This is a genomic window from Micromonospora sp. PTRAS2 (assembly GCF_054052245.1).
Map to the genome: position 1 here is coordinate 57,672 of NZ_JBSWBU010000009.1, position 57,671 is coordinate 115,342.

A 57,671-nucleotide genomic window follows, 5' to 3' on the forward strand; every position below is an offset into this window, starting at 1 on the left:
GCCTCCCAGCGCATCTCGGCGTTGGTGTCGTGCCGGGCGAACAGCTGCGGCGGCAGCGGCTTGACGATGCCGGGCGGGCCGTCGCCCGCGTCCGCGGCGGGCCGGGAGTCGGTCGCGCCGGACCCGGAGCCGGGCCCGGCGGCCCCGGAGTCGGTCGCCCCGGGGTCGGTGCCGACCGGCTGGGGTGCGACGGCGACCGGCTCGCGCTCGGCCGCGGCGGCGGCGAGGGCGGTCATCGCCGCGCCGAGTTCGAGCAGGCGCGGGCGGGGGACTCCCGCGCCCCGGGCCCGCCCGGCGAGCCACTGGCGGGCCCGCCGGGCGTCGTGGTCGGCCTCGTCGTGCGACAGGTGGTGCGGCATCGGGGTTCCCTCCGGCTCGGCGACAGCTAACTCCTATTGAACCAGTAGGAGTTGGCGGGGCGTCGCCGGCGGTGCTCCTCAGGTCGCCGCGACCAGCGTCACCACACCGGCGGCCACCAGCACCCCCGCCCACAGCCGGTCCACGTTGAACCACGCCCGCCGCAGCACGCCGACGCCGAGCACCTCGTACACGACCACGGCGGCGGCCAGCGCGACGCCGAACATCGCCACCGTGTGCACCCCGGCGGCGGCCAGCCCGGGCAGCGCCCCGGCAGCGGCCTGCCCCGGCAGCGCCCCGGCCGCCGCCAGGTGCCCGGCGTGCCCGCCGCCGACGACCGGCTCGGCGAGCAGCACCGGCAGCAGCATCAGCCCCGCCCCGTGCGCCGACGACATCAGGAACGACCAGCCGGCGAGCTGCGCGTTCGACAGCCGCATCCCGGCCCAGCGGAAGTGCCGGCGCGACAGCAGCCGCCACAGCCCGAACCCGACCAGCAGCACGCCGCCGGCGACCGCCACGGCGGTGCTCGCCGCGACCGACCGGGTGGCCGTGACCAGCGCGGCCACCACGCCGACGGAGACGAGGTGGCCGAGCGCGATCGGCGGCAGCGACGCCAGCAGCACCCGCCGGCTGCGCTCCTGCAACCCGCGGGCCACCGCGAACAGCCAGCCCATGGCCGGGTTCAGCCCGTGGAACGCGCCGAGCCCGGCCAGCGTCAGCCAGGTCGTCGCGGTCACGGGAAGCAGTACGAGTCGGAGGACGCGTCGCCGCCCTGCAGCCGGGTCTGGTGCACCCGCAGCCCCCGGAACTCCTCGCCGCGCGGGAAGAACCGGGCGTCGGGGGTGAGGCCGCCCGCCTCGGTATCGACGTCCAGCTTGGCCAGCCACGCGCCCACCCCGTCGGGATAGAACTGGTCGTCCCACGAGCCGTAGAGCGAGTTCGACACGTACACCCGGCGGCCGTCGCGGCTGATCTCCACCATTTGCGGGCCGCCGGCCAGGGGCTCGTCGGGGAAGCCGGGGTGGGGGGTGCGCCGCACGATCCCGCCGAGGCGCACCGAGCCGGTCAGCACCGGGTGGAATGGGTCGCTGACGTCGTACTGGCGCAGCTCGCCGGTGCCCCAGCAGGAGACGTAGAGGAACCGGTCGTCCACGGACAGGTCGATGTCGGTGACCAGCGGCGGCACGGCCCCGAACGGCTTGAGCAGGTCGGGCAGGTCCGCCGCGTCGGCCGGCTCGGCGGGGATGTCGATCACCTTGGTCACGGCCCACGCCTCGCCGTCGCGGTGCCACAGCCAGATCGAGGCGGACAGGTCCTCCACGCTGATCACCACGCCGACGAAGCCGTACGTCTGCGTCGGGTCGTGCGCGGGGCGCAGCTCCAGGGGCATCTGGTACGCGTCGCCGAGGTTGACCCGCTGCACGTGCCGCCGCCTGGCCAGGTCCCAGAAGTGGATCGCGTGCCCGTACCGGCGGCCGAGCAGCAGCTCGCCGACGATCCCGTCCTCGATCATCGACGGGGTGCCCCACTCGCTGGTCACCAGCACGTCGTGGTTGAGGTGCCACCAGAAGTCGTACGCGAGGTGCTGCGGGCCCCGGTCGGCCTCCCACGCCCCGCGTACGTCGAAGGTGGTGTGGTCGAGGATCGCGATGCCGCCGGGGCCGTCGGCGTCGCCCGCCCCGCCGAGGGCGGACAGGTAGATGCCGTCGGGCCCGCAGTGCACGGTGTGCGGGCGGGAGTATCCGGCCCGCTCGGCCAGCTCCCCGGGCTCGATCACCTTGACCAGCTTCGGCGCGCGCGGGTCGGGCTTGGTGTCGTACACGTGCACGCGCGACGAGCGCAGCCCGGGGACGATCAGGTAGCGGCGCTCGACGTGCGGGTGCGGCGCGGTGGGGCAGAGCGCGCTGCTGCAGGCGTTCCAGCCGAAGTGGTGCAGCTCGTCGCCCGTGTGCGGCAGGTCGGTCCAGCCGACCACCCGCCCGTACTCGGGGGAGTCGGGGTCGGTGTCGAGCACGGCGAGCGCGTCGGGCCGCTCGGCGGCGCGGTCGAACGCGGCGACGTACGCCAGCTTCTCGGCCGGGGCCTGCGCGGCCTCGCGCGGCGACGGGTAGAACGACGGGTCGGGGGTCCAGCGGGTCATCGGGTCTCCGGGTCGGGTGGTGGGCGGCTCCAGGTGCGGGCACGCCGAGGCGGCCGCGGGCGAGAGCAGCCTACTAACCCGATAGGTTATGTGGGTAGTGTGCCGGCGTGGTCGTCCCACCCCTCAGGAGGCGACAGTCGGCCGGATGCCCGTCAGACTGGCCGGTGGGCGGCGAGGAAGTCGGCGAGCACTTGGGTGTGGGTGGAGAACGCCAGCTCGACCGGCTCGGTGACGACCAGCCACTCGGTCGCCTCCTCCGTCGGCGCCGACGGAGGCAACTGCCCGGCGGCCTGCTCCGGCAGCGTCCCGAAGACCATCATGGTGCCGCCCGCCGGCGCCCCGTGCACCGCGAACAGCTGCGCGTCGTCGGCGGACGCCACCAGCCCCGTCTCCTCCCGCAGCTCCCGCACCAGGGCCTCCTGCCACGCCTCGCCGTACTCGATGAAGCCGCCGGGCAGGGCGAGCAGCCCGCGCGCGGGCTCGATGTCCCGGCGGACCACGACCACGCCGAGGCCGGCGTCGGTGCGCACCGGCAGCACCGCGACCGCCACCGGCGTCGGGTTGCGCCACACGGTCTGGCCGCAGGCCGCGCACACCCGGGGCCAGTCGGCTGCCGCCGGGTAGCCCGCGCCGCAGTAGGAACAGTGGGAGTACGGTGCGCCGGTCACGCCCGGCACGTTACCGCGTCGGCCGCGCGCCTCCGGCCCGGGTGCCAGCCGGCTGGCCGGGGCAGTGCGGGGCGCTGGTGGGGGCGGGTCAGGGGCGCAGGGCGGCGCGGGCGGCCATCAGGGCGAAGCCGAGCAGGTTGTCGCCGCGCCAGCGGGCCGGGTCCTGCGCGTCGGGGTCGCCGGCGGCCAGGCCGATGCCCCACACCCGGTCCACCGGGCTCGCCTCGACCAGCACCCGTTCGCCCGTGCCGAGCAGGAACGCGCGCAGGTCGTCGTGCGCGGCGAACTTCGCGACGCTGCCGGCCACGACGATGTCGTACCGGTGCGCCGCCCAGGCGGCCTCGTCGAAACCGCGGACCGCGCGCCCGAGCGCCTTGGCCCGCTGCGGGTGCCCGGCGGTGAGGACGCGTGCCGCCGTGTCGTGGTCGCCGAACAGGATGGCCTTGTGCCACATCATCCAGTGCTCGGCGGTGGCGTAGACCCGGCCGTCCACCGTGAACGGCGCGGGCCACCACTGGCTCAGGCAGCCGGCCCCGGCCGTGCCGTCCGGCCGGGGGCGGTGCCCCCAGAAGTGCAGGTAGCGGACGCGGGTGCCGGCGTCGCCCAGGGCGAGCAGATCGGCGACTGAGCGGGGCGACATGGCCGACAGTCTGCCGAACGCCCCCGACACCGCGCCGCCGGTTTACCCGTGGCCGGCCTGAGCGGGTCGACCCGCCCGGCCGGGTCCGGCCCTCGCCGGCCGTGGTACTTGCCGGCCCGGCCGACCTGCCGGGCCGATTGCCGAGCGGACCTGCCGGCCGCCGGCCCCGGCGGTCAGCCGGCCGGGGCCCCCGTGTACGCCTCCGTGGTCCGCCGCGCCGCCGCGGCGGCCTGGGCCGGATCGGTGCCGGCCGCCGCGCTCGCCTCGCCCCAGAGTCGGCTGACCGTCACCAGGAACTCCCGGCCCTCGGCCGAGGCGGCCCACTCGGCGCCCCGCGCGGCCGGGTTGTCGTCACCGCCGTCCCCGGAGTGCAGGTAGGTGGCCAGCCCGACCAGCCCCATGTCCCAGCCGACCCCGACCGCCCCCGGGCCGAACTGGTCCCAGATCGCGTCGTCGACGTGCGCGACGTGCTCCAGCGTGAACCGGGTCCGGCCGCCGGGCTCCGGGGACAGCCGCACCTCGATCCAGCTCACCTGGTCGCCCATCTCCCAGGTGGCGGCGAAGCTCTCCGGCGGGTCGCAGCGCTGCACCTCGCCACCCGCGTTGCCCTCGAACTGGTACCGGCCGTGCAGCCGCAGCTCCCCGCTGATCGGCAGGAACCAGCGCGGGATGCGGTCGGCGTTGGTGCAGGCGTCCCAGACGTCCTCGACCGGCGCGTCGTACGTCTGACTGATGGTCATGACCCGGGCCTGCCCGGCGGGCAGCACGCGGCTGCCCACCCGACGTTCCACGGCACTGATCTGGTGCGTCGCGTCGATCATCCTGGTCTCCTCTTCTCGGCTCTCTCGTTCTCGGGTGCCGCGGACGCCGGGGGCCCGGCGGCCTCCTGGGCCCCGGCGGCCTGCGTGGCCTCGGCGGACGCCGTGGCCCCGGTGGGCTTCCCGGGTCTGTCGGCTTCCGCGGCGAGGCGGCGTTCCCGGCGGCCCCGCGCCAGCTCGGTGGCCAGGGCGTGCAGGGGCGGGGTCCAGAACCGGCGGAAGTGGCCGAGCCAGTCGTCGACCTCGCGCAGCGGCTCCGGGTTGACCGCGTACAGCCGCCGGGCCCCCTGCGGGCGCACCGTGGCGAAGCCGCTGTCGCGCAGCACCCGCAGGTGCTGGGACACGGCCGGCTGGGAGATGCCGAACTCGGCCCGGATCACCTCGCAGACGGACCCGGCGCTCCGCTCGCCCTCGGCGAGCAGTTCGAGGATCCGCCGGCGTACGGGCTCGCCCAGCACGTCGAAGGCATGCACCCACCTCTTATATCAGAGCTGCCTTATATAAGCCGAGGTTGACCAAAAACTCCTCGGGCGGCGTGTCGATCCCGGCCGGTCCCGTTCGTATGGAGGGTGAAGGGTGGACGTGGAGGCCGGCAGCGTGCCGGCCGCGCGACCGAGGAGGACCACATGGGGCAGTACCTGATCAGCATCTATCACCCGGCCGACACGGGGCGGCCGGACCCGGAGTTCCTCGCCGGGGTGATGCGTGAGGTCGAGGCGATCCACCACGAGCTGGTGGAGGCCGGCTCCTGGGTCTTCGGGCAGGGCCTGCACGCGCCGGAGACGGCCACCGTGCTGCGGGCCGACGGCGACGGGATGCTGGTGACCGACGGTCCGTTCGCCGAGGGCAAGGAGTACCTCGGCGGGATCACCATCGTGTCGGTGCCGGACCTCGACGTCGCCCTCGACTGGGGCCGCCGCTACGCGCGGGCCACCACCCTGCCGGTCGAGGTCCGTCCCTTCGCGGGCGGATCCTGACCGTGCCCGGGCACACCGACGTCGGGTCCACCGACGTCGAGCGCGCCTTCCGCGCCGGCCACGGTCGCGCCGTCGCGGTGCTGATCCGCCTCCTCGGCGACATCGACCTCGCCGAGGAGGCGGTCCAGGAGGCGTTCGTCGAGGCGGCGCGGCGCTGGCCGGTCGACGGCACGCCGCCCAGCCCCGACGGCTGGATCATCACCACCGCCCGCAACCGGGCCGTCGACCGGCTGCGCCGGGAGGCGACCCGGGCGCGGCGGCACGCCGAGGCGGCCCTGCTGCACGCCCCGGCCGAACCGCCCGAGGAGGGGCCCGTGCGCGACGACCGGCTCCGGCTGCTCTTCACCTGCTGCCACCCGGCGCTCGCCCCGGCCGCGCGGGTCGCGCTGACCCTGCGGCTGCTCGGCGGGCTGAGCACCGCCGAGATCGCCCGCGCCTTCCTGGTGCCCGAGCCCACCATGGCCCAGCGCCTGGTCCGCGCCAAGGCCAAGATCCGCGACGCCGCCATCCCGTACCGCATTCCGCGCGACGCGGACCTGCCCGACCGGCTCCGCGGGGTGCTCGCCGTGGTCTACCTGATCTTCACCGAGGGGCACACCGCCAGCGCCGGGGAACACCTCGTCCGCGACGACCTGTGCGCCGAGGCGATCCGGCTCGGCCGGCTGCTCGTCGAGTTGATGCCCGACGAGCCCGAGACGCTCGGCCTGCTCGCCCTGATGCTGCTCACCGAGTCCCGCCGCCCCGCCCGCACGGCCCCCGACGGGGATCTGGTCCCGCTGGCGGAGCAGGACCGCAGCCGCTGGGACCACGCCCTCGTCGCCGAGGGGCACGCGCTCGTGCGCCGCTGCCTGCGCCGCGCCCGCCCCGGCCCGTACCAGCTCCAGGCCGCGATCGCCGCCGTGCACGGCGACGCGTCGAGCGCCGCCGACACCGACTGGGCCCAGATCCTCCAGTTGTACGACCACCTCGCCGCCCTCGCGCCGAGCCCCGTCGTCGCGCTGCACCGGGCGGTGGCCCTCGCGGAGGTACGCGGCCCCGCCGAGGCCCTGGCGGTCGTCGACGAGTTGGGCGGCGCAGCCTCGCCGCTGCTCCGCTACCACGTCTACCACGCCGTCCGCGCCGACCTGCTGCGCCGCCTGGACAGCATCGAGGAGTCCCAAGAGGCGTACGAGACAGCAATCGCCCACACCGCCAACACCCGCGAACGCACCCACCTCGCTCGCCGCCTGGCGGCGCTCGCACCCCCATGATCGTCTGTCGAGAAGTGAGCCGACACGCCGACGATCGTCTCCGAGATCAGCAGACGATCGAGGACGCCTTACCACATCCTCGCCCCGAGCGGGCCTCGTCCACAGCGGAGCCCCTGTCCACAGCCGGCGGCCGGCGGGGTTGCGGCGCGGGGACGGCCACCGACACCGTCCATGCCGTGGACGAACCGCTTCGAGCGCCGCTGGACCGCCATGACGGCCTGCTCACCCGGACGCTGGCGACCCAGGTGGTGCCCGCCTGGGTGCTGCGACACGCGGTGGACACCGGCGACCTGCTCCGCGTGCTGCCCGGCGTCTACGTCGAGTCGTGCCGGACGCGGCCGGGCCGTGCTGGGCTCGCCGCGCCCGCGCCTGGCTCTGCTGAAGTTGCCGTGCTCCCGCCCGGCTCGGCTGGGCTGGCTGCGCCTCTGTCCGGCTCGGCTGGGCTCGCCGTGCTCCCGCCGGAACTGCGGCACCGCGCCGCCGTGGCGTACGCCCAGGGGCGGGGCGCGCTCGGCGGACCCACCGCCCTGCACGCCTGGGGTGTGCGCCGGCAACCCGAGGACGAGGCCGTGCACCTCGACGTGCCGGCCCGATCGGGCCTCCGCTCCCGGCCACCGCACCTGGTGCTGCACCACCGGCACGGCTTCCGCCCCGAGCCGCCGCAGGCGGTGACCCGCCGGGGCCTGCCCGTCGTCCGGCTGGAACGGGCACTGGTCGACGCCTGGCCGCTGCTGCCGGCCGTGGACCGCCCCGCCCCGCTGATCCGCGCCGTCAACGACGGCCTGACCACCCCGGCGCGGGTCGGGGGAGCGTTCGGGGAGGCGCCCCGGCTGGCCCGCCGCGCCGCGCTGCGCGTGCTGCTGGACCGACTGTCCGCCGGCTGCCGCAGTCCCCTGGAGGTGTGGGGACACGACCACGTCTTCACCGGGGCGCAGATGCCCCGGCTGCGCCGGCAGTTCCGGGTACGGATCGAGGGGCGCACCATGTACCTCGACGTCTACGCCGAGCGGGAACGGGTCGACTTCGAGCTGGACGGGGCGACCGCGCACGGTGACCCCCGGCAGCGGGAGATCGACCTGCGCCGCGACGCGTTGCTGGCGACCCGGGGCATCCTCGTGGTGCGCTTCGCCCACCGCCGGCTGGTGCGCGAGCCGGCCCGGGTACGCGCCGAGGTGCTGGCCATCCTCGCCAGCCGCCGGGCGGGCTGACGGGCCGCCGGCGTGGGGAGGCCGGCGGTCAGTCGCGCAGGGTCCGCAGGATGCGGGCCAGGTGGGCCCGGTCGGCGGGGCTGAGCCCCCCGAAGAGGCGCTCGGCCTCGGCGTGCCGGGCGGCGCGGATCGCCGCGGCGACGCGTACCCCCTCGTCCGTGGGGGTGACCAGGGTGGCCCGCCGGTCGGCCGGGTCGGGGCGGCGGGCGACCAGGCCGCGCTCCTGGAGGCCGTCGACGACCTCGGTGGCGGAGCGCGGCGCGATGCGCAGGTGCTCGGCGAGCGCGCTGAGCCGCAGCGCGCCGTGCCGGGTGAGGACGCCCAGCGCCCGCGCCTGCCCGGGGTTGACCTGCCACGGTTCGAGGGTCTGCCGGGACAGGTGGCGCAGCCGGCGGGCGACGGCCCAGAAGCTCTCGGCCAGGCCCTCCTCGTCGGCGCTCACCGCAGTGGCGGGGCTCACCGGGATGTCGGCGCTCACCGGAATACGGTAGCAGAGAATGCTGTTGCTCCCTCATGATGAGGTAACCTCAGCATTGTTCCCGACGAAGGGCGGTCCCTTGGACACACCCACCACCCACCGCGAGGGCCGGGGCGGCCCCCGCACCGTCAGCCCCGCCGAGAAGGCCCAGGCCCGGCAGGTGCCGCTGCGCCGGGTCGGCCGGCTCTTCGCCCCGTACCGCTGGCAGCTCGCCACCGTCACCGCGATCATCGTGGTCTCCTCGATCGTCGCCATGGCCTCGCCGTTCCTGCTGCGTGCCGTGATCGACCGGGCCCTGCCGGAGCGCGACCTGACGCTGCTGTCCCGGCTGGTCCTCGGCATGGTCGCCGTCGCCGTCGTGACCGCCGCCCTCGGCGTGGTCCAGACGTGGCTCTCCACCCGCGTCGGCCAGCAGGTCATGCACCGGCTGCGCACCGACGTCTTCGCCCACCTGCACCGGCAGTCCATCGCGTTCTTCACCCGCACCCGCACCGGCGAGGTGCAGTCCCGCATCACCAACGACATCGGCGGCATGCAGACGGTGGTCACCTCCACCGCCACCTCGATCGCGTCGAACCTCACCACCGTCGTCGCCACCGCCGTGGCCATGGTGGCGTTGTCCTGGCGGCTGTCGCTGATCTCCCTGGTCGTGCTGCCGCCGTCGATCTGGCTCACCCGCCGGGTCGCCCGGATGCGGCGGGAGATCACCGCCCAGCGGCAGCGCGAGCTGGCCGACCTCAACGTCACCATCGAGGAGGGGCTGTCGATCAGCGGCGTGCAGCTCAGCAAGACCCTCGGCGCGGGCGGCGCGCTCGTCGACCGGTTCGCCGCCTCCTCGGCCCGCCTCGTCGACCTGGAACTGCGCTCCGACCTCGCCGGCCGCTGGCGGATGGCCTCGATGAGCGTCATCTTCGCCGCCATCCCCGCGTTCATCTACCTCGGCGCGGGCCTGCCCGGGGCCGCCGGCACGCTCAGCATCGGCACGCTGGTCGCGTTCACCGCCCTGCAGGGCGGGCTGTTCCGGCCGCTGATGGGCCTGCTCGACGTGGGCGTCTCGGTCACCGCGTCGATGGCGCTGTTCGCCCGGATCTTCGAATATCTCGACCTGCCCGTCGAGGTCGACGACCCCGCCGACCCGGTCGACATCGACCCGCGCCGGGTGCGCGGCCACGTGCGGATCGAGGGCGTCACGTTCACCTACCCGGGCAGCGACACCGCCGCCCTCGCCGGGATCACCCTCGACGTGCCGGCCGGCACCGGCCTGGCCGTCGTCGGGCACACCGGCTCCGGCAAGAGCACCCTCGCCGCCCTGGTCAGCCGCCTGCACGACCCGACTGCGGGCCGGGTCACCATCGACGGCGTCGACCTGCGCGACCTGCGGCTGACCGACCTGGCCGCCGTCGTGGGCGTGGTCAGCCAGGAGACCTACCTGCTGCACACCACCGTGCGGGAAAACCTGCGGTACGCCCGGCCGGACGCCACCGACGCCGAGATCGAGGACGCGGCCCGCGCCGCGCAGATCCACGATCTCATCGCCGCCCTCCCCGACGGGTACGACACCATGGTCGGCTCGCGCGGCCACCGGTTCTCCGGCGGGGAGAAGCAGCGCCTCGCCATCGCCCGCACCCTCCTGCGCGATCCCCGGGTGCTCATCCTCGACGAGGCCACCAGCGCGCTGGACACCGAGACGGAGCGCGCGGTGCAGCGGGCGTTCGACGAACTGGCCCGGGGACGCACCACGATCACGATCGCCCACCGGCTGTCCACGGTGCGCGACGCCGACCAGATCGCCGTGCTCGACCACGGCCGCATCGTCGAGTCCGGCACCCACGCCAGCCTGCTCGACCGCGCCGGCCGCTACGCCACCCTCGCCGCCTGACGGCGGCCGGCCCCGACCGGGTGGTCCGCCGCCCGGCACCCGCCGAACCGCCCACCCGCCCGAGCCCGGTTGCCTAGCCTCGTTGACAGGGAGGGGACGGGCGCGGGTGCGTCGGAACGGGCGGTTGGCGAGGATGCCGGACACGAGACGCGGTAGCGCCGCACCGAGCGGCGACTGCCCGGCGCAGTTGCCGCAGCGGCTGCGGCGGCGCGGTCGGCGCGGCCGGACGGACCCGTCCCTGCTCCCGACGCCGAAGCCCGGGTACTGGGGAGTGCTGACAGTGTTCCTGGCAGCCGTGCTGTTCAAGCTCCTGGTGGACGTCGGCGCGGGGAAGTCGATCCCCGACGCGTTCGACCGGTTCCCGCTGAGCTGTCTGTTCCGGTTGTGCGCCGGCCTCGCCGAAGTGCTGACCACAGGTGCCGGCGCGGGCCTGCCGACCCGGCTGGCCGCCCTGTTCCTCGCCGGTCTGACCTGCTGGGCCGGGCACGGCTGGCAGCGGGCACGGCTGGCAGCCACCCCGGGCCCGGTGGACGTCCGCGACCTCGTCGACGGCACGGGGGACGTCCGCGACCCCGTTGACGGCCCCGCGGGCCTGCGCCCACCCAGGACCGAGCTGCAGGCCCTGCTGCGCCGGCAGCTCTCCGAGACCCGGCTCTATCCGACCACGGGTGAGGCCGGCAAGCAGGCTTCCCGGGATTTCCTGGACGTGCTTGCCGTCGCGCCCCCGCTGCAGGCCGGATGGGTCGGCACGATCACGGGCATGATCAACTGGCTCGCCCGGGGCTGGCCACGGATCGCCTACGAGGTCACCGCCACCGTGGTCGCCCGGGACGCCGAGCCCCGGTGCGGGATGGTCGTCACGGTCACCTCCCTGGCCCAGGGCAGACGCAGCGCGATGACCACGGTGTGGGCAAGAAGCTGGGAGGACGCCACCAACGAGGCCGGCTACTGGGTGCTGGCGACCATCCTGCCGGTGACGAAGCTGGCCGGCCTCCCGCCCTGGCGGGCGTGGCGGGGACGCAATCTGCCCGTGGAGCTGTTCCGGGCGTACGACGAGGGCCAGCAGGCCCAGCGCACCCGACACTTCGACCTGGCGCTGTGGTCGTACGCAGAGGCGCTGCGGTGCGACCCGTTCAACCTGGAGCTGCGGCTGCTGGTGGCCGGGCTGTTGGAGGACCTGGGTCTGTCCCTGGAGGCGCTCGACGTCTACCACAGCGCGCTGACATGCGAGCAGGAGCAGCCCTGCGCCCAGATCGCCTCCCTGCCTGCCCTGCTGGACTGGGCGAACCACCTGTCGCGGTGGCTGCGGAACAAGCTCTGGTGCAGCTGGGGCCGCCGGCCGGACCTGCGGCTGCGATACCGCTACGCGTCGATCCTCGCCATCTCCGAGCGCAGCGTCTCGGAATGGTTCGTTGACGACGCCGTAGGGGAGCGTGCCGCGATGCGTGCGCAGATGCGGGAACGCCTGGGCAGGGCGTTCCAGGATTCGTTCGGCGACCTAGTGCCCTCCCTCAAGCCGTACCAGGGGCGGTTGGGCGAGATGCTCGGCGACGCGCGGAGCGAAGATCATCGTGCTGCCGAGATGGCCTTCCGGCGCGTCGCCCTGGCTGAGCTCGAGCGGCTGAACGGCGATCTCCGGGTGCCGTGGTCCCGGTTGCGCCGGTTCGGTCCAGCCGGGACCAACCTGACGGGCCGGTCGCTGGCGATGGCCGCTTCGGTGTGGGCACGGCTGCGGGTAGCCGCCGCGCTCCACCACTGGCAACAGGGAGCCGGCCGGCCCGTGGGTGTCGTGGGCCGGCCGGGGCCCGGCCCGGCGGACGACGGGCGGGACATCTTCCGCTGGGCGGAGCGCGAACTCGGTCAGGCGATCGGCGGTGGTGTCGGTTTGTTGGTGCGGCCCATGTCGTTCGCCGATCACTACGAGGCGGCCTGCGTGTACAGCCTCGTGCTGTGCTGGCCGGTCTCGGAGAACGACGCTGGGACAGCCGTGCGCAAGGCGGTGGCGCACCTGCGGGCGGCGCTCGCCACCCAGGAGACGCCGATCGCCGGCCACCTGCGGGACTGGCTACTCAGCGATGATCGGGACCTGGACCCGCTGCGCCGCCGCCCCGAGTTCGCCCACTTCGAACGGGAGATGTTCCCGCGTCCGGAAGTGGTTCCGCCCCGTTCGACCGACATCCTCAAGGTCTGCTCCCGCGCCTACGCCCGGGACCTGATCAGTCAGGCGGCGGACCTGCTCGAACAGCAGTGGCATCGCAACGCCGAACACGGCGGTGACGTGCACGACCTCCGGCGCTGGCTCGAACGCGACGTCGAACTGTGGCGCGTGCTGCGGCGGATCGCGGCGGACCGGGCCTGGTACTGGAAGGACCGAGCCCTGTTCATCTGCCTGGTCACCACCACGGTGGACCAGCCCGTCGTGCTCGCGGCGGGGTTCCCGCCGCCCTTTCCCAGTTTCTCGGAGGTCGAGCTGCCCGGTGATGGGGGTCTCGCCGGCCTGCGGGAATGGCAGGCCGAGTGCGCCGAGCGGCTGGCTTCACTGCACCAGTGCATCGAGGACATCGTGTTGCGGGTGGGGGCCGAGCCGCAGGCCGGAGTCGCCACCGAGGAGGCCGCGCTGACCTGGGCGGGCGCGGAGCTGCTCGACCACCGCGGCGGGCAGCTCGCCCCCGGGGAGCTGCCCGCTGTCTGCGAGGCCAGGGCGGGACAGTGGCAGCAGGCCGCCGCGCAGGTCCGTCAGGTTCCGCTGCACGTGGAGCGGCCACCGCGCGCGGACAACGCCAACCCAACCTGAGCCGACGCCGGACGGACCGGTAAACAGCCGGAGCAAGGGGCGAGGGGCCGATTGCGGGGTGGGATCGGGAAGTTGACAGTTCCGGCGGCGGCACCTGCCGTCGTGGCGGGGACCTCGATCGCCGCCTACCATCGAGCGACCGGTTTCACTGTTCGTTGTGCGGCACGACGGGGTGTTCCTTTCCGGCGAGGCTGCGGGACCGACGATTTCGCGGATTCTTCGGCGGCTTCGGGGCGGGGGGACATGACCGAGGAGAGGGTGCCCGAGCAGGGCCGGCGGGCGTACGCCGAATTCCACCGGCTGGTGGAGCTGATCGAGTCGATGGTGCTGCGGCCCGCGCGGCGCGGCTGGCGGCTGCCGCTGCTGTGCCTGGTGTCCCGGCCCGGCACGCCGTCGCCGCTGGCCATGCTGGCGCACGTGTTCGCCGCAGAGGAGCGCCGGGTGCCGCACGTCCGACTCGACGCCACCGGCCGGGACGTGCGCGCGCTGCTGCACGAGGCGTACACGGGGCTCGTCGCCGGCAACTTCGGCGGCGCGGACCGGCTGGCGTTCCGCCACTACGCGCTGGCCGACGGGCTCATGCAGGTGGACCTGAGCGGCGTGGCGACCAACCGGCGACGCCAGGAGCTGATCCGGCAACTGCGCGAGCGGATCTCGCAGCGGGCGGCCTCGGACGGGCAGCAGGCCCCGCCGGACCCGGGCGGTTGGCTCGGGGTGCTGCTGTGGTTCACCCTGCGGGTCCTGCCCCGCCTGATGTTCTGGCTGCTGACCAAGGGCTGGCTGTTCGGGGCGGGTCGCCGGTTCCGCTGGTTCCTGCGCCAGCAGTATCTCGCCCCCGAGCTCGCGGCCGGCGACTTCGTCGCGTTCGCCAGCCGGCTCACCGTCCCGTCCCGCCAGACGGAGGACCAGGAGCAGATCGACCTGCTGCTCGTGCACGCGTTCCTGCAGGACCTGCGCGTGGAGTATCGCCGCCGGCCGTGGCGGCTCAAGCCGTGGCGGCGCACCGCCTGCCCGGTGCTCCTGCTCGACGGCCTCGCCCCGGGCAACGGCGGGTACGCCCTGGTCAGGCTCATCAACGCGGTGCGCGACGAGACGGGCCGCTCGGATCCCCTGCTGGTCATCGCGAACGGCCACGACGTGCCGCCGGACGGGCTGTCGCCCACCGACCCGGCCGTCGCCGGCCAGCTCGTGCCGCTGGACGGGGTGGAGGGGGCGTACCGGGCGTGGCGCAGCGGCCTGGCGCGGGCCCGGCGGGCGCGGGAGGACAACGCCTGGTACCTCCAGGTGGAGGTCCCTGCGGCCGACCTCACCCCGTTCCGCAACCGGCTGTCCCGGATCGTGCCGCCCCGCCCGCCGTGGCTGGCCCGGCCGGTCGCCCTCGTGGCGCTCGTCGCGGTCGTGCTGACCACCTTCGGCGTGTGGCAGATCCCCGGGCAGGTGCAGCGGTGGCGGGCGGACTGCGAGTGGCCGCCGTCGGCCACGGGTGGGCTGGTGCACACGGCGGTCCGCGACGGCCAGTGCATCGGCTACAGCGACCACGGGCGGCAGCTCTTCAGCCGCGACGCGTCCCTGCTCGCCGTGCAGCGGCAGATCTTCGACCAGAACCGGGAGGTCGAGGCGGCGTGGGCCGTCCGCCGGGACCGGCCCCGGGTCACCCTCGTCTACTTCGGGTCGCTGACCAAGCCCGACGCGCTGCCCGGGGAGGAGACGTTCGCCGGGGAACGGGAGGAGTTGCAGGGCATGGCGGCGGCGCAGCGCCGCGCGTACCTGGAGGCCAACGACGACCGGGCCAACCCGTACCTGCGGATCGTGGTCGCCAACGCGGGCCAGGAGATGCGGTACGCCGCCGACGTGGTGCGGATGCTGGCCGACCTTGCCCGCGACGAGCCGACGGTGCTCGGCGTGGTCGGGCTGGTGGAGAGCCGCAAGGCGGTGCAGGACGCGATCAAGGCGCTGGGCGACCTCAACCTGCCCGTCCTCGCGCCGACCCTGTCGGCCGACCGGATCGCCGACGCCTCCAGCCGCTACCTGCAGATCTCCGCGCCGAACATCGACGAGGCGACCCTCGTGCACGACCACGTCACCGAGGTGCTGAAGAAGAAGCGGATCTTCAACTTCTACACGTACGGCAACGTCGACCCGGACGAGGGCGCGCGCGGCGACCTGTACGTCAACACGCTGCGCGACGGGCTGCGGTCCCGCTTCGGCGGCGACGCCTACCAGGAGACGTACTGGCGGCAGGGGGTCGACCTGACCCCGGTCTGCGCCGACCGCTTCGGCGACGGCGTGGTCTTCTTCGGCGGGCGCTACACCGAGTTCGGCGCGTTCGCCGCCCGGCTGGCCGAGAACTGCAGCGGCCGGGTGCCGCTGCTCATCGGCGACGACTCGGTCAACCGCTACCTGGCGAACACCGCCGCCCGCCGGCCCGCGCCGGACAACCTGCCTTTGGCGTACGTGGTCAAGGGCGAGCTGGCCTACTGCAACCGGGTCATCGGGGCGACCGACATCGAGCGCAAGCTCTTCCTCACCGACGTGCGGACGGTGCTGTCGCTGTGCCAGTCCAACTCGCCCATCGGGGAGCGGGTCGGGCTGGCCTACGACGCGACCCGGCTGCACCTGCGGGCGGTGCGCACCATCGCCGGCAACCTCTCCGCCCCCGCCGGCCGCGAGTGGAACCCCCGGGAGGTCACCCCCACGACGGTGTACGTCACCATCCGCGACGTCGCCGACCCCGCGTACCGGGGGGTGACCGGGCTGATCCGGTTCGACGCCAACGGCATCGCGGTCGGCAAGCGGCTCACGTTGCTCTGCGTGCCCAACATCCGTAGGGCGTTCGACTCGCCGTCGGACGTGCCGAGGGAGATCGACCGGCACCCCATCGACCCGGCGGAGAACAAGCTGTACGGCACCCCGCCACCCGACCGCCGGGCGTGCACCACGCAGGGGTGAGCGTGGCTACCGCCGCGCCCACTGCTCCTTGGTGATCTCGTAGAGCACGCCGCCGTGCTCGGCGCCCTCGATCATCGCCATGTCGTCGGGGACGGGGGTGGTCTCCGTGAGCGTCATGCCGAGCTTCTCCATGATGTTGCGCGAGGCCCGGTTGACGGTCATCGTCTCCGCCCAGACCCTGCGCACGCCGAGTTCCGTGAACGCCTTGCCCAGCAGGGCCCGCGAGCCCTCGGTGGCGTAGCCGTTGCCCCAGGCCGCCCGCCGCAGGCGGTAGCCGAGCTCGACCTCGTCCAGCGGGCCCTGCGGTGCGGGGCGCAGGATGAACCAGCCGACGAACGCGCCGCCGGCCTTCTCGTACGCGGCGAACAGCCCGAGGTTGCCGTTCCACTTCCGGTAGCCGGCGAGGATGTTCGGCAGGTAGCGCTCGCGGACGATCTCCGGCGCGGTCGGTTCGCCGCCGCTGAGGTAGCGCATCACCTGCGGGTCGCTGTCCAGCTCGATCAGCAGGTCCGCGTCGTCGGCGGTGAAGTGACGCAGCGTCAGGCGCTCGGTGTCCAGATAGGTGTCCACGCGCCGATCGTGCCCGAGTCGCGGCGGGCAGCCCAACGGGTTTTCCCGACGCAGCCCCCTCACCTCCGCCGCCCGGAGACCCGACCGGCTCGCGAGGGGGTCGACGCGGACCGCTACGCGGGGCGTGACGACGAGCCACGCGGGACGGCCGCCGTCGCCGGGGCCGCAGGCCGGAGCCCGGCGAGCTGGACGTAGATCTCGCGCTTGGCGGTGGCCAGGCCGCGCTGGTCGAGGACGTAGCCGGCGAGCCAGATCCAGCCGTGGTAGGTCGACAGGTCGGGCACCGACACGACGCGGAAGGTGACGGCCCGGTCCCCGGCGAACTGCACCGAGGCTCGGCCGTCGACGGTCAGCAGGTCACCGGGGGCCGGGCGCACCGCTACCAGTGACCCCGGTTGGGCCGGGCGTCGTCCGGCGGGACGCACTCCCGGGCGTGCATGACCTGCCAGTCGCGCAGCGCCCGTTTCAGCCGGTCGTTCTCCTGGGTCAGCAGCCGCACGTCCTCGTGCAGCCCGGCCAGCTCGTCGGCCAGCCGGGTCTGGAACTCGCGCACCTGGTCGGCGTCGACGCCCCGCCGACGCGGGTCGAACGCCCAGGTACGCACCTCGTGCGGGGTCAGCCGGTCGGGCCGGCCCGTTCCGTAGAGCCGGCCGCCTCGATACACGTGGGCCACGACGGTCCTTTCCGGGGCAGGGGAGCGGGCGAGGGCCGTGCGATGGGCCGGGGCGGGCGTGCACACCCGCCCCGACCAGGGAGAGAGTCGATCTCGTTGCCACGCGAGGAGCGGCCCGGCACCAACACTAACGGCTTAGCCGTTTAAGTCAACCACTGGCTGTTGTCGTTTCTGGGCGCTTCGTGATCGAATTGGCGAGCCACGCAAGGAGCGCCATGCCTACGACACCCGACTACATCCGTATCGCCGACGACATCGTTGCTGCCGTCAAGGCGCGCAAGCTCAAGCCCGAGGACAAGCTGCCATCGATCGCGCAGATGGCGGCAGACAACAAGGTCGGCACGTCCACCATCCAGATGGTCTACGTGCGACTGGAGGCGCTGCGCGTCATCCGGCGACACCAGGGGAAGGGCATCTTCGTCACCGACCCGAAGACCTGGATGCGGGAGCCTTGACTGCGACACGGGGTAGCGATACCTCAACGGATCGTGTAAATCGTTGGGTGCGATGCGATGCTGGGGTCTGTGCGACGGAGGGAGGCGCAATTGATCGACAAGGTTCAGGATGCGCTTCTGACGCCGTCTGACACCGCCCGCTATCTGGGCATACCCCGCAGCACCATGCACTCGTGGTTGGCGGAGAAGGCAGCCGGAGCGCCCCTGGTGCACACGGTGCCGCCCGTCAAGCGCGGATGGCCCTCGGTGCCGTTCGTCGCCGTGATCGAGGCGTACGTCCTGCGGTCCCTTCGTGAGCTGAAGCTCGGGAAGGACAAGATCAGGGACGCGGCAGCCGAGATTCGCAACGTCTTCGGCAACCCGTACGGCCTGGCGGACCGAAGGATCGCCACGGATGGCATCGACGTGTTCGTCCACTACGTGGACACCGACGAGCTTGCGCGTGCCGGTGACCGGCAGATGCCCATCCGCGAAGTGATCTCGGACTACCTGAACTACATCGTCTGGGAGCCCTCCGACGCGTATCCCGCCCGGCTGCGGCTGCGTCAGTATCCCGACACTGCCCAGGTGGTCATCGATCCGCGATTCGGTTGGGGTGCTCCTGTCGTCGCACGCAACAAGGTCCCGGTCGAGGCGGTTGTGGGGATGTGGCGTGCTGGTGAGTCGTCCGAAACTGTTGCTGACGAGTACGGGCTGACCGTTGACGAGGTCGAAGCCGTCGTTCGAGTCGCTGCCTGAGTTCTTCGTCGATCGTTGCTTGGGTAAGACCACGCCTCGGACGCTGATCGAGGCGGGCTGGCCCCTGCACCTGGTGACCGATGTATTTCCTGCCGATGGCCAGTTCACCGGCGACGACGAGTGGATCGAGTATGGCCTGAAGCAGGGCTGGACGATGCTGACCCAGGACAAGCGCATCCGCAACCAGCTTCCGGTCCTCGACCGTCTGGCTGCCTCGGGGCTTACCATCCACTGCCTGAGCAGCGCCGAGTTGTCGCCGGCAAAGCGTGCCGAGCGCTTCGAGCGCCACCGCGACAGGATCTGGCGATACGGGACTGAGGGGCCACCCGGGTTCTATGTCGTCTACGAGGACTCAGTCGTTCGGCGTTGGCCATAGGTGGCGAACCACCGCCCACCCACGTTGGGCCTGTGAGCGTCTGCGTCGAAGTGGGGCTGGGCCGTGGGCCAAGGCAAGGCCGTCGTGTTCTCCGAGCAGCCGGCCGACTTCGCGACGCGCCCCGCCCGGAGGCCCGATGTGATCGCAGCCGCGCCCGGTTCGCCTCACGTGCAGGGACGTGCCCCCAGGTAGGTGCCGCCGTCGCCGGTGCCGCCCTCCGGGTCGAGGGCGTAGACGTAAAGCTGGGTGCCCGGTGTGCACCCGGAGAGCGTGAACCGGAACCCGTGCACCCCGCTGATGCCGAAGTAGGCGTTCACGTCCGGCCGGTTGGTCGCGGTCGGGAAGTCGCCCAGGTGGGTTCCCACGCCCGCCGGCCCGCCCCGGTAGACGGCCACCGTCGAGGAGGTCCCCGGCTGGTCCGGGTCGACGGCCCAGCCCTCCACGGTGGAGCCGGTGAGCAGCTCGAAGTTGCCGCGCGGGGGCGTAGTCCAGCGGAACACCCGGGTGTCGCCCGCGTTGAACGGCAGGTTCGCCAGCTGCGAGCAGTTGCGGCACAGCTCGACGTCGCTGGGGTACAGGGCGGTCTCGTACACCCGGGGCATGGCCTGCGGCAGCCGGACGGTCCTCGTGCCGGTGGTGCCGGCGTGCACCATCAGCGTGTTGCCCGCGGCCTCCACGACGTCGCCGGCCGGCGCGAAGTGGTGCACGCCCGCGTCCTCGCTGATCCTGCGCAGCGCGGCCAGGGGCAGCTTGGGCGCGGCGGCGTACACCGACGTCCAGCTTCCGCCCGCGACGGGGATGGACTTGCGGGCCAGGGAGACCCCGCCCGCCTGGTACGTGCCCAGCGTCGTCGCGCCCGCGTCGGTGACGGTGAACCACGGCGTCAGCGGGTACGCCGGCCCGCCGCTCTGCCCGACGAACGAGTAGTTCTGCCCCAGGTTGGGGGTGCCGGTGCCCTTGGCGACCGTGATGCCGGTGAGCGCGGCCATCGAGGCGGTGGAGGCGGCCTGGTCGCCCTGCACGTACCCGGCGGCGTACAGCGACAGCACGGTGCGGCCGGGGGTCTTCAGCCTCGTGTCGATCGCCGTGCGCACCGTCGGGGAGACCGCGTAGGCGTTCGGCAGGACCGCGAGCTTGATCGCGTTCAGGTCGAGGTTGCCCTTGGTCAGGTCGCTGAGCAGGTAGTGCCGCACGGGCGTGCCCAGCCGGGTCAGGTCGTCCACCAGGTTGGAGAGCTGGTCGCTGGCGAAGGCGTACGAGTTCTCCCCGGCGGGGGTCAGGGCGGGCTGGTAGTTGGCCGACACGTCGTCGACGAACACCGCGACCTGCGGCTGGTAGGCGTTCGTCCCGCCGTGCTGGATCTTGTCGGCGGCCCGGAACACCGACTGGAGGTTCGCCCACAGGGCCTCCGAGTCGCCGGCGCGCGCCGGGTCGCCGAACCAGCCGACGCCCTGCAGGTCGAGGAAGTGGAGGGCCCGGCCGCCGATCGCGGCGGTCGTCAGGTCGCGGCGCAGCAGGCGGATGCTGTCCCACAGGTTCGTCGCGGTCTGGAACGGGACGGGCTGGCAGTTCGTCGGCGCGCAGGCCAGCAGGGTACGCGTGTCGTCCTCGTCAAGCCACAGCTTGTTGGCCAGCCGCATGGTGTCCGGCGGCCCCTGCTGGACGAAGCCGTTGCCGAGGCTGCGGCTGTCGCCGTACGAGTAGGGCACGCCGATGATGTCCACGGACGGGCTGTCGACCAGCGTCGCCAGGTCGTTGCTCCCGCTCATGCCCAGTTCGGCGCGCAGGCCGTAGAGGTAGCCGTAGAAGACGGCGGTGAGGATGCGGTTGCCGGTGGCCTGCTTGGCCCTGGCCAGCAGGCGGGTGATGGCGGCGACGTTGCGCGACGACAGGTACTGCTGGTATTTGGCGGCCCGCAGCGAGTTGACGTCGGCCGGGTCCAGCACGGTGCCGCGTGCGGCCCCCGAGGTCGGCGGCGACTGGCCGGGCACGGCGTTGTTGCGTTCGGTGGGGGTGGCCGACCGGCAGCCCGGGACCAGGCTCGCCGGCAGGGCGCTCCAGGCGCAGAAGCCGGTCTCGGCGCTGGCGGAGTAGTCGTCCAGGTAGAACGAGTGCCGTCCGCGCGGGCCGGGCCGGGTGCCCGCGTCGTTGGTCCAGGGGTAGAGCTGGCAGACCCGCACGCCGTCCGGGCCGGTGGCGCAGAGGTTCGGGCTGCCCCAGTCCAGCATCTTGTTGGTGGTGTCGTCGTAGCCGTACGGCCGGTAGAACCACTCGCCGCCGTTCTCGTAGGCGATCAGCACCGCCATGACCCGGCCGGGATACTGGGCGTCCATCCGCGTCAGCACCCGGCTGATCTGCTGTTCCTGGTAGGCCAGCCACGCCTCGCTGAACGTCCACGGGTGGCCCGCGCCGTTCGTGTCGTCGCGGACGTTGCCCTGGAGGTCCTTCATCCGCATGGGCTCGGCGCCGGGCGGCGCGTCCTGCAGGTACATGCGGACCATCAGGTACGGCCGGGGGTTGAGCTGGTTGAGCCGGCCGGCCAACTGGTCGATGAACGCGTCGCTGGTGTTGTTGAGGTGCACCTGGAGCATGGGCGCGACGTTCATCTCCGGCGCGGCCGTGTTCGCCGCGGCCAGTTGGGCCTGGTAGTTGAAGTACGACCAGTTGTTCTGCCCGATCGGGGTGCTCTGCGTGTTGAGCGCCATGAAGAACGGCGTGGTCGTCCGGCAGCCACCGCCCTGGTCGCACAACTGGATCACCTTGCGGCCGTTGCGGTTGACGATCGTCGACTGCGGCCCGGACCAGCCGTCGGCGTGGGCGTACGCGGTGGGCAGCACGGGGGTGAACGGCAGCACGATGAGCGCGGCCAGAACGGCGAGCAGTCGTCTCATGCGTCCTCCCGACGCGGCGTGGGGCGGTGGGGTCAGGTGGGACGGGCGGGGCGCGGCCACGGGACCGGGTCGCGCCCCGCCCGTCGGTCAGTGGGCGGGCGGGTGGGGCGGGCGGCTCAGAGGAGCAGGTAGCCGTGCGACCCCTCGGCGATCTGCCCCTCGCAGTTCGCGTCCGGCGAGTCGAAGTGCTCCCCGTTGCTGCGCACCCGGCACCGGTAGAAGACCTGGCTGGGGGCGGCCGGCGGCGCGTCGTAGGCGTAGCCGATCACCCCGAGGAAGGTCTTCCCCTCGCAGCCGGCGGACAGGGAGGTGAACCTGTCGCTGCCCACCTGGCACTGGTAGAGGGCGTGCGTGCCGGCGACGGCGCTGGTGTGCACCTTGCCGAGCGGGCCCTCGGCCTGGTAGCTGCCGCCGGGGTGGGTGGTGGAGCTGACGTGGTCGCCGGCCCCGTAGTACCGGGTGAGCGTGGCGGTGCCGGGGGAGGGCGGCGCGGAGCCGGTGTAGAGCAGGCGGTTCGGCGAGCCCGTGCCCGGGTTGGTGATCTTGCCGGGGGTCGAGGCGTCGAAGAGGGCGCTGGCGACCTGGGCCGGGGTCAGGCCGGGGTTGCCGGCGAGGACCAGCGCGGCGGCTCCCGCGACGTGCGGGGTGGCCATCGAGGTCCCGCTGAGCGTGGCGGTGGCGGTGTCGCTGCCGTTGGACGCCGAGACGATGCCGTCGCCGGGGGCGAAGATGTCGGTGCAGGTGCCCCAGTTCGAGAACGACGCGCGGGCGTCGGCCGTGGTGCTGGCGTTGACGGTGATCGCCTCGGCGACCCGGGCGGGGGAGTAGTTGCACGCGTCGAGGTTGCTGTTGCCGGAGGCGATGGCGTAGACGATGCCGTCGGCGATCGAGTTGCGCACGGCGTCCTCGAGGGCGCCCTGCGCGCCGCTGGCGCCGAGGCTCATGTTGGCCACGGCCGGCACGCCGGCGGCGTGGTGGCCGGTCACCCAGTCGACGCCGGCGGTGACGCCGGCCAGGGTGCCGCTGCCGCCGCAGTTGAGCACCTTGACCGCGACCAGGGAGACCGCCTTGGCCACGCCGTACTGGGAGCCGCCGATGGTGCCCGCGACGTGGGTGCCGTGGCCGTTGGTGGAGCAGTCCGAGTCGAGGCCGTCGCCGGTGGTGTTGGTGCCCCAGGTGGCCCTGCCGCCGAAGGTGGTGTGGGTGGTCCGGATGCCGGTGTCGATCACGTACGCGCGCACGGTGGACGCCGTCGTCGGGTACGAGTAGCTGCCGTCCAGCGGCAGGTCGCGCTGGTCGATCCGGTCCAGGCCCCACGACGGCGGGCTGGGCTGGGTGTCCAGGGCCCGCACCGCGCGGTTCTGCTGGACGTACGACACGCCGGACTCGGCCGCCAGGCGTCGGGCCGCGGTGCGGCTCATCGTGCCGGCGAAACCGTGCAGCGCGTGCCCGTAGGTGTGTTCCACCCCGACGTCGTACTTCGCGGCCAGCCGTCCGGTCAGGGCGGCGATGTCCGCGCGATTGTCGGCGGCGACCCGGTCGTCGAACACGACGAGGTAACTGCCGTCGATGGCACCCGGATCTCCGGTTCCTCGCACCTGTCCCGCAGCAGTTGCCGGAGATGAAATTCCCATTGCCAGGATGGTTGTCGCTGCCGCGAACGCGGCGAGACCGACCACATTCGGTCGACGCACTCGGGAATGATCCATGGTGGTGCATGATTCAGCACCAATAGCCAGGTGTCAATATTTTAGAATGACTTTGCTGGTCAGGTGTAGGAACCCGATGCACTGGCGATGCCGGCTAGATCCTTTTCGCAGGGCATTGCCGCGTGCAGGGCGATCGGTTATGGTCCATGTCTGCATTGATGGATATTGCTGCCGATCCCGGCGATCCAGGCCACGTAACCGCCATCCTCGTCATAGCTGGAGTAATGCGCGATGGCCGTGAAAAATCGTCACCTGCTGCTGATCCACACCAGTCCGTTCCATGGTTGTGAGAACGAGTTCAACCACTGGTACGACCGTGTTCATCTCGCCGAGGTTCTCGCCGTCCCCGGTTTCGTCGGGGCGCAGCGTTTCGTCGCCCCGCAGGCCGCGGGCGAACGCCGGCGGTACGTCGCGATCTACGAGGTCGAAACCGACGACATCGCGGCCACCATGGAGCGGTTCGAGAAGGCCCGACCGACCATGTCGACCACGCCGGCCCTCGACCCGTCCAGCGTCACCATCGAGCTGCTGACCCCAGTGACTCCGCCGGTGACCCCAGGGCAACCGCAGTGACGACGGAGGAGGGACTCATCGAATCGACGACGCCGGTATCCGCAGGGCAGGCCGCCACCGGCAACGGGCTGTCGACCCTGGGCCACGACGGGGACCCGGGGTGGCGGGTCGACGCCTCCCAGGCCGTGAGCTACGAGGTGCGCCTCTGCCGGGGGCTGCTCGACCCGGCCTCCGACCTGATGGTGACCGCCGCGAGCACGGGGGACGGCCCCGGCCGACGCCGCCTGGTCGTGCTGGACTCCCAGGTGGACGTCCTGTTCGGTGAACGCATCAGGGCGTACCTGGAGGCGCACCGGGTGACCTACGAGCTGTGCGTCGTCGAGGCCGACGAGCGCCGCAAGACGATGACGTCGGTGTTCCGCGTGGTGTCGGCCATGGACGCGTTCGGCGTGGCCCGCCGCCGCGAGCCCGTCATCGCGGTGGGCGGGGGAGTGCTCACCGACATCGTCGGGCTCGCCGCCAGCCTCTACCGCCGCTCGACGCCGTACGTGCGGGTGCCGACCACCCTCATCGGCATGGTCGACGCCGGGATCGGCTCGAAGACCGGCGTGAACTTCAGCGACCACAAGAACCGGCTCGGCACGTACCACCCCTCCGCGACCACCCTGATCGACCCGGGTTTCCTGGTCACGCTGCCCGTGCGGCACCTGCGCAACGGGCTCGCCGAGGTGCTCAAGATGGCGCTGATCAAGGACCGCCGCCTGTTCGAGCTCCTCGCCGTCCACGGCGCCCGCATCATCGCCGAGCGGATGCAGCCCGTCGGCAGCGCCGACGGCGGCGCGGCGGCGCTGGCCGTGATCCGCCTCGCGATCGGCGGCATGCTGCAGGAGCTGCAGCCGAACCTCTGGGAACACCAGCTCGAACGGGTCGTCGACTACGGGCACTCGTTCTCGCCGGTGATCGAGATGCGGGCGCTGCCGGAGCTGCTGCACGGCGAGGCCGTCGCCGTGGACATGGCGCTGTCGCTCGTGCTCGCCCACCACCGGGGCCTGCTCTCCGCCGAGGACCTGAGCCGCGCGCGCCTGGTCATGGGCGAACTCGGCCTCCCGACCTGGCACCCGGTCTGCTCCACCGAGCTGCTCACCGAGGCGTTGGCCGACACCGTGCGCCACCGCGACGGCCGGCAGCTCATCCCCCTCACGGCCGGCATCGGCCAGGCCCGCTTCGTCGACGATGTGACCCCCGCGGAGCTGGCCGCGGCCCTGGCCCGCCTGGAACCCAACTGGACGTCGATGGCGGTGGCCCCGTCCGCGCCGACGCAGGGGAGCAACGGATGAACGGCGTACGCGCGGTGCTGCTGGCCGGTGGCCGGGGAGAGCGCATGGGCCCGCTGGGCGTCGGCCGGCTCAAGCCGCTGATCCCGTTCGGCGGGACGAGCCGGCTCATCGACTTCAGCCTGCGCAACGCCTGCGACTCCGGCCTCGACGAGGTGCTGCTGCTGTCGCAGTACGAGGAACGCATGCTGATGGACGACCTGCACCGGGTCTGGAACCGGACGCCGGGGTTCCGCGTCCACTTCGGGCCCTACGACGAGGCGTACCGCAGCGTCCCGCCCGGGACCGTCCCCGGCGCGCTGCCGGAGCGGACCTGGCCCGCCGAGCGGGGCACCGCCGACGCCCTGATCAGCAAGGAACGCTGGGTCTTCGGCGGCGCGCCCCGCGACGTCCTGGTGCTGCACGCCGACCACGTCTACCGCTTCGACTACCGGGACATGCTGCGGGAGCACCGGGCGTCGAAGGCCGCGCTGACGGTCGCGTACCAGCGGATCGAACGCCGCTTCGTGCACCTGTTCGGCATGGTCGAGTTCGACGACGCCGGCCGCCTCACCGCGTTCGTCGAGAAACCCGCCGAGCCCACGAGTGACCTGGTGTTCGCGGCGTTCTGCCTGTTCGACGCCGGGGTCCTGCGCCGCTACCTGGAACAGCTCGCCGGCACCGCCTGGCAGCACGACATCAGCCGCGACGTGATCCCCGCCATGCTGGCCGGCGGGGAGCTCATCCGCGGCCACCGGGTGCCCGGCTACTGGGAGGACATCGGCACCGTCGACCGTTACCACCTGGCGCACCGCTCGCTGCTTCGGCAGCCGCCGTCGATCCCCCTCGCCGACCTGCCCGCCACCGTGCGGCCGGAGGTCGCGCGGCGGGTGGTCGACGAAGCGCCGGGGATCCGCCGCTCGCTCGTCCCGGCCGACCTGGTCAACCACGGCGAGATCACGCACAGCGTCGTCTACCCCGGGGCCCGGGTGGGCGCTGGCGCGGTGGTGCACGACAGCGTGCTGCTGCCGGGGGCGGCGGTGGCGGCCGGCGCCCGGATCGACGGGGCGATCGTCCTGGAGGACGGCACCGTCGCGCAGTGCGCCGCTGGAGGCGACGCCGTCGCCGAGGCCCACCGATGACCGCCCGGGACGACACGTTCGTCGTCGCCGACATCGGCGGGACGACCCTGCGAATCGGGCACGTGACGGCGGGCGATCCCGTCGTACGGGGGGTGCGCCGCGTCGCGACCGAAGGGTTGGCCCGCCATCCCGGCGCGCCCGTGGCCGAACTCCAGCAGCGGGTCCTGGGCCAGCTCACCACGGAACTCGCCGCGTACCTGGTCAGGTCGGAGGCCGCCGGCAGCCGGGCGGTGGGCCTGTCGTTCGCCGGGCCGACCACCGCCGACGGCGTCGCCCTCGCCGCCCCCACCATCTGGGGCGAGGGCGGCGGGTCCGTGGCGCTGAACGCCCACCTCGGCGCGCGGCTCGGGGTCCCGGTACTGACCGTCAACGACATCACGGCGGCGGCGTGGCGCTACGCCCGTGCCGCAGACGACGCCTTCTGCCTGTTCACCGTCAGCTCGGGCGTCGGCAGTAAGGTCTTCCGCCGGGGCGAGGTGCTGGTCGACGACGCCGGCTTCGGCGGCGAACTCGGCCACTGGCGGGTCGACTGGAGCGGCACCGCGCCGCCGTGCGACTGCGGCGGGCGCGGGCACCTCGGCGGCATCGCCTCCGGACGCGGCATCCTGCGGGCCGTGCGGGTCGCCGCCCGGCAGCGGCCCGGCGAGTTCGGCGTCTCGGGGCTGGCGGCGTCGTCGGCGGGCCGCCCGGAGGGCATCACGAACGAGGCCGTGGCCCTCGCGGTGCGGAGCGGGGACGGCTTCGCCGTCGACGTCCTGCGCGCCGCGCTCCGGCCGCTCGCGCTGGCGGTGGCGAGCGTCTTCTCCTCCATCGGCATCCGCCGGTTCATCTTCATCGGCGGCTTCGCGGTGGCCGTGGGGCAGCCGTTCGTGGACATCCTCGGCGACGAGCTCACCGAGCTGGGCTGTTTCGGCCTGACCCCGACCCAGGTACGCGCGATGCTCACGCTGGGCGCGGCCGACGACGACCACAGCCTGATCGGTGTCGGCCGGATGCTCGCCGCGGCCGGCGCGGATCCCCGACTCGCAGCGGAGGCCGCGCATGCGTACGTTGATCGTCGGTAGCGGGTTCGTCGGCAGGGCGGTGGCCGACCGGCTCGCCCGCGCGGGCGAGCGACCCGTCCTCGCGTCGAGGCGGCCGCCGCCGCACGCGGCGGCGCCGTGGACTCCGCTGAACGTGACGGACCCGGCCTCCTGCGCCCGCGCGCTCGCCGACACCGCCGCCGAGCAGGTCGTGCTGGTCCACGGGCCGTCCGACGTGACCTGGTGCGACCGGCACCCGGCCGAGGCGATGGCCGGCCACGAGACGGCGGCCCGCAACATGCTCGCCGCCGCCGGCGACCGCCGCCTGGTGCTCATCTCGACCGACAACGTCTTCGACGGCAGCCGGCCCGACTGCGCCGAGGCGACGCCGACGGCCCCGCCGAACGCCTACGGCCGGGCCAAGCTCGCCGCGGAACAGGTGTTCGCCGGCCACGCCGCCGCGACCGTGCTGCGGGTCAGCCTCGTCTACGGCTGGGAGCCGGCGGACAGCGCCAAGTGGCTCAACTTCTTCGCGGCCTGCGCGCACCGCCTGCTCGCCGGGGAACCGGTGGCCGTCCCCCACGACCAGTGGACCACCCCGGTGCTGGTCGACGACGTCGCCGCGGTGACCGCCGCCGTGCTGACCGCCCGCGACGTCCCGCTGCTGCACCTCGGCGGACCGGACCGGATCTCGCGCGCCGACTGGGCGCTGCTCATCGCCGCGGAACTCGGCGTCGACCCGGGGCTCGTCGTCGCCGAGCCGCGCGCCGCCGGACGCTACGCGGGACGGCCGGAGAACACCTGCCTGACCAGCACCCTGCTGTCCCGGATACCCGCCACCGCCGGCGTGCCCGTCCGGGGCGTCCGCGAGGCCGCCCGGCTGTTGGTCGCCGACGGCGTGCGGGCGGCGCGGTGAGCGCCGCGAACGGCCCGGTGACCCGCCGGATCACCGGTCGCACCGTCTACCGCAACGCCTGGATGACGGTGCGCGAGGACGCCGTGGAACGCCCCGACGGGTCCCGTGGCGTCTACGGCGTGGTCGACAAGCCGGACTTCGCCCTCGTCGTCCCCGCCGAGCCGGGCGGATTCCACCTCGTCGAGCAGTACCGCTACCCGGTCGGCGGCCGGTACTGGGAGTTCCCGCAGGGCTCGTGGTCCGAACCGGCCGGCGGGCGCGGCGCCGAGGAACTGGCCGCCGCCGAACTGCGCGAGGAGACCGGCCTGACCGCCGGCACGATGCGCCACCTCGGCCGGGTCCACGTGGCCTACGGCTACGCCAGCCAGGGCTGCCACATCTTCCTCGCCACCGACCTGGTCGCCGGGCCACCCGCGCGGGAGGCCAGCGAGAGCGACCTGGTGCACCGGTTCGTGACCCACGCCGAGCTGCGGCAGCTCGTCGCCGACGGCAGCTTCACCGACGCCGTCTCCCTGGCGGCGCTCACCCTGCTCGACGGGAGATACCGATGACCGGCCCCGGCATACCCGGCGCGCAGCGGGTCGACCACGTGGCGCTCACGGTCGCCGACCTCGACGCGGCCACCGCGTTCGCCGTCGATGTCCTCGGCGGCGAGGTCGTCTACCGCCTGCCGCCGCTGGCCCGCACCGACGACTGGATGAGCGAACACCTCGACGTGCCGCCCCGGGCCACGGCGGAGATCGCCTTGATCCGCCTCGGCCCCACCACCAACCTCGAACTCTTCCAGTACGCCGTGGCCGGGCAGGTCACCGCGCCGCCGCAGCGCCACGACCCCGGCCACCAGCACCTCGGATTCCTCGTGGCCGACGTCGCCGAGGCCACCGCCGCCGTCGGCCGGCTCAGCGGACTCACCCCGCAGGACCCCGGCCCGGCCGCCGGGGGGCGGTCACCGCTCGCCGGGGCGTGCCGCGCCCGCTTCCGTACGCCGTGGGGGCTGGCGTTCGAGCTGCGGTCGCCGCCGGAGCCCGCGCCGCACGGGCCACCCGCCCCGGCGGCCCGGCACCGCCCGGACGGGCCCTGGACCAACCGGGGCGCCCGCCCGCCCGGTCCGCCGCCGATCACCGGGCTGCGCGGGGTGGACCACATCGGCTACACCGTCGCAGACCTGGACGAGGCGCTCACCGTGTTCGCCGACGTGCTCGGCGGAGAGCTGCTGCACCGGGGCGTCGAGGCAGACCCCGACGGTCCGGTGGAGGTCGCCGCCCTGCGGATGGGCCCCACCGACAACGTGGAACTGCGGACCTTCGCCCACACCGACCGGGCCGCCCCGCCACCGCGCAACTGCGACGTCGGCGGCCGGCACCTCGCCATCCACGTGCGCGACGTCGACGCCGCCGCGCGCCACCTCGCGGCCCGTCCCGGGTTCACCGTCCTGGGCGCGCCCGAGACCATCGACGACGGGCCGATCGCCGGCGACCGGTGGGTCTACGTGCGCAGCCCGATCGGCCTGCACGTCGAGGTCGTCCGGATGCCCGACGGCGCGCTGCCCTACGAGCGGACCACGGCGGCCCGGCGGGCCCCGGCCGGCGCCCTGAGCTGGACGGACCGGTGACCCGCCCCGCCGGGGTCGACGCCGCGCGCCCACGCCGGGGCACCGGCGTCGGGGGCCCGCCGACCGGCCCGACCTTCGGCCACTACCCGGGGAGTTGACGATGTCCCTCGTCCAACCGTCGCATCCGCAGACCCTCGCGTCGGCCGTCGCGGACAGCCTGGTCGTCGCCGCCGACCCACAGGCGCCCGAGTCCAGCATCTTCTACTGGGAACGCGGACGCCCCTACACCCAGGCCGTGGTGGATGCGGTGCGCGACGTCGACGACGCCGAGGTCCGCCGGCTCGCCGAGGCCCTGCTCGCCGACACCCGCAACCCCCAGGCGTACGCCGCCCTGCACCGGGCCCTGACCGCGCTGGCCGCCGCGCCACCGTCGGACACGGTGGCCGCGCTGTTCGCCCACGGCTGGCGGGCCGAGTCCAACTGCCGCCTCGGCAGCCACCTCGGCGCGTTGTACGGCACCCGGCCGGTGCGGCGCTGGGCGTCCTTCGAGGAGCTGCGTGCGCTCCCGCCGGGGCCCCCGCCCGGCGACCCGGCACGGGCCCAGATCCTCGTCGTCGTCCCGTTCCGGGACCGGACGCCCGACCGGACCCGGCTGCGTAACCTGCTCGCCTGCCTCGCCTCGCTGCGCGACCAGTCCGCCCCGCGCGACGAGTACCGCGTCCTCGTCGTCGAGGCCGACACCGAGCCGCGCTCGCAGCAGGTGATCGAGCCGTACGCCGACGACTACCTGTGGGTGCACAAGGACGGCCTGTTCAACAAGTCGTGGGCGGTCAACGTCGGCGTCGTCAACGCCCCCTGCGACCCCGAGGTGGTGTGCATCCTCGACGCGGACGTGCTGGCCGACCGCGACTTCGTCGCCCGCAACGCGCGCAGGTTCAACCGTCCCGGCACCATGGGCCACCTCAGCTACCGCGACATGTGGTGCCTCGACGCCGAGTCCACCGCCCACGCCATCGAGCAGCGGCTGGCCCAGGGCAGCGCCCAGGTCGACCCGGACCGGCTGCGGGCCTTCGTGCTGCGCCGCCCGCCCGGCTGCTGCGTCTGGGTGCGCAAGTCTGCGTTCCTGCGCATCGACGGCATGGACGAACGGTTCGAGGGCTGGGGCGGCGAGGACAACGACTTCAGCTACCGCATGGACACCAACTCGGCGTTCGACTCCTACGACGACCCACTGCTGCACATGTACCACCCGTCGTCGGCGCTGCTGCGCGCCGACGGCGAGCTCATCAACGCCCACATCCCCGCGCTGACCTGGCGGGCCGAGATGCCGATCGGCGACCCGAAGCGCTTCGTCGACGGCGACGCACCCGCTTCCTACACCGGCGAGGTGCGGCTCGCGACCCAGGTCATGACCGGCATCACCGAGTGAGAGGCGAGCAGCACATGACGACCGCGATTCCCACCCTCGACCTGCCGCGCTGGCGGGCGGCGGGCCCGGACGAGCGCGCCCGGACGTCGGCCGAGCTGGACGCCGCGCTCCGGCAGACCGGCATGTTCCTCCTCGCCGGCCACGGCGTGCCGGCCGACCTGACCGCGCGGATGCGCGCCGTCGGCCACGCGTTCATGCGGCTGACCCCGGAGCAGAAGCGCCGGTACGCGGTCAGCCGCCCGTACGACAACGGGTGGCGGGGCCTCGGCGCGCTGCAGGCCAGCGCGGTGGACGGCATGGCCAGCGCCCCCGACCTGCACGAGGCGTACCACATGGGCCCCACCCACCGCACCGGGGACGCGAAGTTCGACTGGCTCTACTATCCGGACAACAAGTGGCCGGCGGAGCTGCCGGAGCTGCGCGAGGTCGCCACCGAGTACACCGGCCACCTCAACCGGCTCGCGCTGGAGGTCCTGGAGGTCCTCGCCGTCACCCTCGGCGTCCCGGCCGACCACTTCACCTCCCGCTCCCAGCGGGCGACGTGGACGCAGAACGTCAACTGGTACCCGCCCCTGACGGCGGTGGGGCGGCTGGAGGAGGGCCAGATGCGGGTCGGGCCGCACGCCGACTTCGGCACCATCACCTTCCTCGACCGGCAACAGGGCGTCGGCGGGCTGGAGGCGTGGAACGCCGAGGACGGCTGGTTTAAGCCCCCGTTCGTGCCCGGCACGCTGGTGGTGAACCTGGGCGACATGATGAACCTCTGGACCGACGGCCGGTGGCGGGCACTGCGCCACCGCGTCCTGGCGCCCCCGGCCAGCGACCCCGACGAGGAACTGGTGTCGCTGGTCTTCTTCTTCGAGGCGGACCCGGACGCCGAGGTACGCCCGCTGCCCGCGCCCGCCGGCGGCGGCGCGGGCATGGCGCCGGTCATCGCCGGCGAGTCGATCCTGGAGAAGGTGGGGGTCACCCTCACCCTCGCCGACTGACGCGCCACCGACGGTCGGGGGCGGGGCGCGGGCCCCGCCCCCGGCCGATGTCAGCCGGTCGTGGCCGCGACCGGGGCACCGGCCCACACACAGCGGCCGTCGCGGCAGGTGACCAGCACGGCCACCGGGCCCGCGGTCGCCGGGCCGGTGCCGGCGAACGACCCGTCGTCCTGCCGGGCCAGCGCGATCACCTCGACGGGATCGCCCGGATACACCAGCTCCACCCGGACCGCCTCGGGGTGGGCCCAGCGCACCGCGACCCCGTCCGGGCCGGCGACCGCTGTGCCGGCGCCGCCGTCGTCGCCGGGGGCGGGCGTCGGCGACAGGGCCGCGGGGCCCGACCGCCCACCGGGCCAGGTGCCCGCCACGCACGCGGCGAACACGGCGAGGAACCGGTCGGCGGCCCGGGACCAGGTGAATTCCCGGGCGGTCGCCACGGCCCGCGAGCGGAGCGTGTCGACCAGCGGCGACCCGGCGCGGACCAGCGCGAGCATGCGGGCCAGGCCGTCGTGCACCGCGTCGGTCAGGTCCGGGTCGGCGACCCGGAAGGAGCGGGGCAGGGCGAGGCCCGTCGCCGTCGGCGCGGCCAGGTCGAAGGAGTGCCGGAAGTGGCGCATGCCCCGTTGCGCCGTGGCGACCGGCACGGCGCCACTGGCCATGGCCTCGCCCATCGCCATCAGGAAGGTGTCCATCTCGAACTTCGCCGGGAACACGCACAGGTCGCTGGAGGCCGCCCAGTCCATCAGCTCCGCGGGCGGCATCGGCCCGGTGCGGATCCGGACCTGCCCGGGGTGGTCGGCAGCCAGCGCGGCGAGGTCGGGGTCCTGCGGCGGGTGCGGGGCCAGGCAGTGCAGCAGCAGGTTGAAGCGCTCGCCCTCGTCCAGCAGCCGCCGCACCCCCCGGAACAGCTCCCGCAGCCCTTTGTGCTCCACCGAGTACCGCCCGTTGTGGTAGACGGTCGGCAGCGCCGGGTCGAGGCCGAGCGCGGTCAGGGTCCGCCGCCGTCGCTCGTCGCCGCGCGCCACGTCCAGCCACTCGTCGCCGATGGCGCACCCGCCGACCGTCAGCCGGTCCGCCCGCGACCACAGCTCGCGGCGGACGGCCAGCTCGGCGAAGAGCTGGGCGAACGGCGTTTCGGCCTGGGTGAGGGCGTGTTCGAGCTGCCCCTCGGAGAGGAAGTCCACCGCGTCCGCCGAGCGGGCCACCAGGGCCAGCGCGCTGACGTAGTCGTGCCCCGGCCGCTGCGGCTGGTCGCGATAGAGGAGGGTCTGCGGCAGGAACGCCCGCATGGCCCGGTGCAGCGGCGAGTCCAGGGGCGGGTCCGCGAGCCCGTCGACGACCGTGGGGTCGGCGCCGAGGTCGCGCAGCAGGGCCCGGGCCTGCGGCGCGTAGACCTTGGTGTTGACCGGCAGGTTCGTCTGCACGGTCGACACGACGGGGAAGCCGTACGCCGACAGCGCCGCGGGCAGCAGGTGGTGCAGGACGGGCTCGTGCAGGTGCACGATGGCCTGCGCGGTTTCCTGGCCGGAGAGGAAGCGGGCGGCGAGGACCTGGAACACCAGCGGCTTCAGGAACGTCGGGTCGGTCCCCTCGGCGCCCGCCGGTGGGTGCAGAGTGTCGGTGTGGCTGTCGAGAATCTCGTTGCTGAGCAGGACCACGTCGATTCCCTCGACGGTCATCTGATAGGCGCGTGCGGATCCGTCCACCGTGACGCCGTCGGGGTGCCCCGGCCATCTGTCGGGGTCGACAGGAATGGTTATCTCGCCGGTGGACCGCCAATCCGTCTCGACGACGTCGTGGTCACGCCGCAGGAGTGGGATCAGCCCGTGCGCCGCGGTCAACGCGGTGACCCGGTGCCCTCGGTCGCGGAACTGCCGGACCAGATTCCACAGGTAGACGGAGGTGCCCGCCTGCACCAGGGAGTCGTCGAATCCGGTGCACTCGAAATGGCATTCGATGATGTGCAAGCGCGGTTCCTTCCAGGTGACATCCGTCCCCGGCGGACAACCGTCAGCGCTCGACCCCCGCTGACGGGACCGGGGCATTGTCCTGCTTTTCGCCGGAGCGGCTCGGTGCACGCATCGCGGTGGCGCCCGCCGCGACGAAAACTGCGAGCACCACGGGAATCCACAACGCCGACGGCAATCCCACCACGGTCGCCGCGGCGCCGATGAGAATAGGCCCGAACAGGAATCCCAGATAGCCGATGCTGACCACGGTCGACAGGGCCCGGCCGGCGCGGCTCGGGTCCTGGTTTCCGGCGGCGGAGTAGACCTGCGGGGCGATGCACGACAGGCCGGCGCCCAGCAGCCCGAACCCGACGACACCGGCGACCGGATGGTGCACCAGCAGGGCCGCGCCGAGGCCGCATGCCGCGAGCGCGCCGCTGAACCGCACCAGGGTGACGGGCCCCAGGGCGCGCACCAGCCGGTCGCCGAAGAGCCGGCCCACCGTCATCATGATCGAGAACGCGGCGAAGCCGTACGCGGCGAAGCCGGGGCTGGTTTCCAGGTTGTCCCGCAGGTAGACGGCGCTCCAGTCGGCCGCCGCGCCCTCGCCGACGAGCGTGCACAGCACCAGCACGCCGAAGAAGACCAGCAGCAGGGACCGGCGGGAGGGCCCCTGCCCGGTGTCCGGTGAGCCGGCGGCCTCCGGGGCGCTCGTCGCGGGCAGCACCCACAGCGCAGCCCAGACGGCCAGCACCAGCACCCCCGCGCCGACGGTGAGGAAGGTGGTGCCGACGCTTGCCCCGCTGCGCGCGAAGAAGCTGCCCACGATCGCCCCGAGGAAACCGCCGATGCTGTAGATGGCGTGGAACGACGACATGATCGGTTTACCCCAGGCCCGCTGGACCTCTAGGGCATTGGCGTTCATCGCGATGTTGAGCGTCCCGTGCGTCGCGCCGAAGAGGAACAGGGCGACGCACAAAACCACCAGGGTGCCGCTGTATCCGGGAAGGACGAGCAGCAGCCCTTCCAGGATCGCCGAGGGGATGAGCACGCGGGTGCTGCCGAAACGGTCGGTGAGTCGACCGAGCAACGCCATGCCGACGATGCAGCCCGCCGCGAAAGCCAGGAGCGCGAAGCTCAACCGGCCGTCACTGAGCCCGAGCTTCTCCTTTACCGCCGGAATCCGCGCGGTCCATACTCCCAGCGCTGTGCCGAACAGCAGGAACGCCAGGGACGTGGCGATTCTCCCGCGACGAATCCGACGGCGGTCGACTGGTGCGTTGTCCACAGGGCCCCCTACCCAAGGCAGGCCCCGACACTACCGTGCCCGCCAGGGATACGCCATGAGGGAGAAAGCGGGGCGTCGTTGGCGTATCCGGGTGACTGGGAATGAACAGGTTGGCGGGAATGGATCGGAGGGCGGGTCGATCCCGGCGTGGGCCACGACCCGGGCCGGGTCGTGGCCGCCCGCCACGCCGGACGCGCTCGTGGCGCGGCGGCGCGGCCCGTCGCCTTGCTATCCATCGGCGAACATCACTAGATTGGTCGTCGGGCGCCGCCGTGCCGTCGATCGCCGACCGGCCCGACGGCTGATGGTCCGCCCGGAGCCGGGCATCCGCGTCGCGTCGCCGGTCGCGTCGCCATGCGAGCGTTCCCGCAGTTCCCCGTGCCCCCGCCGGCCGCGCCCGTGCGGTGGCACACCCTCGGAAGGAACCCGATGAGGATCTCCCGCGCCCGTCTCACCCCGATCGTCGCCGCCGGGGCGGTCCTGGCCGCCGCCCTGGCCGGCGTCGGCCTGCCCACCGCCCCCGCGACGGCCGCCGCCGGCTGCCGGATCGACTACGTGCCCAACCAGTGGACCGGCGGCTTCACCGCCAACATCCGGATCAGTCCCGGCGACACCGCCGTCAACGGCTGGACCGTCACCTGGACGTGGGGCGGCGACCAGCGGATCACCAACGGCTGGAGTGCCGAGGTCAGCCAGTCCGGTGCCACGGTGACCGCCCGCAACGTCGCCTGGAACGCCTCGGTGCCGGCGGGCGGCTCGACCGAGTTCGGCGTCCAGGGCACCGTCGGCGCGAACACGGCCGGGCCGACCGGGTTCGCGCTCAACGGCGTACCGTGCAACGGCGCGACCCCGCCCCCGACGACGACCGCGCCGCCGACCACCCCGCCCCCGACGACGCCGCCGCCCACCACGCCGCCCCCGACCACGCCGCCCCCGACCACCCCGCCGCCCACGACGCCGCCGCCCACCACCCCGCCGCCCGCCGGCTGCGGCACGGCCGTGCTCTGCGACGGATTCGAGAACCAGACCGGCTCGGTGCCGTCGGGCGACTGGACGGTGGTCAACCCCGACTGCTCCGGCACCGGTACGGCGGCGATCGACACCGCCACGACGCACAGCGGCAGCCGCTCCCTGCGCATCAACGGCACGGTCGGCTACTGCAACCACGTGTTCGCCCGGACCACCCGGGGCCTGAGCACCCTCGGCGCGGTCCGGTACGCCCGGCTCTGGGTGCGGCACACCACCGCCCTGCCCACCTCGCACGTCACGTTCCTGGCCATGGCCGACTCCGCCGACGGCGGCAAGGACCTGCGGATGGGCGGCCAGAACGGCGCGCTGCAGTGGAACCGGGCCTCCGACGACGCGACGCTGCCGGAGCAGAGCCCGTCCGGGGTGGCGCTGAGCCTGCCGCTGGCCACCAACCGCTGGTCCTGCGTCGAGTTCATGGTCGACGGCGCGCAGGGCCGGCTGAACACCTGGGTCGACGGCACGGCGGTCACCGGCCTGACCGTGGACGGCACCCCGACCCACGACATCGACGGGCAGTGGCTCAACCGCACGTGGCGTCCGCAGCTCACCGACCTGCGGCTGGGCTGGGAGAGCTACGGCGAGGGCGCCGACACCCTCTGGTTCGACGACGTCGCGGTCGGACCGAGCCGGATCGGCTGCTGACCGGCCGGGTCGGGCGGCCCGGACCGGGCCGCCCGACCCGCGTTGGCGAGGATTTCACCGCCGCGTGCGGATCCGTTCCACCGCCACCCCTGGCCTACGCCGGCCGCCGTGCCGAGACTGTTCCTCGCGCCGGTCCGCGCGGTCCGGCCCCGCGCCGGGGAGGGCACCATGATCGAGGGGTACGCCTTCGGGCTGCCGTCGTGGCTGAGCATCGCGGATGCCGGCCCCACGGACGCATCGGGGGAGCGGACCGTGTTGCCCGCAGCGCGCGCCCGCAGCCGGGCCGGCCTGTTCACGGCGCTGGTCGGCGCGCTCGACCTGCCCGGCCACGTCGGCCGCAACTGGGACGCGCTCGCCGACAGCCTGCGCGACCGGCTCGACGCCGGCCCGCTGACCCTGGTGGTCGACGAGGCCGCGCAGTTGCTCGCCGACGAACCCGTCGGCCACCTCGGCCTGCTCCTGGCGGTCCTCGGCGGCGCCGCCGGTGACGCCCCGCACCCGCTGCGGGTGGTGCTGCGGGACGCGCCGGAACGCGTGCCGGACGTGCGCCGCCGCACGGCGCGCGCCCTGCCGCGCCGCTGAGCCGGCCGGCGCGCCGCCGCGCCGCCGAGGCGGCCTGCGCACGGCCGCCGCCGCTGAGCGGGTCGCGCCGGAGCCCGCGCCCGCCGGGGCCCGCGCGCTCACCGGCTGGTCGGGGCCCCGGCTTCCACCGGCTGGTCGAGGATCGCGGCGAAGCGTTCCTCGGCGAGGTCGAGCTGGCCGAAGATGTGCTCCTTGACCGCCGGCGCGAGCGGGGTGTCCGACCGGGCGACCAGCTCCCGCAGGACCGGCACCAGCGGGCGGTACTTCGCCGCCAGGGAATGCACCTTCGGCCCGACGGTGTGGATCAACCCGACCCCGTTGTCGGTGAAGTCGGAGACCTTGACCACCCGGGCCCACGGCTCGCGGTCCAGGCTGGCCGCCACGTGCTCCCGGTACTGCGCGTGCCGGTCCCGGCCCGGGTCGTACACCGGATTGGTGACCGCGCCGACCAGCCGCGCGACCCGCGGGCCGAACCGCTCGGCGAGCGCCGCCAGCGCGGCGGCCGTGGGGTCGCCGCCGGCCGCCGGCCCCGCGCGGTGCTGGCCCGCCAGCTCCGCCGGGTGGTCCTCCACCGCGTCGTGCAGCAGGCCGGCGACGATCACGTCCGCGTCGCGCACCTGGTAGTGGTGCATCAGCCGGATCGCGACCCGCAGCAGGTGGTTCAGGTACGGCTCGCGCACCCGCCGGTCGTCGCGGTGCAGCTCGGCGGCGAGGTCGAGGGCTGCGGTGAGCCGGACGCGGGTATCCGCGTCGAACGCGCCGATCTCCAGCCGGAACCGTTCCCGCAGGCCGGGCTCGCCGTGGATCTCGGTGATCGCGTGCATGGGCATCGAGGCCAGGTACGGCGGGAAGTCCATCCACCACTTATAGCTGATCTTCACCGCCCGTGGGTCTTCCCGTCGGCCTTGTGACGCCGACCGTGGCCCTGCTCAGCGCCGCCAGTTGGGCAGTTGCCGCTCCGACATCTCCCGCCAGAACCTGCGCAGGCCGACATAGTCGCCGTTCTGCCACGGCGCTCGGGCCTCGAATACGTAGCGCAGGCTGGCCAGGTCCCGCTGCCGGGCGCAGAAGCTCTGGTCCATCTCGTGCGGCATCCGCTCGCCCCGGGTGGGCAGCGGGCACAGCCGGAAGTCGCAGTCGTCCAGGCAGGTGGCCCCGGGGTCGCACCGGTCGGTGGCGTGCAGGGTGCGCGACGGCTGCATCGCCGAGCGGTCGTTGGTGAGGCAGGGCGGCAGGTCGCAGCGGTCCGCGCGGGCCAGCCGCTCCTCGCGTTCGGCCAGGGTGTCGCCCCGGTCGGCCAGGTTGAGCAGCAGCATGATGTCGGCGAGCAGCCGCTGCGCCCGGCCGCCGAGAATGCTCCAGCCCATCGAGTCGGGGATCCACAGGCGCTGCTCCCGGCGCAGGTGGTCGGGGACGCTGCACGAACCGACCCGGCTGGCGGTCTCCCGCTCGTCGATCCAACAGTACCGCTCCGGCCGCCGGGTGAGCAGCGCGTACACGCACAGCCGCCCCACCTCCAGCACGAAGGGGTGCGCCCCGCACCGCTCCCGCCCCGGCACCGCCGACCCCGCGATGCGCGTCCAGTGCTGCACCAACCCGTAGGGGTTGGAGCCGCGGCCCCGCCTCGGCAGCGGCTCGGCCGGGTCGTCGGGCAGGGCGAGCAGGGTGAGGGCCTGGAGGAGTGCCAGGTGGCTGTACCAGAAGCGGGAGTTGCGCAGCGCGAACTCGGCTTTCTCGACCAGGAAGCTGCGGTCCCAGCGCGCTCGGCCGACGGGCAACCTCCGCACGTTGGCCGCGAGGCGGAAGCCCTGCGCGAGCGCCATCTCCGAGGTGATCGAGAGCCGCCGGCCCCCGCCGGTGGGGGTCAGCTCGCGCAGCCACTCGGCGAGGGCGACACGGCTGCGGTGGTACCGTTCCTCGCCGGGCACCCCGGAATCGGTGTCCTCGACCGTGGACAGGTGCAGCAGCGGGACGACCCAGCCCCGTAGCTGCTGCTCCCGCAGCGCCTTGGGGCCACCCCCGAGGCGCAGGTCCATGGAGCGGGGGCGGAGCAGCTCTGCCGTCGACAGGGCGAGGGTGGCGTCCATGCCGCCGAAGCCCAGCTCCCGCGCGGCGGCCAACCGCACGCGGTACGAGTGCTCGTCGGCGGCCAGCTGGAACAGGTCCGCGTACGGCGGGGCCCACAGCGGCCGGCGCCTGTCGACGGCCCCGTGGCGTCGCCTGTCGGTGATCAACCGGGCGGCCTCTCCCGTCCGCCGCACCACGTCGAGCTTCGCCTCGTCGAGGGGCCGGTCCGGCGTCTCGTGCTGGTAGCTGTGCCACCGCCGGGCCAGTTCGTTGACCAGGCTCGCGTGCCGGGGCTTCAGCGCGCTGGCGTCGATCTCCAGGGCGGCGGCGTAGAACTCGAGCTGCCAGCAGGCGTTCGGTTGGCCGGGAGCCGCCTGCTGGAGCAGGCCCACCATCTTCGCCGCGTCGTCCGAGTGGGCGATGGCCTTTGCCACCGCATGCGCCGTGAACAGCGTCCACAGCCGGGGCTTCTGCTCGGCGCGCTGGCCGGCGAACTCGCGGGAGAGCAGGCGCATCGCGTTCAGGACCTCCCGGCTCGGCTCGGCCCGGACGAGCCGGCTCAGCAGCTTGTTCCGCACGTCGGGATCGACGAGCAGTTGGGCGCCGAGATATGCCTGCAGGTCGCCGTGCTGGAAGCGGACCCCGTCGCTCTGCGCGTCGACGAGGCCCAGCTCGCCGCCCGCCGTCGCCGCGTGGGTGAGGTCGTCGCGTTCGGCGGGGCTGCGGCGTCCGTCCAGCTTCTGGCGCAGGGCGTCGAACAGGGGCCAGTGGGCGGAGGTTGGGTCCTGCCACTGGTCGTGGTCGGTGAGGTCCTCGTACGTCACCTGGAGCGAGTTGCGCAGGAACCCGGCGCAGGCGAACGCGGCGAGCAGGAGCATGGTGTCCTCCCGCTCCTGCCGGCTCTGCGCGAAGTCCTCCCGCAGGTAGCCGTCGAGCAGCGCCTCGCGCCACGCCTTGAGCAGCTCCCAGCGGGCCGCGTACCGGTCGATCGGGCGGCTCGCCGAGTCGGGCTCCGACTGGTATCCGGAGCGGTGCCGCATCCGGCCCTGCCGGTTGAGATCGCGGATGATGCGCAGGAACAGCGGGGATGCGGTGACGTCGGCGGCGTAGACCATGTCGATGACCGGTCCCCACGCGGCGGGACCCGACCGGTCGTCCGCCGTCAGCGCGTACTCCAGGGCGGCGCCCTCGCCGAGCGACTCCAGGCCGATCACGATTCCCGGCATGCCGCGCAGCGGGTCGTAGGGGCGCGACGCGATGACCAGTGGCAGGTGGTCGTCGGCGGCCTTCGCGATCGCGGTGCGGATCACGCTCTCCCCGCTGTGCGCCTTGTCGGCCTTCGCCATCTCCTCCAGCCCGTCGGCGAGCACCGCCAGGCGGTTTCCCCAGCGCAGCATCCGCCACAGCCGGCCGGCCTGGGCGTCGCTGTAGAGCCGAGAGTTGACCTCCTCCAGGAACCGGTCCCGGGCCAGCTGCTCGAAGTCGAGCTTGTCCTTGTCCTGCGCGTCGTGCAGCCGGATCGGCACCGGGACGATGCCCCGGCGGGCGAGTTCCCTGGTCAGGGCGACCAGCGTCGCGGTCTTGCCCGAGCCGACCCCGCCGACGATGACCGTGGGGCAGCGCACCCGGTTGTCGCGGATCCGCTCGATCAGGACCTGGCACAGCTCGTCGCGGCCCACCACCCGGTCGATGCCGTCGTTGGCGGTGCGCACCAGCTCGTACGGCCGCTTCTTCGCCCGCTGCTGGTACCAGTGGCGGACGTGGAAGCGGGTGAAGATCCAGAAGACGAGGAAGGTCAACGCGGCGCCGGTGACCGGGCCGAAGAAGCTCGCGATCCGGGCGCAGGATTCGGCGGCGTCCTTGCCGCCGCACGGGTTGGGCACGCTGGCGGGCCAGCGCACGTGGACGTCCAGCACGTGATGGGCGACCAGGTGGAACAGGGGCAGGAAGAACTGGTTGAGGGCGACCGTGAACAGGATTCCGCCGACGACGAGGCCGAGCAGGACCAGCGCCCACGGGTAGTGCCACCAGCGCGCGTTCGTCGGGAACCGGCTCGCCCGCGGCGCCTGGTCCCGGCGCAGCCCGCCGCCCACCGCCACCTGCGTCCGCCGGGACAGGCGGGCCCACCAGATGCGGGGCGTCAGCAGCCACCCCCGCCAGAGCGGACCGCGCATGCGCCGCACCCCCGTCCGCCGCGCCCACCCGAAGGTGAGCATTGCTCACCACGTGTCCTGCGCCGAGGCTAACCCGTCACTATCGGGAGTGAACCGGCATTCGCGGCATCCGGGCGAGTGGGCAGCGCGGGGTCCTGCCGGCTGCCGACCGGGCAGAATGATCGGGTGGACCGGGTGGTGGCGGTGCTGGTGGCGTTGCCGCCCGCGCTGGTGCTCGCCCTGGTCTTCCTGCTGCCCGCGCTGGAGGCGTCGACGTTCCTGGGGCTGTTCGTGCCGGGGGAGATCGCCGTGCTGGTCGGCGGGGTGGTGGCGCACTCCGGGCGGCTGCCGCTGTGGGCCGTGATCGTGGCCGCGGTGGCGGGGGCGGCGCTGGGCGACCAGGCCGGCTACCTGGTCGGCCGCCGCTACGGCCGCCGGCTGCTGGCGCGTACGCCCCGGCGGTTCGTCCGCTCGGGAGAACTGCGGCGTGCGCTCGATCTGGTGCGCCGCCGGGGCGCGCTCGCCGTGGTGATCGGCCGCTGGGCGGCGGCGCTGCGGGCGCTGGTGCCGGGGATCGCCGGGCTCAGCGGGATGCCGCAGGCCACGTTCACCCTGGCCAACGTGGCCGGCGGGGTGCTCTGGTCGGTCACGGTCGCGGTGCTCGGGTTCCTCGCGGGCGCCTCGTACCGGCTGCTGGAGCGTCGTCTCGGCCTCGGCGGGGAGGCGGTGCTGGCCGTGATCGTGGTGGTGGTGGCGGTGCGGCTGTGGCGGCACCACCGGGCGGCTCGCCGGACCGGTCCGGCGAGCCGGGGCTGACCCCTGCGCGCCCTGATCGGGTGGTCGACGTGCCGGGACGGGGGAGAGAGGGGGCCCCCGCCCCGGCACGCCGAGTCAGGTGAGAAGGGGACCCTTCTCTACCGTATGCGTTAACAAGGGGCCCCTCCTTTCACAGCGGCAGGCGGTTTGCGCCGGCGAGCGCGCCGACCACCAGCGGGACCAGCGGCGCGGGCAGCACCTGGCCGTGGCGCAGGGCCGGCGTCCAACCGGCGTCGGTGCCCAGGTCGGGGTCGTGGGTCGCGTTGTACGCGGCCACCAGGTCGACCGGGCGGGCCCGGTCGCCGTCGGCGCGCACCCAGTTGCCGCGGGTGGTGACGGCGGTGCCGCCCCAGTCGTAGAGCAGGTCCTCGGCGGCGATGCCCGCGGCGAGGGTGAAGTGGTTGTTCTCCACGTACGCGGCGGACTGCACCCCGACGCCGACGGCGTACTCGAAGCCCTCGCCGGAGAGCCGGTACCAGTTGTTGTAGACGTCGACCTGGCCGAACCGGACGCGCGGCAGCCGCTGCAGCACGCGGTCGAACATGTTGTGGTGCAGGGTCACCTTGAGCCGGCCGACGTCCGGGCCGACGGTGTTCGACGAGCCGATCAGCATGAGCTTATCCCGGCCGACGAACCGGTTGTACGAGGCGGTGACCAGGCTGGCGGTGTGGGTGATGTCCAGGGAACCGTCGTGCACCTGGTAGGGGCGGCCGAAGTACACCGGCTGCGCGCTGTCGGGGTTGTCGCCGTCGGTGAACGTGTTGTGGTCGACCCAGACGTGTTCGCTGCGGCGCACCGAGACCTGGTCGTACTGGGAGTTCCAGTTGCCGGTCGCGCCGTCGGTCGGCGACCAGGCCGGGAAGCAGTCCCGGGCGTCGTCGAAGGTGAGGTTCCGCAGGATCACGTTGTTCGCGGTGTCGATCATCAGGGTCAGCCCGGTGAGCGTCGCCCCGCGCAGCCCCACGATGGTGGTGTTCGGGCCGACGTTGATCTGGGTCTGCTTCGTCTGGTTGGCCACCGAGCGCACCCGCGCGGCCTCCAGCGGCCCGGTCGGGGGCACCATGCCCCAGACGGCCGGGTCGTACGCCGCCAGGTAGGCCGCCTGCGAGTACTCCGGGTCGGCCAGGTCGGCGCAGCCGAGCAGGCCGCCGTCGGCGGCCTCGAAGCCGTCGATCACGCCGTCGACGACGATCACCTTGGGCGTGGCGTTGGTGCGGTTGGTGGCGTTGTCGCCGCCGAGGGCGGCGACCAGCTCGGCACGGGTGCGCACGAGGTGGACCTGGTCGGCGGCGGCGGCGGAGCCGCCGGTGGTGCCGACGCCGTCGGCCGCCCAGCCGTCGCCGGCGGGCAGCGTCTGGCGGGCGAACCGTTCGACGGGTCGGGGCACCGGGCCGCCGGCGTCGGCGGGCGCGGCGGCCGCCGCGCCCGGTGTGACCAGCAGGGACAGGGCGACCAGGGCCGCCCCGGGAAAGCGGTGGCGCATGAGGACTCTCCGAAGGGGTCTGTCGGTGCGGCGGATTCCGTAACGGGTACGAAATGCCGGTACGACTGACCGTAAGGAAAATCACTCAAGTGAGTCAATAATTTCTATATGCAGCTATGTTGCATCAAATCGTGACAGGCGGCATTTGCCCGACCGGTCGCGGTCGCGAACGCGGTGGTTGCGCCCGATTTGCGGGTGCGGCAGTCGCCCGTCGTTTGCAGTGCGTTTTCACTGGCCCGGCACCGGGCCCGCCTCAGGCGTCCTCCTCCCTCGTCAGCTCGGTGCGCACCGGCGGCACCGCCCACGGCACGCCCAGCTCCGACAGCAGCGCCCCGGACCCGGCCGCCTCCCGCAGCGCCGCGTTGACGCCGCGCACGGTCAGCACCCGGTCCGGCCCCTGGCCGGTGACGGTCACCAGGTCGCCGCCGAGCAGCGTCGGCTCGGGCGCGGCCTGGACCGCCTCCAGCACGGCCGTGAACGGCGCCGTGCGGGCCAGCGGGGCGATCAGCGGCGTCCCGGCCGGGTCGGCCCGGTGCGCCAGCAGGTTCTCCAGCAGGCCGCGCCGCCCCGGCACCTCGCGGGGCGCGTCGTCGCCGGGCAGCAGCAACCGGTCCGTCGGATATTCCAGCACCGCCCGCCCGGCCGTGCCGGTCACGATCACCTCCCCGGCGACGAAGTCCTCGCCGGCCAGGGTCACCGCCGCCACGATCGGCGGCCCGGAGCGCGGCACGACCCGCAGGGCCGCCGTGTCGTCCACCTCGATGGGGCGCACCCGGTAGCGCTCCAGCTCGATCGTCGCCGGCCGCACCGGCGCGCCGGTGACGGCCTCGGCCACGGCGAGGCACTGCATCACGGCGTGGGCGAGCGGGTTGGCCAGCGCCCCGTCGAGCACCGGCCGGCCGTGCAGCGTGCGCCGGCCCGCCCAGGGGGCCCGCGCGTAGTAGCCGTCCGAGCGCTGCCAGGCGGCCACCGTGGCGATGCCGGTGACGGTGCCGAGCCGCCCCGCCGTCACCGCCGCCGTCAGCTCGGCCAGCGCCGCCGAGCCGAGGGCCTGGAAGCCGACCTGGCAGGCCCGGCCCGTCTCGGCCACGGCGGCGGCCAGCAGCCGGTGCTCGGCCATCGACAGCACCGGCGGCTTCTCCAGCAGCACGTCCGCCCCGGCGGCCAGCACGTCCCGGGCGATCGGCAGGTGGGTGTGCGGCGGGGTGCAGACCACCACCACGTCCGGCCTGGCCACCGCGAGCATCTGGGCGTGGTCGGTGAAGACCGCCGCGTCGACCGGCAGCGGCGCCGCCGGCTCCGGCTCGATCGGGCGTACGTCGACAAGCGCGACCAGGCGCACCCGGCCGGCGTCGTGCAGCGGCGCGATCACCCGGCGGTGCCAGCGGCCGTGTCCGTTCGCGCCGATGACCGCCACCCGGGGCGGCGCGCCGGTCGCCCCCGCGCTCACGCCGGCCCCGCGTTCACGCCGCCCCCGCCAGGGTCGCCGTGACCCCGTGCCGGTGCAGGGCGGTCAGCCAGTCGGTGACGTCGGCGCGGACCTCGTCGTCGGCGGCCACCTCGGCGGGGAAGACCTCCCGCAGCCCGAACAGCGCCTCGACCACCCCGGCCGGGGTGCCGCCCGCGGTGGCCAGCGCGCCGGTGATCCGCTCGGCGAGCGGGTCGGCCAGCGGCAGCGCCGTGCCGTCGTCGGCGGTCCCGCACACGAACCGCATCCACGCGGCCACCACCAGCGCCGACCAGCGGGCCGACCGGCCCGCCGCGCGCAGGTCCACGATGGTGTGCAGCACCCGCTGGGGCAGCTTCTGCGAGCCGTCCATGGCGATCTGGAGCGTGCGGTGGCGGATCGCCGGGTTGGCGAACCGCGCCAGCACCTCGTCACCGTACGCGACCATCGACACCCCGTCCGGCGGGGTGAAGCTGACCGCCACCTCCTCGGCGACCAGCCGGCGCAGCATCCCGGTCAGCCCGGGCACGCCCAGCGCGTCGGCGACGGTCTCCCGCCCGGCGAGGGCGCCCAGGTAGGCGGTGGCCGAGTGCAGCCCGTTGAGGCCGCGCAGCTTCACCCGCTCCCACTGCCCGGCGTCGTCGGTGAGCACCGCCCCGGCCGCCTCCCACGCCGGCCGACCGCCCGGGAAGTCGTCCTCGATCACCCACTGGCGGTACGGCTCGGCGGCCACGGCCGCCAGGTCGGCGAAGCCCAGCGCGTCACGGGCCGCGGCGAGGGTCTGCGCCGTGCTGGCCGGCACGATCCGGTCCACCATCGTGCCGGGGAACGTGACCTGCTCGGACACCCAGGACAGCACCCGGTCGGCGGCGCCGGAGCGGGCCAGCGCCTGCTCGACCAGCCCGCGCAGCCGGGCGCCGTTGGCGGGCAGGTTGTCGCAGCTGACCAGCGCGACCGGCCCGGCGTCGGCCGCCGCCCGGGCGGCCAGCCCGCGCACCAGCAGGCCGGGCACCGTCGTCGGCGGCGCGTCGCCGGCCAGGTCGGCGGCGAGCGCCGCGTCGGGACTCAGCCGCCCGGTCACCGGGTCGAGCTGGTACGCCTTCTCCGTCACGGTCAGGGTGACCACCCGGATCGCCGGGTCGGCCAGCAGCGCGACCACCGCGTTCGGGTCGCTCGCCGCGTGCCGGACCCCGGCCAGGGCCCCGATCACCCGGGTGCTGTCGCCCTCGCCAGACAGGGTGGTCACGCTGAACAGGTTGTCCTGCGCGGCGAGCGTCTCGACGAGGTCGGTGCTGCGCGGGGCGACGCCGACGATGCCCCAGTCGCCGCCGGCCGCGCCGACCGCCTCCTCCGTGTAGACGGCCTGGTGGGCGCGGTGGAACGCGCCGAGGCCCAGGTGCACGATGCCGGCCGGCACGGTGCCGGGGCGCAGCAGCGGTCGGCTGGCCTCGGGCAGCCGGCGCAGCGCGGCCAGCCCGAGGCGGGACGCGCCCACGGTCACCGCCATGCCGGACCGTCCGGGAAGCGGAACTCGGCGATCGACTCGGGGCGCATGGTGGCGCTGTAGCCGGGCGCGGCGGGCAGCAGGTAGCGCCCGTCCCGGGTGCGGACCGGGTCGACGAAGTGCTCGTGCAGGTGGTCGACGTACTCGACCATCCGGCCGTCGAGGCTGGTGCCGACGCGCAGGAAGTCGAAGACGGCCAGGTGCTGGACGTACTCGCAGAGGCCGACGCCGCCGGCGTGCGGGCAGATCGGCACGCCGAACTTCGCCGCCATGACGATCTCCGCGAGCACCTCGTTGACCCCGCCGACGCGGCAGGCGTCGATCTGCATGACGCCGATCGCCTCGGCCTGGAGCAGCTGCTTGAAGATCACCCGGTTGGCGGCCACCTCGCCGGTGGCCACCCGGCACCGGCCGCCGGTCAGCTCGGTCACCGCGCGGGCGATCCGGGCGTGGCCGAGGATGTCGTCGGCGTGCGTCGGTTCCTCGATCCAGTACGGGTCGACCTCCGCCAGCGCCGTCATGTTGGTGATCGCCTCGTCGACGTCCCACACCTGGTTGGCGTCCATCATCAGCAGCGCGTCCGGGCCGATCTCGGCGCGGATGATCCGCGCCCGGCGCAGGTCGTCGGCCGGTGGGCCGCCCACCTTCATCTTCATCGCCCGCCAGCCCGCCGCGTACGCCTCGCGGGTCAGCGCCCGGACCTTCTCGTCGGGATAGCCGAGCCATCCTACCGACGTGGTGTACGAGGGAAAGCCACTCTGCTCTAGCACCGCGAGCCGTTCGTCCCATCCGATCAATCCCTTGTCGAGGATGGTGGCCGCCTCGTCGGGGGTGAGGGCGTCGGTGATGTGGTGGAAGTCGATGCTGGCCACGAGCTCCTCGGTGGGCAGCTCGGCGAGGAACCGCCACATCGGCTTGCCGGCGAGCTTGGCCCGCAGGTCCCACACGGCGTTGACCAGCGCGCCGGTGGCCATGTGGATGACGCCCTTCTCCGGGCCCAGCCAGCGCAGCTGCACGTCGGCGCTGAGCGAGCGCCAGAACGTCACCGGCTCGGCGACGATCTCCTCGATCGTGCGGCCCCGCACGTGGTGGGCCAGGGCCTGCACGGCGGCGCAGGTGATCTCGTTGCCCCGCCCGTTGGTGAAGGTGAAGCCCGCGCCGACCACCCCGGCGTCGGTGCCCAGCTCGACGTACGTCGCCGAGTAGTCGCCCTTGTTGATCGCGTCCGAGCCGTCGCCGGCCGCCGCGGTCGGGAAGCGCACGTCGTGCACGTCGACGGAGGTGATCCTGACACTCACAGCTGTTCCCCGATCTTGTAGACCCTCTTGGGCAGGCGGTAGGCGAGGTCGACGATGGTTTCCGCGGCCTCGTCCTCGGTCAGCCGGTGTTCGGCGACCAGCCGGGCGAGGAAGCCGGCGTCGACGCGGCGGGCCACGTCGTGGCGCACCGGGATGGAGCAGAACGCCCGGGTGTCGTCGACGAACCCGGCCGTGTTGTAGAAGCCGGCGGTCTCGGTGACCGCCTCCCGGAACCGGCGCAGCACCTCGGGGGAGTCCAGGAACCACCAGGGCGCGCCCAGGTAGAGGGCCGCGTAGCCGCCGGCGAGCGGGGCCAACTCCCGGGTGAAGGTGTACTCGTCGAGGGTGTAGACCACCACCCGCAGCCGGGGGTCGTTGCCGTGGGCGTCCAGCAGCGGGGTGAGCGCGTGCAGGTACTCGGTGGCCTGCGGGATGTCCCCGCCGACGTCGCGGCCGTGCCGGGCGTACAGCCAGCGGTTGTGGTTGCGCACCGAGCCGGGGTGCAGCTGCATCACCAGGCCGTCGTCGAGCGACATCCGGGCGAACTCCAGCAGCATGTGCGCCCGGAACGCCTCCGCGTCGGCGGCGTCGGCCGTGCCGCGCAGGCCCCGCTCGTACAGCGCCGCGGCCTCCCGGGCGTCGAGGTCCAGGGTCTGCGCGGTCGGGTGGCCGTGGTCGGAGCAGGTCGCGCCGGCGGCGATGAACGCCTCCCGGCGCCGCCGCAGGGCGGCCAGGAAGCCGGCGTACGTGCCGGTGTCCTCCCCGGCGACCGCGCCGAGCCGCTCGACGTTGCCGGCCCAGTTGTCGAACTCCATGTCGACCACGTTGTCCGGGCGGAAGGTGGTGACCACCTTGCCGCCGGGGCCGCCCCAGCCGTCGGCGGCGAGCTTCGCGTGCTGGGCCAGGTCGTCCAAGGGCGACTCGGTGGTGGCCAGCACCTCGATGTGGAACCGGTCGAACAGGGCCCGGGGCCGGAACTCGGGCTCGGCGAGGCGGGCCGCGACCTGGTCGTACACGGCGTCGGCGGTGGCGGGCGACAGGGGGGTGTCGACCCCGAAGACCTCGGTGAGGGTCTGCTCCAGCCACAGCCGCGACGGGGTGCCCCGGAACAGGTGCCAGCCGTCGACGAAGCGCCGCCAGATCTTCCTGCCGTCGGTCTCCACCGGGCTGCCGTCCACCGTGGGGACGCCCAGCTCGGCCGGGGGCACGCCCTGGCTGAGCAGCATCCGGGTCAGGTAGTGGTCGGGCACGATGATCAGCCGGGAGGGGTCCGGGAAGGGCCGGTCCTCGGCCAGCAGGGCCGGGTCGACGTGCCCGTGCGGGGAGATGATCGGTTGCTCCGCCGCCAGCGCGTACAGCTGCCGGGCCAGCGCGCGCAGGCCCGGGTCGGCGGGGAGGAGCAGGTCGGGTCGGGAGGTGGTCGGCACGTCGGATGGCTCCTCGGATGCGGTCGATGGTGCGGGGACGGGCCGGCGGGGCCGGGCAGCGCCGGCCGGCCCCGCCGGGGCGGGCCGCTGAGGCGGCGCGCCCCGGGCGCGGTCGGTCAGGGCAGGGAGAGCAGGTCGGCCACCCGGACGGCCTGGCCGGTCTCGAAGGACCGGTTGGCGGCCAGGCCGGTGAGCAGCGCGAGGGCGCCGTCGCGGGCGGTGGCCGCCCGGCGCAGCGGGTCCGTCGCGCCGCCGAAGAGCACCTGCGTCATGCGGGCGTCCGCGCCGCCGTGGCCCTGCCGGGTGTAGCCCTCGACCTCGATGCGCTGCGGCGGCTGCCAGTAGGGGCGCAGCGTGAGCGTGGCCGAGCCGCCCTCGGCGGCGGCCTCGGTGCCGTGCAGCGCCGCGCCCTTGAGCGCGCCGGCGGCCTGCGGGCTGACGAACTCGCTCTCCACGACCTCCAGTTCGAGGCGGCCCCGGCTGCCGTTGACCATCACCCGGTAGCCCTCCCAGGGGGCGTACGCGGTGAGGTGGTAGGTCATCGTCGCGCCCGTGGAGTAGCGGGCCAGCACGGCCATGTCGTCCTCGATGGTGACGCCGGGGGCGAAGACGTTCTGGTCGCGGTGGTAACCGTCCTCGGCCTCGGCGTCGAGGTACAGCTCGCGCAGCCGGGGGTGCTCGGCCATCCGCAGCGCGAACGGGTCGTCGGCGGCGGCCGGCGCGTCGTGCGCGCGGGCGTAGTCGCGGGCGTAGCCGTGCCGGCGGCCGGCGTCGCCGTAGAAGAACAGCCGGCCGGCGGCGTAGACCTCGACCGGGGTGGCGTCGAGCCACCAGTTGACCAGGTCGAAGTGGTGGCTGGCCTTGTGCACCATCAGCCCGCCGGAGTTGGCCTTGTCGCGGTGCCAGCGCCGGAAGTAGTCCGCGCCGTGGCGCACGTCGAGCAGCCACTCGAAGTGCACCGACCCGATCTCGCCGACCGCGCCGTCGGCGAGCAGCCGGCGCAGCTGCTCGTGCAGGGGGTTGTAGCGGTAGTTGAACGCGACCGTGACGTGCCGGCCGGTCTCGGCGACCGCGTCCAGGATGCGCCGGCAGCGCGGGGCGTCGACGGTCATCGGCTTCTCCGAGACCACGTCGCAGCCGGCGTGCAGGGCCGCGACGATGTACTCGTCGTGGGTGGCGTCGACGGTGGTGACCAGCACCGTGTCGACCCGCTCCTTGGCCAGCATCGCGGCGAACTCGTCGGCACGGTACGTCGGCACCGGCGCGTGGCCCAGTTCGCCCAGCCACCGGTTGTGCGCGTCCATGCGGGCCTGGTTGACGTCGGCGAACGCGACCAGCTCGGCGGTGTCGGCGTGGTCGCGCACCAGCGCCCGGACGAACATCTCGGCCCGGGCGCCGGTGCCCACCACCGCGTGACGGGTCCGTCCACCGGTTCTCGAAGACATCGCGGGGGCCTCCTGGCTGGCTGCAAAGGTTTGCAGTGAAGAAACCACGATCGATCGCGGCGCGTCAACGACGGAAACAAAATCCGCGTGCCTTGCCCCACTTTGGCAGCATACGAACACATGGTGCGTGCCCGTTCGAAACCTGGTCGTAATCTTCGAGCGTTGACACTGGAGCAACCGTTTGCATTAATTGGCGGCACCCACGTGACCGCAGCCACACCGGACGAAAGGGCCGCCGTGCCAGTCACCATCAGGGACGTCGCGCGGGCCTCCGGCGTGCACATCTCGACGGTATCCCGCACGTTCTCCGCGCCGCACCTGGTCAACCCGGAAACCCGGGTCCGGGTGCTGGCCTGCGCGGAGGACCTGGGCTACCGGCCCAACCGCGCCGCGCGGGCCCTGATCACCGGCCGCACCCACAACATCGGCCTGATCATCGCCGACATCGCCAACCCGTTCTTCCCGCCACTGATCAAGGCGGCGGAGGGGCAGGCCCGGCACCGCGACTACCACATCTTCGTCGCGGACACCAACGAGGACCCGATGGCCGAGGAGGAGCTGGTCCACGCCCTGGCCAAGCAGGTCGACGGGGTGCTGCTGTGCAGCCCCCGGATGAGCAACAGCCTCATCGAGCAGCTCAGCCGCGAGGTCCCGCTGGTGGTGATAAACCGCCAGGTGACCGGCCTGCCCTGCGTGGTGATGGACGTTGGTCAGGGCGCCCGCTCGGCGATCGAGCACCTCGCCGGCCTCGGCCACACCGCGATCGGCCTGCTCAGCGGGCCGCGCGGCTCGTGGACCAGCCGGGAGATCCGGCGGGCGGCCGCCGCCGCGGCCCGGGCCGGCGGTGCCGAGCTGACCGTCCTCGGGCCCAACCCGCCCACCGAGCACGGCGGCCTCGCGCTGGCCGAACACGTCCAGCGCAGCGGCGTCACCGCCGTGCTCGCCTACAACGACCTGATGGCGATCGGGCTGATCGAGGGCCTCGACGCCCTCGGCGTCCGGGTGCCACAGGACGTCAGCGTCGTCGGCATCGACGACATCGCCCTGAGCCGGCTCACCCGGCCCAAGTTGACGACGGTGGCCACGCCTACCGCGGCCGCCGGCCGGACGGCCGTCGACATGCTGCTGCAACAGGACACCGACGCGCCGCGGGGACCGCGGGGCGCCGGCAGGGGCACGGCAGTCGGCGCCCGTCGCACCACCGCACAGGTAATGCTCCAGACCGAGTTGGTCATCCGCGACTCCACCGGACCCGCTGCAGGGACCGGTAGCCCCGGTGCCGTCCGTGTCGGCCCGGATCCGCATCGCCCTGCGGACCCGGGCCGCCCGAGGGCGGCCACCGGTGGCGCTGTCGCCTCCTAACGCCAAGGAGTGAGCGCACATGCACCCCGCCACGCCCCCCACCGCCGGCGCACCCGCCGGGCGTTCCCACCGTACTCCCCGCCGTCGGCTGCTGCGCGGGCTCGTCGCCCTCGCCGTGGCCGCGCCGTTGGTCCTCGGCGCCGCCGCCTGCGGTGACGACGACTCCGCCGGCGACGACGGCAAGGTCAAGCTCTCCATCTTCTGGTGGGGCGGCGAGGCCCGCGCCAAGCTGACCGAGGACGCCCTCGCCCTCTACACCAAGAAGAACCCGAACGTCACGTTCGAGAAGACCTGGCAGGCCAACCAGGGCTACTTCGACAAGCTGGCCACCCTCACCGCCGGCGGCAACCCGCCGGACATCTTCCAGATCGACGACAACTACCTCGCCGAGTACGCGGCCCGCAACACCACGCTCGACCTGACCAGCTACTCCGACTCCGGCAAGCTCGACGTGTCGAAGTTCCCCAAGAGCCTCTGGCAGTACGGCGTGGTCGACGGCAAGCTCGCCGGCCTGGCCGCGGGCGAGAACACCCAGGGCCTGGTCTACAACAAGACCCTGCTCACCAAGAACGGCCTCCCGGAGCCGACCACCGGCATGACCTGGGAGGAGCACATCGCCTGGGCCGAGCAGGTGGCGAAGAAGACCAAGATCCCCGGCACCATGGACCCCAGCGCCGACTACAAGGCGTTCTGGGTGTGGCTGCGCCAGCAGGGCAAGGACATGTACAAGGGCACGGAGCTCGGCTTCACCGTCGAGGACGTCACCAAGTGGTTCGAGCTGTGGAAGGGCGCCCGCGACCGGGGCGCGACCCCGACCCCGGACGTGATCCACGAGGGCAACGCCACCGACATCACCAAGCAGCTCGTGGTCACCGGCAAGGCCGGCACCTCCTGGGTCTGGGTCAACCAGATGCCGGAGCTGAAGAAGAACACCAAGGACGAGCTGGGCGTGGTCGCCTACCCGGGTGACCCGAGCGCCCAGTGGGCCCGCGCCTCCATGTACTGGTCGGTGTTCAAGGGCAGCAAGCACAAGGACATCGCCGTCGACGTGCTCAACTTCCTCGCCAACGACCCGGAGGCCGTCAAGATCCTCGGCACCGACCGAGGGCTGCCGTCCAACCTGGACCTGCGCCGCGTCGTCAGCGACGACACCACCGACCCCGCGATGAAGCAGTCGATCGCGGTGGAGACCGAGCTGGCCCAGAAGTTCGGCCAGTCGCCGCAGGTGCCGATCAAGGGCCACAGCAAGGTCCGCGCCGAGCTGATCAAGGCGGCCGAGGAGGCGCAGTACGGCCGGCTCGCCCCGGCCGCCGCCGCGGCCCTGTTCATGGACGCCTGCAAGTCCGCCATCGCCTGAACCGCCGCACACGCTCGGAAAGGAGCCGGCTCGTGGCCCTGACCACGGTGCCCGACCCGACCCGACGCGGCACCGGATCCGCCCGCGCCCACGCCCCCCACGGCGTGGCCGGGCGGATCCGGCAAAGCGAAGGTCTCGCGGGGTACGTCTTCCTCTCGCCCTGGCTCATCGGACTGATGGCCATCACGGCGATTCCCATGCTCTTGTCCCTCTACCTCAGCTTCACCAACTACGACATCCTCACCCCCTTCTCGGAGGTCGAGTGGGTGGGCTTCGCCAACTACGAGCGGATGTTCACCAGCGATCCCTCGTACTGGCACGCGGTGCGCGTCACCCTGACCTTCGCCCTGGTGGCGGTGCCGCTGAAGCTGGCCGCCGCGCTCGGCGTGGCGCTGCTGCTCAACCGGGCCTGGCGCGGGGTCGGGCTGTTCCGCAGCCTGTTCTACCTGCCGTCGCTGCTCGGCGGCAGCGTCGCGCTGGCCATCGTCTGGGTCAACATGTTCAACCGCGACGGCGCGTTCAACTCGATGCTGGCCCTGTTCGGCATCGAGGGCAAGCCCTGGGTCAACGACCCCGACTGGGCGCTGGAGACGCTGATGGTGCTCGCCATCTGGCAGTTCGGCGCGCCCATGGTGATCTTCCTGGCCGGGCTCAAGCAGGTGCCGACCGAGCTGTACGAGGCCGCGTCCGTGGACGGGGCCGGCAGGTGGCGGCAGTTCCGCGCCGTCACCCTGCCGATGCTCTCCCCGGTCATCTTCTTCAACCTGGTGCTGGAGACCATCAACGGCTTCCAGGGCTTCACCGCGGCCTTCGTGCTCAGCAACGGCACCGGCGGCCCGGTCGACTCCACCCTGATGTACACGCTGAACCTCTACATCAAGGGCTTCACCGACCTGGAGATGGGCTACGCCTCGGCGATGGCCTGGGTCTTCCTGATCGCCATCGGCGTCATCACGGCGGTCTTCTTCAGCACCGGACGGTTCTGGGTGCACTACTCCGACGGGGAGGACCGGTGACGACGGCTACCGCAGAAGCGCCGGTGACCGGGCCGCGCCGCCCGCGCGCCGGACGGGGGCAGGCCGTCCGCCTGCTCGTCCTGATCGCGATCGTGGTGGTCGTGCTCTACCCGCTGTTCTGGATGATCGGCACCTCGGTCAAGAGCCAGGAGGAGATCGTCAGCAACATCGGCCTGCTGCCGAAGGAGTTCACCCCCGGCAACTACGTCGACGGGTGGACCAACTTCGACCTCAGCTTCGGCCGCTTCTTCCTCAACAGCGCGATGGTCAGCCTGCTGACCGTCGTCGGCAACGCGGTCTCCTGCCTGCTCGCCGCGTACGCCTTCGCCCGCCTGCGGTTCCGGCTGCGCGGGATGTGGTTCGCGATCATGATCGGCACCCTGCTCCTGCCGGGGCACGTGCTGATCGTGCCGCAGTACATCCTGTTCCGCAGCCTCGGGCTGGTCGGCGGCGAATGGCCGTACCTGCCGCTGCTGATCCCGCAGTTCCTGGCGACCGAGGCGTTCTTCGTCTTCCTGATGGTGCAGTTCATGCGGGGCATCCCGCGTGAGCTGGACGAGGCCGCGAAGATCGACGGGGCCAGCGCGTTCGGCATCTTCCGGCACGTCATCCTGCCGCTGAGCCGCCCCGCGCTGGTCACCACCGCGATCTTCTCGTTCATCTGGACGTGGAACGACTTCTTCCGGCAGCTGGTCTTCCTGTCCAGCCTGGAGGACTACACGGTGCCGGTGGCGCTGACCCTGTTCATCGACTCGACCAGCCAGAGCGCGGTCGGCCCGATGTTCGCCATGTCGGTGCTGTCCCTGCTGCCGGTGTTCCTGTTCTTCCTGGCCTTCCAGCGGATGCTCGTCGAGGGCATCAACACCAGCGGCCTCAAGGGATGAACGCCGTGCCGCAGGACGTGCCGGCCCGCCGGGACTGGCGGGACGTGCTCCGCGACGCCGCCGACCTGGCCCTGGTCGGGTTCGGGCTGGTGGTGGGCGCGCTGCCGGTGGTCACCGCCGGCGCCGCGCTCGCCACCGCCAGCGCCGCCGTGCACGACCGGATCACCGACGGCGGCTGGCCCGACGCACGGACCACGCTGCGCCGGTACGTGCGGGGGTTGCCGGCCGGCGTGCCGGTCACCCTCGCCGTGCTGGCCGGCGCGGTCCTGCTCGGGGCGGACCTGGCCGCGCTGGCCACCGGCCGGGTTCCCGGCGGGGCGCCCGCGTTGCTGGTCACCGGCGTCGTCACGGCGGCCCTGGCCGGATACGCCGGTCTCGTCGTCGTCGAGGTCGGGCGGGCCGGCGGGCGGGGGTGGCGGGCCGCGGCCCGCGCCGCCGCCCGCGCCTGCCTGGCCCGCCCGGGCGGCTGGGCGGCGGCCAGCGGCGTGTGCTGTGTGGCCGGTGTCCTGACCGCGCTGGTCATCCCGGTCGCGCTGCCGATCCTCGCCGGGTACGCTCTGGCCGCCCTGCACGCGGTCGCCCGCCGCCCCGCCGTCGCCGTGGAGCCCTCGTGACCGACCAGCACCCCCGCCCCCGCACCGACGACGCGGGCCCCGGCAGCCCCGACGACCCCCGGCTGCGCGTCGGCGGCGTCGAGGTGGCCCGCTACGTGCTCGCCCCCGACCTCGACGCCACGCACGGCCCCCGCCCCTACCTGCACCCGGTGCGGACGCTGGGCGGGACGGTGGTGACCGACGAGCTGCCGGCCGACCACGTCTGGCACCTCGGGGCGTCCCTGGCCGTGCAGGACGTCGCCGGCACCAACCTGTGGGGCGGGCGCACCTACGTGCGCGACGCCGGCTACACCTGGCGCGACGACCACGGCCGGATCGTCCACACCGGATGGGACGAACGCGCCGACGACGCGCTCGCCCACCGGCTCCAGTGGCGCGACCCGGCCGGCGCGGTGCTGCTCACCGAACGCCGCCGCCTCGCCGCCGCCCCGGTGCCCGGCCACCCCGACGCCTGGCGGCTGGACCTGCGGTACGCCCTGACCGCCCCCGCCGACCGGGACGTCCCCCTCGGCAGCCCCGCCACCAACGGCCGCCCCGGCGGCACCGGCTACGGCGGGTTCTTCTGGCGGGCGGTCGCCGCCGAGCCGCCGCACGCCTTCACCGCCTCCGCCGACGGGGAGGAGCACGTCAACGGCAGCGCCGAGCCGTGGGTCGCGCTGACCGGCACCGGGCCGGGCGGCGGCGCGTACACTCTGGTCTTCACGGGCCTGGGGCCCGGCGACCGGTGGTTCGTGCGCACGGCGATGTACCCGGGGGTCTGCGTGGCGTTCGCCTTCGAGACCCCGGCCGTGGTGCCGGCCGGCGGCAGCCGGCACGGCCGGCACGGCGTCGTCGTGGCCGACGGGGTCCTCGACCGCGACGC

Annotated in this window: 50 protein-coding genes (2 of these 50 cut by a window edge); 27 read left to right on the forward strand and 23 right to left on the reverse strand. The window is 73.5% G+C overall.

What is annotated here, in order from left to right; all coding sequences use genetic code 11:
* From ACVMYR_RS24700 to ACVMYR_RS24730, 7 genes are all read right to left on the reverse strand, one after another.
* Positions 1–359: the start of a molybdopterin-dependent oxidoreductase gene (locus ACVMYR_RS24700; protein WP_457122882.1), read on the reverse strand. 1,012 nt of this gene lie to the left of the window's left edge; the window shows 359 of its 1,371 coding nt (coding positions 1–359); its start codon is at positions 357–359; its stop codon lies beyond the left edge, outside the window.
* 78 nt (positions 360–437) lie between these two features.
* Complete coding sequence (locus ACVMYR_RS24705; RefSeq protein WP_091277589.1) at positions 438–1,094, reverse strand: hypothetical protein; 657 nt, start codon at positions 1,092–1,094, stop codon at positions 438–440.
* A complete protein-coding gene (locus ACVMYR_RS24710) occupies positions 1,091–2,497 on the reverse strand; it encodes a selenium-binding family protein (protein WP_457122883.1) in 1,407 nt (468 codons plus the stop codon). Before ACVMYR_RS24710 ends, ACVMYR_RS24705 begins: the two co-directional genes overlap by 4 nt.
* A gap of 152 nt (positions 2,498–2,649) precedes the next feature.
* Positions 2,650–3,165 carry an NUDIX domain-containing protein gene (locus tag ACVMYR_RS24715; protein WP_457122884.1) on the reverse strand — a complete coding sequence of 172 codons (516 nt, stop codon included), beginning with the start codon at positions 3,163–3,165 and terminating at the stop codon, positions 2,650–2,652.
* Between the two features lie 88 nt (positions 3,166–3,253).
* Positions 3,254–3,805, reverse strand: a complete 552-nt coding sequence (locus tag ACVMYR_RS24720; protein WP_198956563.1) for an NADAR family protein — start codon at positions 3,803–3,805, stop codon at positions 3,254–3,256.
* A 173-nt stretch (positions 3,806–3,978) separates the two neighbouring features.
* A complete protein-coding gene (locus ACVMYR_RS24725; RefSeq protein WP_353902265.1) occupies positions 3,979–4,626 on the reverse strand; it encodes an SRPBCC family protein in 648 nt (215 codons plus the stop codon).
* A complete protein-coding gene (locus ACVMYR_RS24730) occupies positions 4,623–5,096 on the reverse strand; it encodes an ArsR/SmtB family transcription factor (RefSeq protein WP_457122885.1) in 474 nt (157 codons plus the stop codon). Before ACVMYR_RS24730 ends, ACVMYR_RS24725 begins: the two co-directional genes overlap by 4 nt.
* Positions 5,097–5,249: 153 nt before the next feature.
* Here ACVMYR_RS24730 and ACVMYR_RS24735 point away from each other — a divergent pair, with 153 nt between their 5' ends.
* The 3 genes from ACVMYR_RS24735 (at position 5,250) to ACVMYR_RS24745 (ending at position 8,058) form a co-directional block, all read left to right on the forward strand.
* Positions 5,250–5,600 (forward strand): YciI family protein, encoded by a 351-nt coding sequence (locus ACVMYR_RS24735; RefSeq protein ID WP_043963364.1) that lies wholly within the window; start codon positions 5,250–5,252, stop codon positions 5,598–5,600.
* The gene (locus ACVMYR_RS24740) at positions 5,597–6,850 is read left to right on the forward strand and encodes an RNA polymerase sigma factor (protein WP_457122953.1); all 1,254 of its coding nucleotides are present in this window, start codon (positions 5,597–5,599) and stop codon (positions 6,848–6,850) included. The genes ACVMYR_RS24735 and ACVMYR_RS24740 overlap by 4 nt, the downstream gene beginning before the upstream one ends.
* A gap of 176 nt (positions 6,851–7,026) precedes the next feature.
* Positions 7,027–8,058: a DUF559 domain-containing protein gene (locus ACVMYR_RS24745; protein WP_457122886.1), complete on the forward strand. Its 1,032-nt coding sequence runs from the start codon at positions 7,027–7,029 to the stop codon at positions 8,056–8,058.
* A gap of 28 nt (positions 8,059–8,086) precedes the next feature.
* Here ACVMYR_RS24745 and ACVMYR_RS24750 read toward each other — a convergent pair whose 3' ends face one another.
* Positions 8,087–8,536: a MarR family winged helix-turn-helix transcriptional regulator gene (locus ACVMYR_RS24750; protein ID WP_228986883.1), complete on the reverse strand. Its 450-nt coding sequence runs from the start codon at positions 8,534–8,536 to the stop codon at positions 8,087–8,089.
* Positions 8,537–8,615: 79 nt separating this feature from the next.
* Here ACVMYR_RS24750 and ACVMYR_RS24755 point away from each other — a divergent pair, with 79 nt between their 5' ends.
* From ACVMYR_RS24755 to ACVMYR_RS24765, 3 genes are all read left to right on the forward strand, one after another.
* Positions 8,616–10,415: an ABC transporter ATP-binding protein gene (locus ACVMYR_RS24755; RefSeq protein WP_457122887.1), complete on the forward strand. Its 1,800-nt coding sequence runs from the start codon at positions 8,616–8,618 to the stop codon at positions 10,413–10,415.
* Between the two features lie 280 nt (positions 10,416–10,695).
* Positions 10,696–13,209 (forward strand): hypothetical protein, encoded by a 2,514-nt coding sequence (locus ACVMYR_RS24760; RefSeq protein ID WP_457122888.1) that lies wholly within the window; start codon positions 10,696–10,698, stop codon positions 13,207–13,209.
* Positions 13,210–13,452: 243 nt separating this feature from the next.
* Positions 13,453–16,158, forward strand: a complete 2,706-nt coding sequence (locus ACVMYR_RS24765) for a hypothetical protein (RefSeq protein WP_457122889.1) — start codon at positions 13,453–13,455, stop codon at positions 16,156–16,158.
* A 6-nt stretch (positions 16,159–16,164) separates the two neighbouring features.
* Here ACVMYR_RS24765 and ACVMYR_RS24770 read toward each other — a convergent pair whose 3' ends face one another.
* The 3 genes from ACVMYR_RS24770 to ACVMYR_RS24780 form a co-directional block, all read right to left on the reverse strand.
* A complete protein-coding gene (locus ACVMYR_RS24770) occupies positions 16,165–16,728 on the reverse strand; it encodes a GNAT family N-acetyltransferase (protein ID WP_077937761.1) in 564 nt (187 codons plus the stop codon).
* Between the two features lie 113 nt (positions 16,729–16,841).
* Positions 16,842–17,105, reverse strand: coding sequence for a hypothetical protein (locus ACVMYR_RS24775; RefSeq protein WP_457122890.1), 264 nt, complete (start codon positions 17,103–17,105; stop codon positions 16,842–16,844).
* A gap of 2 nt (positions 17,106–17,107) precedes the next feature.
* Positions 17,108–17,401, reverse strand: a complete 294-nt coding sequence (locus ACVMYR_RS24780; RefSeq protein WP_228986882.1) for a cell division protein DivIVA — start codon at positions 17,399–17,401, stop codon at positions 17,108–17,110.
* A 215-nt stretch (positions 17,402–17,616) separates the two neighbouring features.
* On the opposite strand from ACVMYR_RS24780, the gene ACVMYR_RS24785 reads away from it, so the two are divergent.
* The 3 genes from ACVMYR_RS24785 (at position 17,617) to ACVMYR_RS24795 (ending at position 18,970) form a co-directional block, all read left to right on the forward strand.
* Positions 17,617–17,856 carry a winged helix-turn-helix domain-containing protein gene (locus ACVMYR_RS24785; protein WP_077937763.1) on the forward strand — a complete coding sequence of 80 codons (240 nt, stop codon included), beginning with the start codon at positions 17,617–17,619 and terminating at the stop codon, positions 17,854–17,856.
* 90 nt (positions 17,857–17,946) lie between these two features.
* The gene (locus ACVMYR_RS24790; RefSeq protein ID WP_077937769.1) at positions 17,947–18,594 is read left to right on the forward strand and encodes a DUF433 domain-containing protein; all 648 of its coding nucleotides are present in this window, start codon (positions 17,947–17,949) and stop codon (positions 18,592–18,594) included.
* Positions 18,557–18,970, forward strand: coding sequence for a PIN-like domain-containing protein (locus tag ACVMYR_RS24795; protein WP_077937764.1), 414 nt, complete (start codon positions 18,557–18,559; stop codon positions 18,968–18,970). Before ACVMYR_RS24790 ends, ACVMYR_RS24795 begins: the two co-directional genes overlap by 38 nt.
* Positions 18,971–19,134: 164 nt before the next feature.
* Here ACVMYR_RS24795 and ACVMYR_RS24800 read toward each other — a convergent pair whose 3' ends face one another.
* Positions 19,135–21,861: a hypothetical protein gene (locus tag ACVMYR_RS24800; RefSeq protein WP_457122891.1), complete on the reverse strand. Its 2,727-nt coding sequence runs from the start codon at positions 21,859–21,861 to the stop codon at positions 19,135–19,137.
* 116 nt (positions 21,862–21,977) lie between these two features.
* Positions 21,978–23,459, reverse strand: coding sequence for a S8 family peptidase (locus ACVMYR_RS24805; RefSeq protein ID WP_457122892.1), 1,482 nt, complete (start codon positions 23,457–23,459; stop codon positions 21,978–21,980).
* Positions 23,460–23,801: 342 nt separating this feature from the next.
* On the opposite strand from ACVMYR_RS24805, the gene ACVMYR_RS24810 reads away from it, so the two are divergent.
* From ACVMYR_RS24810 to ACVMYR_RS24850, 9 genes are all read left to right on the forward strand, one after another.
* Positions 23,802–24,143 (forward strand): hypothetical protein, encoded by a 342-nt coding sequence (locus tag ACVMYR_RS24810; protein WP_431897006.1) that lies wholly within the window; start codon positions 23,802–23,804, stop codon positions 24,141–24,143.
* Positions 24,140–25,420 (forward strand): sedoheptulose 7-phosphate cyclase, encoded by a 1,281-nt coding sequence (locus tag ACVMYR_RS24815; RefSeq protein ID WP_457122893.1) that lies wholly within the window; start codon positions 24,140–24,142, stop codon positions 25,418–25,420. The genes ACVMYR_RS24810 and ACVMYR_RS24815 overlap by 4 nt, the downstream gene beginning before the upstream one ends.
* Positions 25,417–26,538, forward strand: coding sequence for a sugar phosphate nucleotidyltransferase (locus ACVMYR_RS24820; RefSeq protein ID WP_457122894.1), 1,122 nt, complete (start codon positions 25,417–25,419; stop codon positions 26,536–26,538). Before ACVMYR_RS24815 ends, ACVMYR_RS24820 begins: the two co-directional genes overlap by 4 nt.
* Entirely contained in the window at positions 26,535–27,602 is a 1,068-nt protein-coding gene (locus ACVMYR_RS24825; RefSeq protein ID WP_457122895.1) for an ROK family protein, read from the forward strand. The genes ACVMYR_RS24820 and ACVMYR_RS24825 overlap by 4 nt, the downstream gene beginning before the upstream one ends.
* Positions 27,580–28,476 (forward strand): SDR family oxidoreductase, encoded by an 897-nt coding sequence (locus ACVMYR_RS24830; protein WP_077937779.1) that lies wholly within the window; start codon positions 27,580–27,582, stop codon positions 28,474–28,476. Before ACVMYR_RS24825 ends, ACVMYR_RS24830 begins: the two co-directional genes overlap by 23 nt.
* The gene (locus ACVMYR_RS24835; protein ID WP_228986879.1) at positions 28,473–29,027 is read left to right on the forward strand and encodes an NUDIX domain-containing protein; all 555 of its coding nucleotides are present in this window, start codon (positions 28,473–28,475) and stop codon (positions 29,025–29,027) included. The genes ACVMYR_RS24830 and ACVMYR_RS24835 overlap by 4 nt, the downstream gene beginning before the upstream one ends.
* On the forward strand, positions 29,024–30,088 hold the full coding sequence (locus ACVMYR_RS24840) for a VOC family protein (RefSeq protein WP_396790643.1): 1,065 nt from the start codon (positions 29,024–29,026) through the stop codon (positions 30,086–30,088). Before ACVMYR_RS24835 ends, ACVMYR_RS24840 begins: the two co-directional genes overlap by 4 nt.
* 100 nt (positions 30,089–30,188) lie before the next feature.
* Positions 30,189–31,457, forward strand: coding sequence for a glycosyltransferase (locus tag ACVMYR_RS24845; protein ID WP_457122896.1), 1,269 nt, complete (start codon positions 30,189–30,191; stop codon positions 31,455–31,457).
* A 14-nt stretch (positions 31,458–31,471) separates the two neighbouring features.
* The gene (locus ACVMYR_RS24850; protein WP_043963385.1) at positions 31,472–32,446 is read left to right on the forward strand and encodes an isopenicillin N synthase family dioxygenase; all 975 of its coding nucleotides are present in this window, start codon (positions 31,472–31,474) and stop codon (positions 32,444–32,446) included.
* 50 nt (positions 32,447–32,496) lie between these two features.
* Here the strand turns inward: ACVMYR_RS24850 and ACVMYR_RS24855 are convergent, their stop codons facing one another.
* The gene (locus ACVMYR_RS24855; protein ID WP_457122897.1) at positions 32,497–34,413 is read right to left on the reverse strand and encodes a glycosyltransferase; all 1,917 of its coding nucleotides are present in this window, start codon (positions 34,411–34,413) and stop codon (positions 32,497–32,499) included.
* 43 nt (positions 34,414–34,456) lie between these two features.
* Positions 34,457–35,683, reverse strand: a complete 1,227-nt coding sequence (locus ACVMYR_RS24860) for an MFS transporter (RefSeq protein ID WP_457122898.1) — start codon at positions 35,681–35,683, stop codon at positions 34,457–34,459.
* Positions 35,684–36,112: 429 nt separating this feature from the next.
* Here ACVMYR_RS24860 and ACVMYR_RS24865 point away from each other — a divergent pair, with 429 nt between their 5' ends.
* Both ACVMYR_RS24865 and ACVMYR_RS24870 read left to right on the forward strand, forming a co-directional pair.
* Complete coding sequence (locus tag ACVMYR_RS24865; protein ID WP_091277634.1) at positions 36,113–37,354, forward strand: cellulose-binding domain-containing protein; 1,242 nt, start codon at positions 36,113–36,115, stop codon at positions 37,352–37,354.
* A 108-nt stretch (positions 37,355–37,462) separates the two neighbouring features.
* On the forward strand, positions 37,463–37,936 hold the full coding sequence (locus ACVMYR_RS24870) for a barstar family protein (RefSeq protein ID WP_228986878.1): 474 nt from the start codon (positions 37,463–37,465) through the stop codon (positions 37,934–37,936).
* 98 nt (positions 37,937–38,034) lie between these two features.
* Here ACVMYR_RS24870 and ACVMYR_RS24875 read toward each other — a convergent pair whose 3' ends face one another.
* Both ACVMYR_RS24875 and ACVMYR_RS24880 read right to left on the reverse strand, forming a co-directional pair.
* Entirely contained in the window at positions 38,035–38,793 is a 759-nt protein-coding gene (locus tag ACVMYR_RS24875) for an HD domain-containing protein (RefSeq protein WP_457122954.1), read from the reverse strand.
* Positions 38,794–38,865: 72 nt separating this feature from the next.
* Entirely contained in the window at positions 38,866–42,177 is a 3,312-nt protein-coding gene (locus ACVMYR_RS24880) for a hypothetical protein (RefSeq protein ID WP_457122899.1), read from the reverse strand.
* A gap of 165 nt (positions 42,178–42,342) precedes the next feature.
* Between ACVMYR_RS24880 and ACVMYR_RS24885 the strand changes: the two genes are divergently transcribed.
* On the forward strand, positions 42,343–42,972 hold the full coding sequence (locus tag ACVMYR_RS24885) for a DedA family protein (protein WP_457122900.1): 630 nt from the start codon (positions 42,343–42,345) through the stop codon (positions 42,970–42,972).
* Positions 42,973–43,102: 130 nt separating this feature from the next.
* Here ACVMYR_RS24885 and ACVMYR_RS24890 read toward each other — a convergent pair whose 3' ends face one another.
* The 6 genes from ACVMYR_RS24890 to ACVMYR_RS24915 form a co-directional block, all read right to left on the reverse strand.
* Positions 43,103–44,455, reverse strand: coding sequence for a polysaccharide lyase family 1 protein (locus ACVMYR_RS24890; protein WP_396790654.1), 1,353 nt, complete (start codon positions 44,453–44,455; stop codon positions 43,103–43,105).
* Positions 44,456–44,708: 253 nt separating this feature from the next.
* Entirely contained in the window at positions 44,709–45,905 is a 1,197-nt protein-coding gene (locus ACVMYR_RS24895; protein WP_457122901.1) for a Gfo/Idh/MocA family protein, read from the reverse strand.
* Positions 45,906–45,918: 13 nt separating this feature from the next.
* Positions 45,919–47,409, reverse strand: a complete 1,491-nt coding sequence (locus tag ACVMYR_RS24900) for a mannitol dehydrogenase family protein (RefSeq protein WP_457122902.1) — start codon at positions 47,407–47,409, stop codon at positions 45,919–45,921.
* Positions 47,400–48,704, reverse strand: a complete 1,305-nt coding sequence (locus ACVMYR_RS24905) for an enolase C-terminal domain-like protein (protein WP_396790660.1) — start codon at positions 48,702–48,704, stop codon at positions 47,400–47,402. The genes ACVMYR_RS24900 and ACVMYR_RS24905 overlap by 10 nt, the downstream gene beginning before the upstream one ends.
* Entirely contained in the window at positions 48,701–50,131 is a 1,431-nt protein-coding gene (uxaC, locus tag ACVMYR_RS24910; protein ID WP_457122903.1) for a glucuronate isomerase, read from the reverse strand. The genes ACVMYR_RS24905 and uxaC overlap by 4 nt, the downstream gene beginning before the upstream one ends.
* A gap of 116 nt (positions 50,132–50,247) precedes the next feature.
* Entirely contained in the window at positions 50,248–51,576 is a 1,329-nt protein-coding gene (locus tag ACVMYR_RS24915; protein WP_077937787.1) for a Gfo/Idh/MocA family protein, read from the reverse strand.
* A 237-nt stretch (positions 51,577–51,813) separates the two neighbouring features.
* Here ACVMYR_RS24915 and ACVMYR_RS24920 point away from each other — a divergent pair, with 237 nt between their 5' ends.
* From ACVMYR_RS24920 to ACVMYR_RS24945, 6 genes are all read left to right on the forward strand, one after another.
* The gene (locus ACVMYR_RS24920; RefSeq protein ID WP_077937788.1) at positions 51,814–52,938 is read left to right on the forward strand and encodes a LacI family DNA-binding transcriptional regulator; all 1,125 of its coding nucleotides are present in this window, start codon (positions 51,814–51,816) and stop codon (positions 52,936–52,938) included.
* A gap of 19 nt (positions 52,939–52,957) precedes the next feature.
* Positions 52,958–54,295 (forward strand): ABC transporter substrate-binding protein, encoded by a 1,338-nt coding sequence (locus tag ACVMYR_RS24925; RefSeq protein ID WP_077937789.1) that lies wholly within the window; start codon positions 52,958–52,960, stop codon positions 54,293–54,295.
* 32 nt (positions 54,296–54,327) lie between these two features.
* Complete coding sequence (locus ACVMYR_RS24930; RefSeq protein WP_043963403.1) at positions 54,328–55,311, forward strand: carbohydrate ABC transporter permease; 984 nt, start codon at positions 54,328–54,330, stop codon at positions 55,309–55,311.
* 122 nt (positions 55,312–55,433) lie between these two features.
* Positions 55,434–56,195, forward strand: coding sequence for a carbohydrate ABC transporter permease (locus ACVMYR_RS24935; RefSeq protein ID WP_228986886.1), 762 nt, complete (start codon positions 55,434–55,436; stop codon positions 56,193–56,195).
* A 5-nt stretch (positions 56,196–56,200) separates the two neighbouring features.
* Positions 56,201–56,809, forward strand: coding sequence for a hypothetical protein (locus ACVMYR_RS24940; RefSeq protein ID WP_457122904.1), 609 nt, complete (start codon positions 56,201–56,203; stop codon positions 56,807–56,809).
* Positions 56,806–57,671: the 5' portion of a DUF6807 domain-containing protein gene (locus ACVMYR_RS24945; protein ID WP_457122905.1), read on the forward strand. 43 nt of this gene lie beyond the right edge of the window; only the first 866 of its 909 coding nucleotides appear in the window; its start codon is at positions 56,806–56,808; its stop codon lies off the right edge, out of view. Before ACVMYR_RS24940 ends, ACVMYR_RS24945 begins: the two co-directional genes overlap by 4 nt.

Coding starts and splice junctions, on each gene's coding strand:
- ACVMYR_RS24710 (WP_457122883.1), bottom strand. CDS start 2,497: ATGACCCGCTGGACCCCCGACCCGTCGTTCTACCCGTCGCCGCGCGAG.
- ACVMYR_RS24720 (WP_198956563.1), bottom strand. CDS start 3,805: ATGTCGCCCCGCTCAGTCGCCGATCTGCTCGCCCTGGGCGACGCCGGC.
- ACVMYR_RS24725 (WP_353902265.1), bottom strand. CDS start 4,626: ATGATCGACGCGACGCACCAGATCAGTGCCGTGGAACGTCGGGTGGGC.
- ACVMYR_RS24735 (WP_043963364.1), top strand. CDS start 5,250: ATGGGGCAGTACCTGATCAGCATCTATCACCCGGCCGACACGGGGCGG.
- ACVMYR_RS24765 (WP_457122889.1), top strand. CDS start 13,453: ATGACCGAGGAGAGGGTGCCCGAGCAGGGCCGGCGGGCGTACGCCGAA.
- ACVMYR_RS24785 (WP_077937763.1), top strand. CDS start 17,617: ATGCCTACGACACCCGACTACATCCGTATCGCCGACGACATCGTTGCT.
- ACVMYR_RS24800 (WP_457122891.1), bottom strand. CDS start 21,861: ATGAGACGACTGCTCGCCGTTCTGGCCGCGCTCATCGTGCTGCCGTTC.
- ACVMYR_RS24810 (WP_431897006.1), top strand. CDS start 23,802: ATGGCCGTGAAAAATCGTCACCTGCTGCTGATCCACACCAGTCCGTTC.
- ACVMYR_RS24820 (WP_457122894.1), top strand. CDS start 25,417: ATGAACGGCGTACGCGCGGTGCTGCTGGCCGGTGGCCGGGGAGAGCGC.
- ACVMYR_RS24825 (WP_457122895.1), top strand. CDS start 26,535: ATGACCGCCCGGGACGACACGTTCGTCGTCGCCGACATCGGCGGGACG.
- ACVMYR_RS24830 (WP_077937779.1), top strand. CDS start 27,580: ATGCGTACGTTGATCGTCGGTAGCGGGTTCGTCGGCAGGGCGGTGGCC.
- ACVMYR_RS24840 (WP_396790643.1), top strand. CDS start 29,024: ATGACCGGCCCCGGCATACCCGGCGCGCAGCGGGTCGACCACGTGGCG.
- ACVMYR_RS24845 (WP_457122896.1), top strand. CDS start 30,189: ATGTCCCTCGTCCAACCGTCGCATCCGCAGACCCTCGCGTCGGCCGTC.
- ACVMYR_RS24850 (WP_043963385.1), top strand. CDS start 31,472: ATGACGACCGCGATTCCCACCCTCGACCTGCCGCGCTGGCGGGCGGCG.
- ACVMYR_RS24865 (WP_091277634.1), top strand. CDS start 36,113: ATGAGGATCTCCCGCGCCCGTCTCACCCCGATCGTCGCCGCCGGGGCG.
- ACVMYR_RS24875 (WP_457122954.1), bottom strand. CDS start 38,793: ATGGACTTCCCGCCGTACCTGGCCTCGATGCCCATGCACGCGATCACC.
- ACVMYR_RS24880 (WP_457122899.1), bottom strand. CDS start 42,177: ATGCGCGGTCCGCTCTGGCGGGGGTGGCTGCTGACGCCCCGCATCTGG.
- ACVMYR_RS24890 (WP_396790654.1), bottom strand. CDS start 44,455: ATGCGCCACCGCTTTCCCGGGGCGGCCCTGGTCGCCCTGTCCCTGCTG.
- ACVMYR_RS24900 (WP_457122902.1), bottom strand. CDS start 47,409: ATGGCGGTGACCGTGGGCGCGTCCCGCCTCGGGCTGGCCGCGCTGCGC.
- ACVMYR_RS24915 (WP_077937787.1), bottom strand. CDS start 51,576: ATGTCTTCGAGAACCGGTGGACGGACCCGTCACGCGGTGGTGGGCACC.
- ACVMYR_RS24925 (WP_077937789.1), top strand. CDS start 52,958: ATGCACCCCGCCACGCCCCCCACCGCCGGCGCACCCGCCGGGCGTTCC.
- ACVMYR_RS24935 (WP_228986886.1), top strand. CDS start 55,434: ATGATCGGCACCTCGGTCAAGAGCCAGGAGGAGATCGTCAGCAACATC.